At 73.0% G+C, this 55639-nt stretch carries 50 protein-coding genes, 1 tRNA gene and 1 riboswitch (1 of these 52 cut by a window edge); of the genes, 22 read left to right on the top strand and 29 right to left on the bottom strand.

The features are described from left to right. The 4 genes from ACVWWH_RS17915 to ACVWWH_RS17900 form a co-directional block, all read left to right on the top strand. On the top strand, positions 1–599 hold the 3' portion of the coding sequence (locus ACVWWH_RS17915) for a GntR family transcriptional regulator (protein WP_066500505.1). 79 nt of this gene lie to the left of the window's left edge; the window shows 599 of its 678 coding nt (coding positions 80–678); the start codon falls outside the window, past its left edge; the stop codon is at positions 597–599. Between the two features lie 341 nt (positions 600–940). Further along, positions 941–1678, top strand: a complete 738-nt coding sequence (locus tag ACVWWH_RS17910; protein ID WP_066500508.1) for a DUF969 domain-containing protein — start codon at positions 941–943, stop codon at positions 1676–1678. Further along, positions 1675–2643, top strand: coding sequence for a DUF979 domain-containing protein (locus ACVWWH_RS17905; RefSeq protein ID WP_066500510.1), 969 nt, complete (start codon positions 1675–1677; stop codon positions 2641–2643). The genes ACVWWH_RS17910 and ACVWWH_RS17905 overlap by 4 nt, the downstream gene beginning before the upstream one ends. Positions 2644–2671: 28 nt before the next feature. Next, positions 2672–3754: a DUF2891 family protein gene (locus ACVWWH_RS17900; RefSeq protein WP_457317473.1), complete on the top strand. Its 1083-nt coding sequence runs from the start codon at positions 2672–2674 to the stop codon at positions 3752–3754. 44 nt (positions 3755–3798) lie between these two features. Here ACVWWH_RS17900 and ACVWWH_RS17895 read toward each other — a convergent pair whose 3' ends face one another. Beyond that, entirely contained in the window at positions 3799–4236 is a 438-nt protein-coding gene (locus ACVWWH_RS17895; protein WP_157089146.1) for a DUF6326 family protein, read from the bottom strand. 124 nt (positions 4237–4360) lie between these two features. Here ACVWWH_RS17895 and ACVWWH_RS17890 point away from each other — a divergent pair, with 124 nt between their 5' ends. Both ACVWWH_RS17890 and ACVWWH_RS17885 read left to right on the top strand, forming a co-directional pair. Next, positions 4361–5605, top strand: a complete 1245-nt coding sequence (locus ACVWWH_RS17890; RefSeq protein ID WP_457317472.1) for an MFS transporter — start codon at positions 4361–4363, stop codon at positions 5603–5605. A gap of 52 nt (positions 5606–5657) precedes the next feature. After that, the gene (locus ACVWWH_RS17885; protein WP_457317471.1) at positions 5658–6149 is read left to right on the top strand and encodes a glutathione peroxidase; all 492 of its coding nucleotides are present in this window, start codon (positions 5658–5660) and stop codon (positions 6147–6149) included. Between the two features lie 9 nt (positions 6150–6158). Here the strand turns inward: ACVWWH_RS17885 and ACVWWH_RS17880 are convergent, their stop codons facing one another. The 7 genes from ACVWWH_RS17880 to ACVWWH_RS17850 form a co-directional block, all read right to left on the bottom strand. Further along, complete coding sequence (locus tag ACVWWH_RS17880) at positions 6159–7283, bottom strand: hypothetical protein (protein WP_066500525.1); 1125 nt, start codon at positions 7281–7283, stop codon at positions 6159–6161. Between the two features lie 8 nt (positions 7284–7291). Further along, entirely contained in the window at positions 7292–8335 is a 1044-nt protein-coding gene (locus tag ACVWWH_RS17875) for an NADPH:quinone reductase (RefSeq protein ID WP_457317470.1), read from the bottom strand. Between the two features lie 155 nt (positions 8336–8490). Continuing rightward, a complete protein-coding gene (locus ACVWWH_RS17870; RefSeq protein ID WP_066500527.1) occupies positions 8491–10032 on the bottom strand; it encodes a UDP-N-acetylglucosamine 1-carboxyvinyltransferase in 1542 nt (513 codons plus the stop codon). A 117-nt stretch (positions 10033–10149) separates the two neighbouring features. Next, complete coding sequence (locus tag ACVWWH_RS17865) at positions 10150–10557, bottom strand: VOC family protein (RefSeq protein WP_457317469.1); 408 nt, start codon at positions 10555–10557, stop codon at positions 10150–10152. A gap of 143 nt (positions 10558–10700) precedes the next feature. Next, positions 10701–11516 (bottom strand): energy-coupling factor transporter transmembrane component T family protein, encoded by an 816-nt coding sequence (locus ACVWWH_RS17860; protein WP_447419977.1) that lies wholly within the window; start codon positions 11514–11516, stop codon positions 10701–10703. After that, the gene (locus ACVWWH_RS17855; protein ID WP_457317468.1) at positions 11513–13045 is read right to left on the bottom strand and encodes an ABC transporter ATP-binding protein; all 1533 of its coding nucleotides are present in this window, start codon (positions 13043–13045) and stop codon (positions 11513–11515) included. The genes ACVWWH_RS17860 and ACVWWH_RS17855 overlap by 4 nt, the downstream gene beginning before the upstream one ends. Positions 13046–13047: 2 nt before the next feature. Then, on the bottom strand, positions 13048–13653 hold the full coding sequence (locus ACVWWH_RS17850; protein WP_066500538.1) for an ECF transporter S component: 606 nt from the start codon (positions 13651–13653) through the stop codon (positions 13048–13050). 42 nt (positions 13654–13695) lie between these two features. Continuing rightward, a riboswitch (TPP riboswitch) is annotated at positions 13696–13833 on the bottom strand. 90 nt (positions 13834–13923) lie between these two features. Between ACVWWH_RS17850 and ACVWWH_RS17845 the strand changes: the two genes are divergently transcribed. Beyond that, positions 13924–14184, top strand: a complete 261-nt coding sequence (locus tag ACVWWH_RS17845) for a DUF4235 domain-containing protein (RefSeq protein WP_066500541.1) — start codon at positions 13924–13926, stop codon at positions 14182–14184. Positions 14185–14702: 518 nt separating this feature from the next. Here the strand turns inward: ACVWWH_RS17845 and mnhG are convergent. Genes mnhG through ACVWWH_RS17815 form a run of 6 tightly spaced genes read right to left on the bottom strand, consistent with a single transcriptional unit; the run spans position 14703 to position 21081 of the window. Further along, a complete protein-coding gene (mnhG, locus tag ACVWWH_RS17840) occupies positions 14703–15092 on the bottom strand; it encodes a monovalent cation/H(+) antiporter subunit G (protein WP_457317467.1) in 390 nt (129 codons plus the stop codon). Continuing rightward, complete coding sequence (locus tag ACVWWH_RS17835; protein WP_066502787.1) at positions 15089–15355, bottom strand: monovalent cation/H+ antiporter complex subunit F; 267 nt, start codon at positions 15353–15355, stop codon at positions 15089–15091. The genes mnhG and ACVWWH_RS17835 overlap by 4 nt, the downstream gene beginning before the upstream one ends. A 17-nt stretch (positions 15356–15372) precedes the next feature. Then, a complete protein-coding gene (locus ACVWWH_RS17830) occupies positions 15373–15960 on the bottom strand; it encodes a Na+/H+ antiporter subunit E (protein WP_066500545.1) in 588 nt (195 codons plus the stop codon). Then, positions 15957–17531, bottom strand: a complete 1575-nt coding sequence (locus ACVWWH_RS17825) for a Na+/H+ antiporter subunit D (RefSeq protein WP_457317466.1) — start codon at positions 17529–17531, stop codon at positions 15957–15959. The genes ACVWWH_RS17830 and ACVWWH_RS17825 overlap by 4 nt, the downstream gene beginning before the upstream one ends. After that, the gene (locus ACVWWH_RS17820) at positions 17528–18034 is read right to left on the bottom strand and encodes a Na(+)/H(+) antiporter subunit C (protein WP_084249613.1); all 507 of its coding nucleotides are present in this window, start codon (positions 18032–18034) and stop codon (positions 17528–17530) included. The genes ACVWWH_RS17825 and ACVWWH_RS17820 overlap by 4 nt, the downstream gene beginning before the upstream one ends. Next, positions 18031–21081: a Na+/H+ antiporter subunit A gene (locus ACVWWH_RS17815; protein WP_457317465.1), complete on the bottom strand. Its 3051-nt coding sequence runs from the start codon at positions 21079–21081 to the stop codon at positions 18031–18033. Before ACVWWH_RS17815 ends, ACVWWH_RS17820 begins: the two co-directional genes overlap by 4 nt. A gap of 116 nt (positions 21082–21197) precedes the next feature. On the opposite strand from ACVWWH_RS17815, the gene ACVWWH_RS17810 reads away from it, so the two are divergent. The 4 genes from ACVWWH_RS17810 (at position 21198) to ACVWWH_RS17795 (ending at position 25432) form a co-directional block, all read left to right on the top strand. After that, positions 21198–22577: an MFS transporter gene (locus ACVWWH_RS17810; RefSeq protein WP_457317464.1), complete on the top strand. Its 1380-nt coding sequence runs from the start codon at positions 21198–21200 to the stop codon at positions 22575–22577. 209 nt (positions 22578–22786) lie between these two features. Further along, positions 22787–23269 carry a cation:proton antiporter regulatory subunit gene (locus tag ACVWWH_RS17805; protein ID WP_457317463.1) on the top strand — a complete coding sequence of 161 codons (483 nt, stop codon included), beginning with the start codon at positions 22787–22789 and terminating at the stop codon, positions 23267–23269. A 6-nt stretch (positions 23270–23275) separates the two neighbouring features. Further along, positions 23276–24466 (top strand): cation:proton antiporter, encoded by a 1191-nt coding sequence (locus ACVWWH_RS17800; protein ID WP_066500563.1) that lies wholly within the window; start codon positions 23276–23278, stop codon positions 24464–24466. A 132-nt stretch (positions 24467–24598) separates the two neighbouring features. Continuing rightward, entirely contained in the window at positions 24599–25432 is an 834-nt protein-coding gene (locus tag ACVWWH_RS17795) for an ACT domain-containing protein (RefSeq protein ID WP_066500566.1), read from the top strand. A gap of 56 nt (positions 25433–25488) precedes the next feature. Here the strand turns inward: ACVWWH_RS17795 and ACVWWH_RS17790 are convergent, their stop codons facing one another. From ACVWWH_RS17790 to ACVWWH_RS17775, 4 genes are all read right to left on the bottom strand, one after another. Then, the gene (locus tag ACVWWH_RS17790; protein WP_066500569.1) at positions 25489–26130 is read right to left on the bottom strand and encodes a LutC/YkgG family protein; all 642 of its coding nucleotides are present in this window, start codon (positions 26128–26130) and stop codon (positions 25489–25491) included. Next, positions 26127–27653 carry a lactate utilization protein B gene (locus ACVWWH_RS17785; protein ID WP_457317462.1) on the bottom strand — a complete coding sequence of 509 codons (1527 nt, stop codon included), beginning with the start codon at positions 27651–27653 and terminating at the stop codon, positions 26127–26129. The genes ACVWWH_RS17790 and ACVWWH_RS17785 overlap by 4 nt, the downstream gene beginning before the upstream one ends. Further along, positions 27650–28507, bottom strand: a complete 858-nt coding sequence (locus ACVWWH_RS17780) for a (Fe-S)-binding protein (protein ID WP_457317461.1) — start codon at positions 28505–28507, stop codon at positions 27650–27652. The genes ACVWWH_RS17785 and ACVWWH_RS17780 overlap by 4 nt, the downstream gene beginning before the upstream one ends. A gap of 128 nt (positions 28508–28635) precedes the next feature. Then, complete coding sequence (locus tag ACVWWH_RS17775; protein ID WP_457317460.1) at positions 28636–31551, bottom strand: FAD-binding and (Fe-S)-binding domain-containing protein; 2916 nt, start codon at positions 31549–31551, stop codon at positions 28636–28638. A 155-nt stretch (positions 31552–31706) separates the two neighbouring features. Here ACVWWH_RS17775 and ACVWWH_RS17770 point away from each other — a divergent pair, with 155 nt between their 5' ends. From ACVWWH_RS17770 to ACVWWH_RS17760, 3 genes are all read left to right on the top strand, one after another. Further along, complete coding sequence (locus ACVWWH_RS17770) at positions 31707–33389, top strand: L-lactate permease (RefSeq protein WP_457317459.1); 1683 nt, start codon at positions 31707–31709, stop codon at positions 33387–33389. A 102-nt stretch (positions 33390–33491) separates the two neighbouring features. Next, on the top strand, positions 33492–34196 hold the full coding sequence (locus ACVWWH_RS17765) for a FadR/GntR family transcriptional regulator (protein WP_066500578.1): 705 nt from the start codon (positions 33492–33494) through the stop codon (positions 34194–34196). A 178-nt stretch (positions 34197–34374) separates the two neighbouring features. Continuing rightward, on the top strand, positions 34375–35343 hold the full coding sequence (locus tag ACVWWH_RS17760; RefSeq protein WP_457317458.1) for a hypothetical protein: 969 nt from the start codon (positions 34375–34377) through the stop codon (positions 35341–35343). Positions 35344–35415: 72 nt separating this feature from the next. Here the strand turns inward: ACVWWH_RS17760 and dcd are convergent, their stop codons facing one another. Then, positions 35416–35991: a dCTP deaminase gene (gene dcd / locus ACVWWH_RS17755; protein ID WP_066500585.1), complete on the bottom strand. Its 576-nt coding sequence runs from the start codon at positions 35989–35991 to the stop codon at positions 35416–35418. A gap of 128 nt (positions 35992–36119) precedes the next feature. On the opposite strand from dcd, the gene ACVWWH_RS17750 reads away from it, so the two are divergent. After that, on the top strand, positions 36120–37775 hold the full coding sequence (locus tag ACVWWH_RS17750) for a CAP domain-containing protein (protein WP_457317457.1): 1656 nt from the start codon (positions 36120–36122) through the stop codon (positions 37773–37775). A gap of 67 nt (positions 37776–37842) precedes the next feature. Here ACVWWH_RS17750 and ACVWWH_RS17745 read toward each other — a convergent pair whose 3' ends face one another. From ACVWWH_RS17745 to ACVWWH_RS17735, 3 genes are all read right to left on the bottom strand, one after another. Next, positions 37843–38274 carry an SRPBCC family protein gene (locus ACVWWH_RS17745; RefSeq protein ID WP_457317456.1) on the bottom strand — a complete coding sequence of 144 codons (432 nt, stop codon included), beginning with the start codon at positions 38272–38274 and terminating at the stop codon, positions 37843–37845. An 18-nt stretch (positions 38275–38292) separates the two neighbouring features. Beyond that, positions 38293–38862 carry a hypothetical protein gene (locus ACVWWH_RS17740; RefSeq protein WP_457317455.1) on the bottom strand — a complete coding sequence of 190 codons (570 nt, stop codon included), beginning with the start codon at positions 38860–38862 and terminating at the stop codon, positions 38293–38295. 72 nt (positions 38863–38934) lie between these two features. Then, complete coding sequence (locus ACVWWH_RS17735) at positions 38935–40191, bottom strand: APC family permease (RefSeq protein WP_457317454.1); 1257 nt, start codon at positions 40189–40191, stop codon at positions 38935–38937. A 71-nt stretch (positions 40192–40262) separates the two neighbouring features. On the opposite strand from ACVWWH_RS17735, the gene ACVWWH_RS17730 reads away from it, so the two are divergent. Continuing rightward, positions 40263–41252, top strand: a complete 990-nt coding sequence (locus ACVWWH_RS17730) for a GlxA family transcriptional regulator (RefSeq protein ID WP_457317453.1) — start codon at positions 40263–40265, stop codon at positions 41250–41252. Positions 41253–41382: 130 nt separating this feature from the next. Continuing rightward, positions 41383–41453: transfer RNA gene (locus tag ACVWWH_RS17725), tRNA-Gly, on the top strand. 151 nt (positions 41454–41604) lie between these two features. On the opposite strand, the gene ACVWWH_RS17720 is transcribed toward ACVWWH_RS17725, so the two are convergent. After that, positions 41605–42936: an MFS transporter gene (locus tag ACVWWH_RS17720; protein ID WP_457317452.1), complete on the bottom strand. Its 1332-nt coding sequence runs from the start codon at positions 42934–42936 to the stop codon at positions 41605–41607. 138 nt (positions 42937–43074) lie between these two features. Between ACVWWH_RS17720 and ACVWWH_RS17715 the strand changes: the two genes are divergently transcribed. The 4 genes from ACVWWH_RS17715 to ACVWWH_RS17700 all read left to right on the top strand — a co-directional run bounded on the left by ACVWWH_RS17715 (position 43075) and on the right by ACVWWH_RS17700 (position 46524). Further along, positions 43075–43938, top strand: coding sequence for a LysR family transcriptional regulator (locus tag ACVWWH_RS17715; RefSeq protein WP_307114897.1), 864 nt, complete (start codon positions 43075–43077; stop codon positions 43936–43938). Positions 43939–44015: 77 nt separating this feature from the next. Then, positions 44016–44441 (top strand): aspartate 1-decarboxylase, encoded by a 426-nt coding sequence (gene panD, locus ACVWWH_RS17710; RefSeq protein WP_457317451.1) that lies wholly within the window; start codon positions 44016–44018, stop codon positions 44439–44441. 98 nt (positions 44442–44539) lie between these two features. Next, positions 44540–45475, top strand: coding sequence for an AEC family transporter (locus ACVWWH_RS17705; protein ID WP_066500602.1), 936 nt, complete (start codon positions 44540–44542; stop codon positions 45473–45475). A gap of 59 nt (positions 45476–45534) precedes the next feature. Then, positions 45535–46524 (top strand): hypothetical protein, encoded by a 990-nt coding sequence (locus tag ACVWWH_RS17700; protein WP_457317450.1) that lies wholly within the window; start codon positions 45535–45537, stop codon positions 46522–46524. Between the two features lie 25 nt (positions 46525–46549). Here ACVWWH_RS17700 and ACVWWH_RS17695 read toward each other — a convergent pair whose 3' ends face one another. The 4 genes from ACVWWH_RS17695 to ACVWWH_RS17680 all read right to left on the bottom strand — a co-directional run bounded on the left by ACVWWH_RS17695 (position 46550) and on the right by ACVWWH_RS17680 (position 52571). Continuing rightward, positions 46550–47494, bottom strand: a complete 945-nt coding sequence (locus tag ACVWWH_RS17695) for a type IV toxin-antitoxin system AbiEi family antitoxin domain-containing protein (RefSeq protein WP_457317449.1) — start codon at positions 47492–47494, stop codon at positions 46550–46552. Positions 47495–47778: 284 nt separating this feature from the next. Then, on the bottom strand, positions 47779–49854 hold the full coding sequence (locus ACVWWH_RS17690) for an NHL domain-containing thioredoxin family protein (RefSeq protein WP_457317448.1): 2076 nt from the start codon (positions 49852–49854) through the stop codon (positions 47779–47781). A gap of 122 nt (positions 49855–49976) precedes the next feature. Then, complete coding sequence (locus tag ACVWWH_RS17685; RefSeq protein ID WP_457317447.1) at positions 49977–52175, bottom strand: cytochrome c oxidase assembly protein; 2199 nt, start codon at positions 52173–52175, stop codon at positions 49977–49979. Between the two features lie 111 nt (positions 52176–52286). Beyond that, positions 52287–52571 carry an HU family DNA-binding protein gene (locus tag ACVWWH_RS17680; protein WP_066500613.1) on the bottom strand — a complete coding sequence of 95 codons (285 nt, stop codon included), beginning with the start codon at positions 52569–52571 and terminating at the stop codon, positions 52287–52289. A 291-nt stretch (positions 52572–52862) separates the two neighbouring features. Between ACVWWH_RS17680 and ACVWWH_RS17675 the strand changes: the two genes are divergently transcribed. Then, the gene (locus tag ACVWWH_RS17675; RefSeq protein ID WP_066500617.1) at positions 52863–53795 is read left to right on the top strand and encodes an aminoglycoside phosphotransferase family protein; all 933 of its coding nucleotides are present in this window, start codon (positions 52863–52865) and stop codon (positions 53793–53795) included. Here ACVWWH_RS17675 and ACVWWH_RS17670 read toward each other — a convergent pair. Then, positions 53792–54592, bottom strand: a complete 801-nt coding sequence (locus tag ACVWWH_RS17670) for an ABC transporter permease subunit (protein ID WP_066500621.1) — start codon at positions 54590–54592, stop codon at positions 53792–53794. The genes ACVWWH_RS17675 and ACVWWH_RS17670 overlap by 4 nt on opposite strands. Beyond that, a complete protein-coding gene (locus ACVWWH_RS17665; RefSeq protein ID WP_066500623.1) occupies positions 54558–55490 on the bottom strand; it encodes an ABC transporter ATP-binding protein in 933 nt (310 codons plus the stop codon). Before ACVWWH_RS17665 ends, ACVWWH_RS17670 begins: the two co-directional genes overlap by 35 nt. Positions 55491–55639: the final 149 nt, after the last annotated feature.

The following is a 55639-nucleotide window of genomic DNA, read 5'->3' as shown; positions in this document are numbered from 1 at the left end:
CCGCGCAGCTGCGACAGGCGATCGCCGACGGCCGCCTCGCGCCGGGCGCCAAGCTCGCCGAGGAGGAGCTGCGGGAGGCACTGGGCGTCTCCCGCAACACGCTGCGCGAGGCGTTCGCGACCCTGACCACCGAGCGGGTCGTGACGCGCATCCCCAACCGGGGCGTCTTCGTCTCGCACCCGACCGCGGAGGACATCCGGGAGATCTACCGGGTGCGGCGGCTCGTCGAGCCGGGGGCGCTGCTGTGGTCTCCGGCGCAGCCCACCCAGGCGCTGGCCGGCGTCGTCCGGACCGCCCGGGCTGCGGCGGCGGCCGGCGACGTGCCCGCGATGGCGGACGCGAACCAGGAGTTCCACCGCGGAATCGTGGCCCGGGCCGGGAGCGAGCGGCTGAGCGCGCTCATGGAGCAGGTCCTGGCCGAGATGCGCCTCGTGTTCGCCACGATGGGCGCCGACCCGCGCTTCCACGAGCCCTACGTCGAGGAGAACGCGAAGATCCTCGGCCTCCTCGAAGCGGGCCGGAACGCCCAGGCGGCCGAGGCCATGGCCCAGTACCTCAACCGCGCCGAGCACCAGCTCCTCGAGGCGATCGGCGGCTGAGCCCCGCGCCTCCCCCTCCCCCTCCCCCTCCGTCTGGGAGTCACCTCCTGAGTGCCACCTCCTGCGGGTGCGTCCCGTCTGAAGTCACCTCCCGCGGGTGCGTCTCCGTCTGAGGGTCATCTCCTGTGGGCTGCCGACAGGAGGTGCCCTCAGGAGCTGACCTTCAGAAGGTGACCTTCAGAAGGTGACTTTCAGGAGGTGACTTTCAGACGGATTGTTCAACAACCCCCTTGCTTGATTGTTGAACAACCCGATATGCTCTAGCTCACAGCGCCGCGGCGCGCCGTCACCCACCGGGGCCTTGACGCAGGGCTCGTGCACTCCCACCGGAACGGACCATCATGCTTGTACTCATCGGGGTACTCCTGGTCATCGTTGGCTTTGCCATCCGACTGAACCCCCTCGTCGTCGTCACCGTGTCGGGCATCGTCACGGCACTCCTCGGCGGACTCAACCCCCTCCAGATCCTCGAGGCGTTCGGCTCCGGCTTCGCCAGCAGCCGCTCGGTGACGATCTTCGCGGCAGTGCTGCCCGTGATCGGCATCATCGAGTACTCCGGCCTCCAGGAGCAGGCCAAGAACCTCATCGCCAAGCTCGCCAAGCTCACCGCCGGCCGCGTGCTCCTCGCCTACCTCGCCATCCGCCAGCTCACCGCCGCCGTGGGGCTGACCACCGTGGGCGGCCACGCGCAGACCGTGCGACCCCTCGTGTTCCCCATGGCCGAGGGCGCGGCGATGCGCCGCTACGGCCACGTGCCGGAGAAGGTCAAGGAGAAGATCAAGGGCCACTCGGCGGCCGCGGACAACGTGGGCGTCTTCTTCGGCGAGGACGTCTTCGTGGCGGTCGGCTCGATCCTGCTCATCACCACCTTCGTGGACACCACCTACCACCTGCACCTCGAGCCGCTCCAGCTCGCCCTCTGGGCCATCCCGACGGCGATCGCGGCCTTCCTCATCCACGGCTTCCGGCTGCTGCGCCTCGACCGGGCGCTCGACCGCGAGTACGCAGGCACCACCCGCGACGACGCGGACAGCACCGCCGCCGTCGACGCCACCACCGAGCTGGGAGACGCCAAGTGATCAACGTCGAAGCCGTCTACTGGCTCATCGGGGCCCTCTTCATCGCCTGGGCATCGCTGATCGCCCGCGACGAGAACCACCCGCACCGCGTGGGCGCCTCATCCTTCTGGGGCCTGCTCGGCCTGTGCTTCTTCTACGGCACGTGGGTCACCGCCGGAACTGCCCCGGCGTGGATCCTCGGCGTCGCGGTCCTGGTCCTCGTGGCCCTCGCCGCCACCGGCCGCCTCAAGCACGGCCGGGCCAAGACCTCCACCCCGGCCGAGCGGGTGCAGTACGCCGCGAAGTTCGGCAACCGGCTCTTCGTCCCGGCCCTCGCCATCCCCGTCGTGACCGTGGTCCTCGTGCTTGCGGCGCCCGCCCTGACCATCGGCAAAACCCCGATCCTCGACCCCAAGAACACGACCCTGGTGGCCCTGGCCATCGGCGCGATCGTGGCGGCCGTCCTCGCCGTCGTGCTTCTGAAGCCGAAGAACAAGCTGAACCCGATCATCGAGAGCCGCCGCATCCTCGAGTCGATCGGCTGGGCCGCGCTGCTGCCGCAGATGCTCTCCACCCTCGGCATCCTCTTCACGAAGGCCGGAGTCGGCACCGCCGTCGGCACCCTCGCGACCGCCGTGATGCCCAAGGGCTCGCTCATCGCCGGCGTGATCGTCTACTGCCTGGGCATGTTCATCTTCACGATCCTCATGGGCAACGGCTTCGCGGCGTTCCCGATCATGACCGCAGCGATCGGCTGGCCGGTCCTCGTCCAGCAGTTCCACGGCAACCCGGCGATCGTGTTCGCGATCGGCATGCTGGCCGGCTTCTGCGGGACCCTGTGCACCCCGATGGCCGCGAACTTCAACCTCGTCCCGTCCGCGCTCCTCGAGATGAAGAACAAGTACGGTGTGATCACCGCGCAGGTCGGGACCGCGATCCCGCTGCTCGTGGTCAACACCGCCCTCATGTACTTCCTCGCGTTCTAGGCGCATGGACGCACCACGAAAGGACCCCATGGACCACGAACTCTTCCCCGCGGCGCCCTTCCCCGCGGCGGCGCAGCGGTGCGCCGAGGTCGTCCTGGACAATCTGGGCCGCCAGTACCCGTATGCGGCGCACCACGTGCGGCGATCGGCCGAGGACACGGCCATGCCGCACGAGCTGCACCCCGCGTTCGGCACGTCCTTCGACTGGCACTCGTGCGTGCACATGCACTGGCTGGGGGTGAGCGTGCTGGACTCCGGCGCGCTGCCGGAGGAGACCGCCGCGGAGCTCCGGGCGGCCCTCGGCGCGAACCTCACGGCGGACAGGCTCGCGGTCGAGGCCGCCTACCTGGCCGCCAACCCCTCGTGGGAGCGGCCGTACGGGTGGGCGTGGCTCGTGCGCCTCGCCGCGGCCTGCTCCGGCTCGGACGACGCCGGCCTGCGCGCCTGGGGCGAAAACCTCGCCGGCTGCGTCGACACGGTCGCGGGCCTGGCCACCGCGTGGCTCGGCACGGCGGAGTTCCCCGTCCGGCACGGCCTCCACACCAATTCCGCGTTCGGGCTCGCATGGATGCTGGACGCGTTCCGGGCGCTCGGCCGCAACGACGCGGCCCAGGCCTGCGAAGCGGCCGCCCGCCGCTGGTTCGGCGACGACGCCGGCTGGGCCACCGAGTGGGAGCTGTCCGGCCAGGACTTCCTCTCCGCGGGGCTGTCCGAGGCGGACCTCATGGCCCGCGTCCTGGCCCCGGACGAGTTCGCCGCGTGGCTGGGCTGGTTCCTCCCGGACCTCGGCGCCGGCTCGCGCATGCTCGCCCCGGTCGGTGTGGCGGACGAGACCGACGGCTACATGGTCCACCTGCACGGCCTGAACCTGAGCCGCGCGGGGCAGCTGGCCCGCATCGTCGCCGTCCTCCGGGACGCGCACGACGCCGGCGGCCCGCCCGCCGCGGCGGCCTCACCGGAGCCGGTGCTCGCCGCCGCGGTGCAGCCCCTGTTCGCCGCGGGGCTCAAGGGCCTGGACAGCGGCGACTTCATGTCGACCCACTGGCTCGCGAGCTTCGCGTGGGACGCGGCCGAGTCGATCGAGGCCCTCGGGGAGCACGAGCCGGCCTGACCGGGCTTCGGCCTGGCGCCTGGGACCTTGTGCCCGGCGCCGGGTCAGGCCGCGAGGGGCCGCCCGGCGCGCCGCGCGTGGGCGTGGTCGAGGGCAGGTTCGGCGACGGCGAGCGCGAGGACCAGCAGGCCCGCGAGCGCCACCAGGCCGGCCACGAACGGCGCGGCCACGAGCCCTCCCAGGTGCTCGAAGACGTCCCACACCATCATGGCGCCGAAGAACGCGCCGCCCACCGCGTTGACCCACCGCCCCACACGGTCCGAGAGCACGAAAGTCAGGACCGCGAGGGCCAGCGGGACGAGCACGAAGCCGGACATCATGACGGTCAGGAAGCCGTCCACGGGCATGCCCTCGACCCGTCCGGCCCTGAGCTCGTCGATGAAGCCCGGTTCCATGAGGGACAGGATGAACAGCAGGACCATGCCCACCGCGTAGAAGACCCACAGCGTGGCAATCCTGAACTTCCACATCAGCGACTGCATCGTCGCCACCTCCTTGCGACGGAGGGCCGCCGGCCGGGCGGCCTCCATGTTCAGGATGGCCCGCGGGGTTCCGTCGCCGCAGTGCCGAACGTCCCCTCCCGACGCCCCGCCGTAGGATGCGAGCGTGAGCGGGCCCGAGACGAACGGCTGGCAGGCCCCGCCCCCGGGGCACCGGCGGCCGAGGGAGATGGTGCGCGTGCTGGGCGTGCCGAACTTCGCCCTGTTCTGGACCGGGCAGCTCGTCTCGGGGACCGGGACGTGGATGCAGACCGTGGCCATGGCCTGGCTCGTGCTCCAGATCAGCCACTCCCCCGGCGTGCTCGGCACCGTGACGATGCTGCAGTTCCTGCCGATGATGCTGTTCACGCTGCCGGCCGGGGTACTGGCCGACCGGGTGGCGAAGCGCCGCCTGCTGCTGGCCACGCAGACCCTCGCGGCCGTCCAGGCGGTGGTCCTCGGCATCCTCACGCTCGTGGGGACGCCGCAGATCTGGGTCCTGGCGGCGCTGGCGTTCGTCCTCGGGCTCTCCAACGCCTTCAACAACCCGACGCAGCAGGCGTTCCTGCCCGAGCTCGTGGGACGGGACCTGCTGCCCGACGCGGTCACGATGAACAGCATCCAGTTCAACGGGACCCGCATGGTCGGCTCCGCCCTGGGCGGCCTCGTGCTCGCGCAGTCCTCCGCCGCGGCCGTGTTCCTCCTCAACGCGGCGAGCTTCCTGGCCTCCCTCGCCGCCCTGCTGCTCCTGCGCGGCGCCGACCTGCACCAGCCGTCCGGCGAGCGGCCCGGGCGCCGGGCGCTGCGGGAGGGCCTCGCCTACACGTTCCACACCCCGGCGGTCCTCTTCGTCCTCACCTCCCTGGCCGTGGTGGGCACCTTCGGATTCAACTGGCCCGTGGCGGGGCCGCTCATCGCCCAGGACCTCCTCCGCGTGGGGGCGGACGGCTTCGGCGCGCTCATGGGGGCGTTCGGGGCCGGCTCGCTCGTGGCCGGAGCCGGGCTGATCGTCCTGGGGGCGGGCGGCCGACGCCGGCTGGTCGCCGCGGCGGCCGTCCTCGCCGTCGTGCTCGTGGCCCTCGGCGTCTCCCGCTCCTACCCGGTGAGCCTGGCGCTCATGGTCGTCGCCGGGACCAGCGGCACGGTGTACACGACCACCGCGAACAGCATGCTGCAGCGCGCGGTGCCGGACCGGCTGCGCGGGCGCGTCATGAGCCTGTTCGTGCTCCTCATCGCCGGCAGCACCCCGATCGGCGCCACGCTGCTGGGCTGGGGCGCGGACGCGTTCGGCATCGCGGCGACGATCATCGGCTTCGGCGCCGTCACCGCAGCCGGGCTCCTCGCCCTCGTCGGCCGGGGCCGGTCCGCGTGAACCCCGGGGCGCCGATGTTCGTTGTCCCCCGTGGGAGAGAGGGAGGACGAGGATGGAACTCGACGCCATCGAGGTCGCCCTGCTGGACGGACGCACCACGACGTTCGGCGAGTGGGCGGGCAAGGTCCGGCTCGTGGTCAACGTGGCGAGCCGCTGCGGGCTCGCCCCGCAGTACGAGCAGCTCGAGGAGCTCCAGCGGCGGTACGGCGCACGCGGCTTCACGGTGCTCGGCGTGCCCAGCAACCAGTTCCTGCAGGAGTACCGGGACGAGGGGCGCATCGCGGAATACTGCTCCGCCACGTGGGGCGTGACGTTTCCCTTGCTGGCCAAGGCCTGGGTGAACGGCCGCGGGCAGCACCCGCTCTACCGCGAGCTGACCAAGGCCCCGGACGCCGCGGGCCGGTCCGGGCGCGTGCAGTGGAACTTCGAGAAGTTCCTCGTGCTGCCCGACGGCGCGGTGCACCGCTTCCGCCCCCAGACCCGGCCCGACGATCCGACGATCGTGGCCCTCATCGAGGGCGCGCTCCCCGAGGCCGCAGGCTGACCGGCCCCGTCACTTCTGCTGGCGCGGCTGCCCCAGCTTGGGCCGGCGGGGCGGGGTGGGCTGCGACGGCCACCTCCGGGGGCCGGTCCACAGGGCCGGCGGAGCGTCGAGCTCGCGGCACAGCGCGAGCGCCGTGCGGTCGTAGTTCTGGCGCCATCCCACGAAGTGGGGCCACGCGTCCTCATCGGTCTCGGTCACGGGATACCCGACCGAGCGGAGGGATTCCGCGGCACGCGCGAAGTCCTCGAACGTGATCGAGATCGGCATGGGGTCGACCGAGATCTCGGCGAGGTCGGGAACCGGCAGCTTCATGGCCCTCGCCATGTCGGCGAGGGTCTCGAAGCCCATGCGGAGCATGAGCCGTGCGGTGATCTTCGGGTCTGCGCCGGGGGCGAGCGCGAGGTGGAGGGCGGCGGCATCCATCACGGCGATCAGGGACGTGAGCCAGTGGGAGTCGGTCCTCGGCGACCGCAGGCGGAGCAGCCCCGTGTACGTGGTGTGCGATTCGGCGACCTCGGCGGTCCACCGCTCCCACCGCACGAAGAGGTCGCCCAGGACGGGGCCGGAGTCGCCGCCGCCCGTGCCCCAGTGGGTGCGCACGAGGATCTCCGGACCCCAGGCTGGGGTCCCTGCCCGGGCGACGAGGAGGGTGACCTCGGTCTCGCGCCGGTTGAAGGCCGCGTACACGGTCGGCAGGTATCCGACTTGGAGGCCGATGACCGCGATGCCTGCGAAGCCGGCGAGGTAGGCGGCGAACTGGCCGCCGCCGCCGTGCGGGACAGCGAAGCCCAGCGTGAAGAGGGACGACCCGGCGTCTTCGAGGGCCGCGGCGAGGTCGTCCGTGTCCGGCAGCATGACGAGCGCGAAGCCGAGCACGAGCATCGCCATCCAGACGGTCAGGCGCGCCACGAGGGTCAGCGGCGACTGCCAGCCGAGGATCCGGTCGCGCCGCCGGTAGGACCGGACGCCGCGGAGCGCCAGCAGGAAGGCCCGGTCGAACAGGGCGTCGAGGGCGCGGGTGACCCACGAGTCGACGCGCCGCGGAACCACGAGTGCCCCGACGATGCTCATCGAGGTCCCGGCAATCAGGCAGACGCCCGCCACGAACCCTGCCCAGATCAGCGCGTCACGCACGGGTGCTCCTAGCCGATGTCGAGGAGGACCTTGCCCACCGTGCCGGCCTCCACAGCGTCGTGGGCCGCCGCGGTCTCGGCGAGCCGGAAGCGGGTCAGCGGCAGCCCGTGCTCCTCCCCCACCCGCAGCGCGCCGTCGGCGAGGGCCGCGCCGACGGCGGCGACGGCGTCGTGCTTCTGAGCGTCCGAGACCGTGTAGGTGAGGATGAACTGCAGGCGGGCGTTCTTGCCCATCGCACCGCGGACCGGGACCGCGACGGACTCGTTCCCGGTCCCGGCGTAGATCGCCACGGTGCCGCCGAGGGCGAGCGCGTCGAGGTCAGCGGCGATATTCGCGGCAGCGTTGACGTCCACGATCACGTCCGCGCCGTCCGGGGCCACGCGCCGCACCTCGGCGGCGACGTCCTGCTCGCGGTAGTTGAGGACGACGCCGGCCCCCGCCGCCCTGGCGAGCGCCGCCTTCTCCTCGCTGCTCACGGTGGCGACGACCTGGGCCCCGGCCCAGCGCGCGAGCTGGATGGCGGCGTGGCCCACGGCGCCGGCGCCGCCCGTGACGAGGACCGTCTTCCCGGCGAGGGCGCCGGGAGCAAGCCGGGACGGGCCCTGCTCGCTCGCCGTGAGGGCGCGGTGGGCGGTGAGCGCCGGGATGCCGAGGGACGCGCCGGTGTCGAAGGACTCCGCCTCGGGCAGCGGCTGCGCCTGGGCGGCGGGGAGGTTGACGTACTCCTGGGCGGTGCCCTCGGCGCCGCCGTAGGCAACGTCCCAGAGCCAGACCCGCTGCCCGGCTTCGAGGCCCGCGGTACCCGGCCCGACGGCGTCGACCGTCCCTGCCGCGTCCTGGCCGGGCACATGCCAGCCGTCGAGGGCGCCGGGGTACGTGCCGCCGGCGCGGGCCTTCCAGTCCGTGGGGTTCACGCCCGCGACCGCGATGCGGACGCGCACCTGGCCGACGGCGGGCTCCGTGAGGTCGCGCTCGCGCACGGTCAGGACGGACGAGGGGCCGGTCGCGTTGTACTGGACCGCGGTGTAGGTCTTGCTGTCGTTCTCAGCCATGGGGCCATCCTGCCGCATGCGCCCGCAGCGCCCCACCGTCTGGGAGTCACCTCCTGAAGGTCAGCTCCTGAGAGTCACGTCCTGCGGGTCGGAACCCACAGGACGTGACTCCCAGGAGGTGCCTCCCAGGAGCTGACTCCCAGACGGGGCCGGGGTCAGTCCTGGAAGTACTCGATCTTGGCGCCGATCGAGTTGAGCCGCTCGGCGAGGTCCTGGTAGCCGCGCTCGATCACGTAGATGTTGCGCAGCTCGCTCGTGCCGCGCGCAGCGAGCATGGCCAGGAGGATGCAGGCCGCGGGACGCAGCGCCGGCGGGCAGCCCACCTCGGCGGCGCGCCACTTGGTGGGGCCGTTGACGTAGATGCGGTGCGGGTCGAGGAGCTGGACGTGGGCGCCGAGCCGGTTGAGCTCGGTCAGGTAGATGGCCCGGTTCTCGTAGACCCAGTCGTGGATCATCGTCTGCCCGGTCGCGTTCGCGGCGATGACCGCGAAGAACGGCAGGTTGTCGATGTTCAGGCCCGGGAAGGGCATGGGGTGGATCTTGTCCGTCGGGGCGTGCAGCTCGGAGGGCAGGGTGGTCACGTCGACAAGGCGGGTGTGGCCGTTGCGCGCCATGTACTCGCCGGAGATCGCGAGCTTCTGGCCCATCGTGGCGAGGGTCGCGAGCTCGATCTCCATGAACTCGATCGGCACGCGGCGCACGGTGACCTCGGAGTTGGTCACGATCGCGGCGGTGATGAGGCTCATCGCCTCGATCGGGTCCTCGCTGGGCCAGTAGTCGATGTCCGCGTCGATGCGCGCCTTGCCGCGGATCCGCAGCGTGGTGGTGCCGACGCCGTCGATCGTGACGCCGAGCGCCTCGAGGTAGAAGCACAGGTCCTGGACCATGTAGTTCGGGCTCGCGTTGCGGATCACAGTCACGCCCTCGCGGTGCGCGGCCGCCATGATCGCGTTCTCGGTGACGGTGTCGCCGCGCTCGGTGAGCACGAACGTGCGGTCGGCGCGGTCCGCCTCGGGGGCGCGGACGGTGTAGAAGCCGGCGGTGGCCTCGACGGCGAGCCCGAACTCGCGCAGGGCCTGCATGTGGGGCTCGACGGTGCGGGTGCCGAGGTCGCAGCCGCCCGCGTACGGCAGTCGGTACTCGCTGCGCTCGTCGAGGAGGGGGCCGAGGAGCATGATGACGCTGCGGGTGCGCCGGGCGGCCTCCACGTCCATGCCGTCCAGGTTGAGGGTGGCGGGGCGGCGGATGAGCAGGTCACGGGCCTGCTCGCCGTCCTCGCTGGGGAGCCAGGTGCACTCGACGCCGATCGAGGTCAGGACCTCCACGATCCGGTTGACCTCCTCGATCCGGGCGAGGTTGCGCAGGGTGGTGGTGCCGCGGTTGATCAGGGAGGCGCACAGCAGGGCCACGCCCGCGTTCTTGGACGTGTTGACGTCCACGGCGCCGGAGAGCCGGTGGCCGCCCTCGACCCGCAGGTGGGTCATCTTGGGGGCGCCGATGTTGACGATCCGCTGGCCGAGGATGTCCTCGATCCGCTGGATCATCTTCAGGCTGAGGTTCTGCTTGCCCTGTTCCATGCGCGCCACGGCGCTCTGGCTGGTTCCCAGTTCCGAGGCGAGCTGTCCCTGGGTCCAGCCCCGGTGGGAGCGGACGTCGCGCAGGAGGACGCCGACGGTTTCAGCAGTCTGTTGTGCCATGGACTCGAAAATATCACAGCTGCTATACGCAGGGGCAAATCGACGCTCAAAACCGAGATTTCAAAGGTCTAGACCGGCGGCAGACATCATTCGGTGATATACCGGCGTGTCGCACGTTCAGGGGCGCCCGGCTCCCGCGCCCGCTCGCGCGAGGACCGAGAGCACGTTACCCGCCGGATCGGTGAACCAAGCAATTCCCATGCCGCTTCCCGGATCGCGCAGCACGCCGCGCTCGTCCACGGGCATCTCGGGGGTGCTCGGGTACTGCTCGAGGTGGACCCCGAGCCGCTCGATCTCGGCGATCGCGGCGTCCAGGTCGGCGACTTCGAAGTTCAGCACGGTGAATGTCGCGGGGACGTGGTCCGGCTTGGGGTAGGCGAACACGCTCTGGCCTCCGGGGACGGTGATGAGGAGGCCGTCCATCTGGTCGGCCACGTCGAAGCCGAGCGTGTCGCGGTAGAAGGCGCGGGCCTTCTCGACGTCGTCGACGCTGAAGCTCGAGAACGAGGCGGTGGGCTGGAACATCGTGGGCTCCTAGGGTGCTGCCGGCTCCTCCCCCCGCCACCATCGCACGCCCGTCCGGCGACGCGCCAGAGCGCACGACGGCGCCTCCCGCACGAGGTGCCCCGGGCCGCCCGAGGTGAGGGCCGCCGTCGTGCGCCAGGGCGCTAGCCCCAGACCACGTTCCAGGTGCCCAGGGCCACCGCGGCCGCCACGGCGAGCGCCGCGATGCCCACACCGGCGGCCAGCACCCACACGTCCAGGCGGGAGAAGCTGGACTCGCGGGCCCACGTGCGCGGGGCGGGGCGGCCGTCCACGGTGCCGCCGAAGCCGCGGGCCTCCATCGCGACCGCGAGCCGCGTGGCCCGTCGGATCGCCTGCACGAGGAGGGCGAAGGCCTGGCCGAGGAACGCCCGGGCCCGGGCCACGGGGCTGTGCCCGCTGCCGACCCCGCGGGCGCGCCGCGCGAGGCCGAGGGTGCGCCACTCGTCCACGAGGAGCCCCACGAGCCGCATGCCCGCGAGCGCCCCGAGGACGAACCGGCTCGGCAGGTGCAGCTTCTGTGCCAGGCCGTCGGCAAGGTCGGTGGGGTCGGTGGAGAAGAGGAGGAACACCCCCGGCAGGGCGATCGCGAGGCCGCGCAGCCCGATGGCCACCCCGGCGAGGACCGAGTGCTCGGTCATCACCACGGGCCCGAGCTGGACCCAGACCGGTCCGGTCTTGGCGCCGAGGAGCGCCGTCGAGTACGCCGCGAGGGCCGCCGCGGCGGCCAGCGGCCACGTGCGCTTCGCGAGGGTCCCCGGGCGCACGCCGAGCAGGGGCACGAGGGCGAGCTCGCACGCGAGCGCCACGGACGCCGAGACGGGGTCCACGCTGAACAGCAGCGCCACCGTGATGCACAGCCCCGCGGCGAGCTTCGCCACCGGGTTGGCGCGGGCGAGCACGGAGTTGGCGACCTCCGGGGTGAGGATGTCCGCGCTCATGCCACCGCCCCCACGGGTGCCGCGCGGCCGCCGTCCACCCGGTACACGGAGTCGGAGAGGGCCGTCGTGAAGTCCTCGTCGTGCGTGACGGCGAGCAGCGAGGTGCCCTGGGCGAGGAGCTCGGCGAGCAGCCGCACGAGCTCGGCCCACGTGAGGGCGTCCTGGCCGAAGGTGGGCTCGTCGAGCATGAGGATGCGCGGTGAGGTGGCGAGCATGGTCGCGACCGAGAGGCGCCGCTTCTCCCCGCCGGAGAGCGTGAAGGGGTTGGCGCCCGCGAGCCTGCCGAGGCGGAGCCGCTCGAGGAGGGGGTCGACGGCGGCGCGCACCTCGGCCTCGCTGCGCCGGGCCACGCGGCGGGGCCCGAACTCGAGCTCGTCGATCACCCGCGGGGTGAGGAACTGGTGCTCGGGCTCCTGGAAGACGCTGCCGATCCGGGTGACGAGCTCGCTCGAGCGCCACCGGTGGGGGCTCGGGCCCGCCGTGCCCGCGAGCACCGGGAGCGCCTCGAGCCGGCCGCCCGCGGCGGGGAGCAGGCCGGCGAGGGTCAGCGCGAGCGTGGACTTCCCGGCGCCGTTGGGCCCGGTCACGCTCACCGACTCGCCCGCGCGCAGGGCCAGGTCGATGCCTGTCACCACGGGCGGGGCCTTCCGCACGCGGCCGACGGCGAGGCCCTCCCCCGCGAGCAGCGGCTCGCCGTGCGCGCCGCCCGGCTCGGGCTGGGCACGCAGCGGCCTCGCGGGCTCGTCCCCGGTGAGCGGGTGCCAGCCGGGGACCCACACGCCCGAGGCGGCCAGCCGGCGTCGTGCGTCGGCGTCGGCGAGCACGGCGTCCGGCGAGCCGTCGGCGAGGAGTCCCCCGGCGGCGTCGAGCACCACGACCCGGTCGACCAGGCCGGCCCAGACCGCGACCCGGTGCTCGACCACCACGAGCGTGGCACCGGTGCGGTCCAGGCTGCGGCGCACGGCCTCCCGGACCTCCTCGACGCCGGCGGGGTCGAGGTTGGCGGTGGGCTCGTCGAGGAGTACGAGGCCGGGCTCCATGGCGAGGATGCCCGCGAGGGCGAGGCGCTGCTTCTGGCCGCCGGAGAGGGACGAGGTAGGGTGGTCGAGGGGCACGGCCAGGCCCACGTCGTCGAGGGCGCGGTGCACCCGGGGCCAGATCTCCTCCCGGGGCACGGCGAGGTTCTCGCACCCGAAGGCGACCTCGTCGCCCACGCGGGCCATGGCGATCTGCCCGTCGGGGTCCTGGAGGACGAGGCCGGCGCGGCCGCGCGCGCGGGGGGCGGGGACGCCGTCGACCGTCAGGACGCCGAGTTCCTCGCCCTCCTCCGCCGCGCCGAGCACGCCCGCGAGCGCGTGCAGGAGGGTGGACTTGCCGGCCCCGGACGCGCCGAGGAGCAGGACCCGCTCCCCCGGCGCGATCGTCAGGTCGAGGTCCTTGACGGCGAAGGCCTTCCGGCCCGCGTGCCGCCAGCCCCACCCGCGGGCGCTGACGCCCGCGGGCCCACGTCCCCCGCCTGCCTGCGGCATGCTCAGACGTCCGCCGCGCGGCCCGCCGCGAACGCCGAGAGCGCCCCCGTCCGGGCCAGGCCCCGCACGGCGAGCCAGCTAAGCAGGCCCGCGATGACGGCGCCGGAGATGACGGCGAGGACCGTGTACACGGCCTGCCAGCCGAACTCCCACTCGGGGAAGTAGATGATCACCTCGGACACGCCGAGCGCGAGCCCGGAGAGGGCGCCGGCCAGCAGCGAGACGCCGAGGTTCCAGCGGCGGTAGCGGAAGGCCGCGAACGCGACCTCGGCGCCGGCGCCCTGGACCAGGCCGGAGAGCAGCACGGCGAGGCCGAACTGCGAGCCCAGCAGCGCCTCGACCACGGCCGCGAGGATCTCGCAGAACAGTGCCGCGCCGGGCTTGCGGATGATCAGGCCGCCGAGCACGCCGGCGATCACCCAGCCGCCGGCGTAGATCCCGCCGAGCGGGGCGAATGCCGCCGTGGCGGCCTGCACGCCCACGTAGCCCTGGTCCCAGAGCCAGAAGATGACGCCGCAGGCCACGGAGACGACCGCGGCCACGACGATGTCGACGACCCGCCAGCTGTAGGTGGCCTTGGTGGGTGCGTTGCGGGTGGTTCCAGACATTGAGTGTCCTCCTGTGCCTCAGGAGGGGAGGGCAGCCTCTGCTGCCTTGAGAACTCGACTCCCTTCGCCGGTACTAGCCGGAGCAGGTTCGAGGGTCTGCGGTGTCCCGCACTCTCAGCGCCCTGTGCTCCCGCCCGGCTGCAGTGCCAGCGCGGGGGCGACGCTCCCCTGTCGTTTGTGCGCCCAGTCTACGCGTTCCGGCGCGCCCTGCGCCCGCCGTGACGGCCGAAACCCGGGGCGGCCGGCCCCGCGCACGTTAGGCTGGCCACCATGAGCATCCTCATCAAGCTCCTCGGGACCGCCATCAGCATCGGCGCCGGGATCGTGGCCACCAAGCTCGTCGACTTCGTCTGGGAGAAGAGCACCGGGAGCGCCCCGCCCAAGGACGCGACCAACCTCGAGGAGAGCCTGCGGGACACGCTCGTGTTCGCCCTCGTCTCCGCCGGGGTCGGCGCCGTGATCCAGACCCTCACCCAGCGCTACACGCAGCGCGCCATCGCCAACTTCAAGAAGACTCCCGAGCTCACCTGAGCCCCGCCCCCTCCCTGGGGCACGCGCTCTTCTGAGGGGCAGCTCCTGTGGGGCAGCTCCTGGGAGTCAGCTCCTGTGGGGCAGCTTCTGGGAGTCAGCTCCTGCGAGCGATTCCGACCGGCTTTGGCCCCTCCCTGCGGCGTGTCGTCCGGCGCAGCGGCGTGTCGGGATGGTCTCCCACCGAAAGCCGGTCGGTTCCACCGGCCGCTGGCGAGCCCGCGGCCAGGCGACGGACGCGCACGACGCCGGCCGCCCGCCGTCGTGCGCCCGGGCCGCCTCACGCTGCGCGCGCCATCAGCACCGGGAAGCGCCCCCGCAACCCGCAGAAGCTGCCCCACAGAAACTGACCTTCAGAAGGTGACTCCCAGAAGCTGACCTTCACAAGGTGAGCCACAGGAGCTGACTCCCAGAACCTGACCTTCAGAAGGTGACCCGCAGAAGGTGACTCCCAGAAGCTGACCTTCAGAAGGTGACTCCCAGAAGCTGCCCTTCAGAAGGTGACTCCCAGACGGGAGGGGCTAGGGGGCGCCGCCGTCGGAGTCGTGCTCCCGTTCGACCCGGGCCACGACGTCCTCGAGCTCGTCGACGGAGAGGTTCCTCCGGTCGTAGTGCTTGGTCCGGTAGCCGGCCCGGCCGACCATGTGGGCCGAGACCGGCGCCGTCAGCAGCTGGAAGATCCACGCGACGGCGAGCAGCGGCACGAGGGCCCACGCCCGCCACTGCAGCCCCACGGCCGTGAGCAGCAGGAGGGAGCCGAGCACCTGCGGCTTGGTCGCGGCGTGCATGCGCGTGAGCAGGTCGGGGAAGCGCAGGAGCCCGATCGCGGCGGCGAGGGACAGCGCCGATCCGAGGACCATGAGCACGGCCGCCGCCCAGGTGAGCACGGCGTCGAGGGCGTCGGGGCTCACGGACGCCTCCTCTCCTGCACGAAGCGGGCCACGGTGACGGAGCCGATGAAGCCGATCAGCGTGATGCCCGCGACGAGGGCGAGGTGGTTCGTGTGCCGGTTGGCGGCCATGTCGAGCAGGAGCGCGCTGGCCACGACCACAAGGAGCACGTCGGCCGCGAGGACGCGGTCCAGCAGCGCCGGGCCCTTGATCATCCGCAGGATCGCGCCGAAGCCGGCGAGGGACAGCAGCACGCTGCAGACCGCGAGCACCCCGGGCATGATCTGCGCGGCGGCCCCGGTCATCCCAGGCCCCCCTCGCCCTTCTCGGCAGCGAGCATGCGGTCCAGGTGCGCCTCCTCCGTCACGAGTGCGAGTTCCTCCTTGGTGCCCATGATGCGGATCAGCTCGGCCTCGGCGGCCAGCACCTCGCGGCGCACCCGCTCCGCACCGGCCGCGTCCTCGACGTCGACGTAGTGCACGTAGAGCGTCGCGTTCGCGCGGTCGACGTCGACCACGAGCGAGCCCGGCACGAGCGAGATCACGTGGCCGGTGGCCGTGACCATGAGGTCCGCGTGGCTGCGCAGCGGCACGGCGACCACGGCGCTGCGCACCCGCGGCCCCTTGGCCACGGCGAGCCAGAGCAGCTGCACGCTCGCCGCGATGACCTGCCCCACGAACACGACCGCGTACCGGGCGGCGTGGAGCACGTTGAACCGGCCGCTCAGCTCCACCGGCGGCAGGTAGAACAGGCGCGTCACGACGAGCGCCACGATCACGCCGAAGACCAGGTTCCCGGGCGAGAAGTCCTGCCAGAGGGCACCCCACACGAGCACGAGCCATGCGAGCAGCGGCAGTTCGGTGCGCAGCGAGGTCCTGGGCCGGCTCATCGACGGCCCCCCACCGTGGCCTGGGTGTGGGCGGCGGCCGCCGCATCGGTGCCGAGGACCGCGGAGATGTACCCGGTGCGGTCCAGCATCTCCTGCGCGGACTGCGCGCTGAGCCGGAACAGCGGGCCGGCGAAGACGGTCAGGGCGAGCCCCACGGCGACGAGCCCCGCCGTCGCGCCCACCATCGACTTCGGCAGGGCGTTCGCCGCGGCGGGGGCCAGCAGCGCCCGGTCCGGCGCCTCCGCGTCCTCGGGCCGGCGCCAGAAGGCGCGGCTCCACACCCGGGCCATGGCCAGCAGGGTCAGCAGGCTCACCACGACGCCGGCCGCCACGAGCACGAGCGCGAGGGGCGTCCCCTGCTGCACACCGGCCTGCAGGAGGCCCAGCTTGCCGAGGAACCCGGACAGGGGCGGGATGCCGGAGAGGTTCATGGCCGGCAGGAAGTACAGCAGGGCCAGCAGGGGCGAGAGCTTCGCCAGGCCGCCGAGCCGGTCGATCGAGGACGAGCCGGCGCGCCGCTCCACGAGCCCGGCCACGAGGAAGAGGGATGTCTGGACCGTGATGTGGTGCACCACGTAGTACACCGCGGCGGCAAGCCCGAGGACCGAGCTCAGGGCCGTGCCGAAGACCATGTAGCCGATGTGGCTGACGAGGGTGAAGGACAGCAGCCTCTTGATGTCCGTCTGGGCGATCGCGCCGAGGATGCCCACCACCATCGTGGCCAGGGCCACGACCATGAGCGGGGCGTTGAGCGTGTCCCCGGGGAACAGCAGCGTCTCGGTGCGGATGATCGCGTACACGCCGACCTTGGTCAGCAGGCCCGCGAACACCGCCGTCACGGGCGCGGGCGCCGTCGGGTAGGAGTCCGGCAGCCAGAAGGACAGCGGGAACACGGCCGCCTTGATCCCGAAGGCCACGAGCAGCATCGAGTGCAGGAGCGTCCGCGTGCCGGGGTCGAGCTGGCCGAGCTTGACCGCGAGGTCGGCCATGTTCACCGTGCCCGTCGCGCCGTAGACCATGGCGATCGCGATGAGGAACAGCAGCGAGGACACGACGCTGACCACCACGTAGGTGACGCCAGCGCGGATGCGGGGCCCGGTGCCGCCGAGGGTCATGAGCACGTAGCTGGCGGTCAGGAGGATCTCGAAGCCGACGTAGAGGTTGAACAGGTCGCCCGCGAGGAACGCGTTGGAGACGCCCGCGACGAGGATCATGTAGCTGGGGTGGAAGACGGAGATGGGCCCGTCCTTGTCCCCGTCCGCCATGCCCTGCCCGGTGGCGTACACGAGCACGGCGAGGCTCACCGTCGTCGAGATGACGAGCATGAGCGAGGAGAACTGGTCCACGACCATGGTGATGCCGAACGGCGGCAGCCACCCGCCGATCGTCACGGCCGAGGTGCCCCCGTCCCACACGGACGCGAGGAGCACGCACTCGAGGACCAGGGTGAGGGCGAGGACGGAGATCGTGACCGTCCGCTGGGCGCGCTCCTGGCGCAGGAGCACGAAGGCGAGGGCGGCCCCGAAGATGGGGAGGACGACGGCGAGCGGCGCCAGGCTGGCGATGTTCACTCCCGCTCCGCCTCCTTCCGCTGGAGGGCATGGGACCGGGGATCGGGCGCGGAGAGGACCGCCTGGTCGGCGGCCGCCGCGGCCTCTGGGCTCGGGAACTCGGACGGGTCGTCGGGGACGTCGGCGTCGTCCTCGGCGTCCCAGCTGGGCTGGGCGGCGACCCGGCGGTCCTCGAGGTCGTCCGCGACGACGTCGGCGCGGCCCAGCTGCCACGTCCGGTAGACGAGGGCGAGCAGGAACGCGGTCACGGCGAACGAGATGACGATCGAGGTGAGGATCAGGGCCTGCGGGAGCGGGTCGCTGTAGGCGGCCGCGGAGGTGCCCCTGGTGACGAGCGGGGCGAGTCCGGCGCCGCCGCCGGTGGCCAGCAGCAGGACGTTGGCGCCGTTGGTCAGCAGCATGAGCCCGAGGAGCACGCGGGTAAGGGAGCGCTCGAGCAGCAGGTAGATGCCCGTGGCGAAGAGGAGCCCGGCGAGGATGGCCAGGGTGAGGTTGACGGTCATCGCGCGGCCCCCTCGCACTCGGCCTTGCTCCTGCGGGCCTCGGCCTTCGCGGCGGCCTCGATCTGCTCGTCGATGCCCGAGCCGAGGCTGCGCAGCACATCGATCACGAGCCCCACGACCACGAGGTACACGCCGACGTCGAAGATCGTCGAGGTCACGAACTTCACGTCACCGAAGACCGGGAGCCAGATCGTCAGGATGGCGCTCTGGAAGACCTCTGCGCCGGCCGCGAGCGGAACGGCCGCGGAGAGCGCCGCCGTGGCCAGGCCGATTCCGAGGACTGCGCCCGGGCTGACCGGTGCGGCCTCGTGCAGCTCGAAGCGGCCCCCCGCGAGGTATCGGACGGTGAGCGCGAGCCCGGCGACGAGGCCGCCGGCGAACCCGCCGCCCGGGAAGTTGTGCCCGGCCAGGAGCAGGTACACCGAGAAGACGATCATGGAGTGGAAGAGGAGCCGGGTGACGACCTCGAAGATGATCGAGCGGCGCTCGGGGGCGAGCGTGCGCCCGGCCACGAGCCAGGGGTCGCGCTCCACCGTGGCGAACGTGCGGGCCACGGCGAGCTCGGCCGCTCCGCGGGAACGCGCCTCGACGCCGCGCACGCGGCCGATGCTGCCCGTGGGCACGTCCGCGGTCGCCGTGAGGGCGCGTCCGCGGTGCCGGATGAAGATCAGGCTCGCGATCCCGGTCGCGGCGAGCGCGAGGACCGAGATCTCGCCGAACGTGTCCCACGCCCGCAGGTCCACGAGGGTGACGTTGACGATGTTCAGGCCGCCCCCGCCGCTGTAGGCGAGGTCGGGGAACTGCAGCGAGATGGGCTCGACGACCCGCGCGCCCATGGCCGCGAGCCCCGCGAGCACCATGGCGGTGCCGAACGCGGCGGCGATGACGATGCGCGCCGCGCGGTACCGGCCGCCCGTGCGGTCCCGCAGCTGCGGGGGCAGGCTGCGCAGGCCCAGGACGAACGCCACGAGCACGATCGTCTCGACCAGCATCTGCGTCACGGCGAGGTCCGGGGCGCCCTGCAGCGCGAAGATGAGCGCGATGCCGTACCCGGTGATGGAGACCATGAGGACCGCGAGGAAGCGCTTGTTGGCCCGCACCGCCGCGAGCGCGCCGACGGCGATCGCGGCCCCGATCACCGGAATGAGCGGCGAGCCAGGGTCCACGAGCGTGACGCGCTCGGGCGGGGGCAGGGGCACCCCGCCGGTCAGGAGCACCGAGAGCGGCACGATCGCGGCCACGGCGAGGATCACGGCCAGGTAGAAGAAGAGGGAACCGCGCTGGGTCCGGCCCGTGACCCAGATGGCCGCCTGGTCCACCGCGCCGATGAGGGCCCGGTAGCCGCGCTCGGCGTCCGCCGGCACGTTCGCGCGGGCCTGGGCGCGGCCCACGGCGTCCCGCCGTGCGAACAGGGCAGCGCCGAGGATCCACCCGGCCGCCGAGAGGGCCAGGGGCAGGCCGATGCCGTGCCACGCCGCGAGGTGCGGCAGCGGCGCGGGCGAGGGGCCGGCGTCGTGCGCCGCGGCGGCACCTGCCGCCACGGACGCCGCATACGGGGCCGCCCACGCGCCCACCGGGGCGGGCCACAGGCCGTACACGAGGCCGGCGAGCGCAAGGAGCGCCGGGGCGAGGGCGAACAGCGGGGTGATGGGGGTGAAGGGAGTGTCCGCCACCCCCGGCTTGCGCGCGAACGCCCCCCACACGAACCGGGCGCTGTAGGCCACGGTCAGCGCCGAACCGAGGGCGAAGCCGACGAGGAGGACGGCCTCCCACCCGGCCGGCAGGGGCGTGTGCGCGAAGGCGTCGAAGATGGCCTCCTTGGCCACGAACCCGCCGAACAGCGGCAGCCCGGCCATCGACGCCGCGGCGAGGGTCCCCGCCGCGGCGAGGGCGCGGGAGCGGCCGAACACGCCCGAGAGGCGGCGCAGGTCGCGGGTGCCGGTCTGGTGGTCGATGATCCCGACCACGAGGAACAGGGCGGCCTTGAACAGCGCGTGGGCCACGACCATGGCGAGCCCGGCCAGCGCCGCCGAGGGCGTGCCGAGGCCCACGACGGCGATCATGAATCCGAGCTGGCTCACGGTGCCGAACGCGAGGATGAGCTTGATGTCGTGCTGGCGCAGCGACCGGTACCCGCCCAACAGCATGGTCGCGAGCCCGAAGGCGAGGACCACCGGCTGCCAGTATGCGGTCGCGGCCAGGGCGGGGGCGAGCCGGGCCACGAGGTACACGCCGGCCTTGACCATCGCGGCCGCGTGCAGGTACGCCGAGACGGGGGTGGGGGCGGCCATGGCCGCCGGGAGCCAGAAGTGGAATGGCACGAGGGCCGACTTGCTCAGCGCGCCCACGAGCGTGAGCACCGCGCCGGCCGCGACGGGCACGGCCGTGGTCGGGTCGGCCACGAGGGCGGGCGCCTTCTCCAGCAGCGCCGAGATGCGGTACGTCCCGGCAGCCTCGCCCAGGAGGATCAGGCCCACGAGCATGGCCAGGCCCCCGGCGGTCGTGACCACGAGCGCCTGCAGGGCCGAGCGGCGGGCGGAGAGGCGCACGTTCGCGTAGCCGATGAGGAGGTAGGAGAGGACCGTGGTCAGCTCCCAGAAGATGAACAGGGCAATGAGGTCGTCCGCCGTGACGAGCCCGAACATCGCGCCCGCGAACGCGAGCATCTGCCCGCCGAAGCCGCCCAGGCCCGCGTCGCCGCGCTTGAAGTAGCGGGCGCAGTAGAGCAGGACGAGCGCACCCACCCCGAGCACGAGCAGGCACAGGACCCAGGCGAGCGGGTCCAGCCGGAAGGCCAACTGGACCCCGAGGGTGGGGACGAAGTCCCAGGATTCGACGATCCCGCGGGCCGGGGACGCCGCCGCGGCGCCGTGCGCGGCGGCGGCGACCGGGCCGGCGTCGTACGCCGACGGGCCCTGGAGGGCGAGCCACACGAGCGAGCCGGCCGGGACCGCCGCGAGGAGGAAGAACGCCGCCCGCCCCATCCGCTGGAAGATCCACGGCGCGCCAGCCGCCACTGTGAAGTGCAGGGCGAGGACTGGCAGCACAGGGACTCCGCTCGGTTGAAGGTTCAATTGTCAAACGTTGGGTGTGGCGGCACATCAGTTGGGTTCGGAGGCGCCAGTCTATCAATCGGGCCGAGCCCGGCCGCTAGAGTTCAGGTATGCAGGCGTCCGGCGTCTCCGAACTCGAACGGCACACCACGCCCGTGCGGCGGGGGCAGGTTCTGGCCTGGGCCGCGTGGGACTGGGGGTCCGCGGCCTTCAACGCCGTCATGACCACCTTCGTCTTCACCGTCTACCTCACGTCCAAGGCCTTCGGCGGCGAGGACCACGGCTCCGCCGTGCTGGGCGCGTGCCCGGGCGTCGCGGGACTCGGGATCGCGCTGCTCGCCCCGGTCTCGGGCCAGCGCTCCGACGCGGGCGGCCGGCGCAAGCTCTGGCTCGGCGTGCACACCGGCGTGGTCGCGCTGCTGACCGGACTGTGCTTCTTCGCGTTCCCGCGGCCCGAGTTCCTCCTGTACGGCGCGGCGCTCATCGCCGCGGGCCACGTGTTCAGCGAGCTCGCCGGCGTGAACTACAACGCGATGCTCGAGCAGATCGCCAGCCCCGCGACGATCGGCCGGGTCTCGGGGATCGGCTGGTCCGCCGGGTACTTCGGCGGGATCGTGGCGCTCCTGGCGGTGCTGGCGCTGTTCGTCCAGCCCGCCTTCCACTGGTTCGGCGCCTCCACCCAGGACTCGCTCAACCTCCGGCTCGTGGCGGTCTTCTCGATGCTGTGGATCATCGCGTTCTCGCTGCCGGTGATGTTCGCCGTCCCCGAGGTCCCGCGGCGCCCGGCCGCGCGGCTCGGGCTCTTCGCCTCCTACGGGCTGCTGTGGCGGCGGATCCGGGCGATCTGGGCCACGAGCCCGCACACCATCTACTTCCTCGCCGCCTCGGCCGTGTTCCGCGACGGGCTCGCCGCGGTGTTCACGTTCGGCGGGGTCATCGCCGCCGGGACGTTCGGGTTCTCCCTCTCCCAGGTGATCTTCTTCGCGATCTTCGGCAACGTGGTCGCCGCGGCCGGGGCCCTGCTCGGCGGCGTGCTCGACGACGTCGTGGGGCCCAAGCGCGTCATCATGGGCTCGCTCGTGGGCCTGATCGTCGCGGCCGCCGCAATCCTCGTGCTCGGCAACGGCACGTACGCGCTCGGCGGGTTCACCTGGACCGGGGCGCTGACGTTCTGGATCTTCGGACTGTTCCTGTGCCTGTTCGTGGGACCGGCCCAGGCGTCCGCCCGGGCGTACCTCGCCCGGCTCGCGCCCGACGGGGAGGCCGGGGAGCTGTTCGGCCTCTACGCCACGACCGGCCGGGCCGTGAGCTTCCTCGCGCCCACCCTGTTCAGCGTGTGCATCACAATCGCGACCCCCCTCGTCCCCGCCGGGCAGGCCCAGCGCTGGGGCATCGCGGGCATCATGGTGGTCCTCCTCGCGGGGCTGCTCGTGCTCCTGCCCGTGCGGCCGCCGGCGCGCGTGGCCACCGCGGTGGTGCCGGAAGCCTGACGCCACGCACGACGCCGGCCGCTCGCCGCCGTCGGCGTTCTCGCCCGCGGACTGCCCACGCAGAAGTGCACTTCTCGCCGCCTAGTCCGCCGGAGGCGCACTGCACCGCGAGAAGTGCACTTCCGCAGCTCGCGCCCGCTGGCCAGAACTCCGCTGACGGCCCCTGCCCGCCCCGGGCCCCCGCACGGACCGGCCACTAGAGTTGACCCATGAACGTTGACGAGACCGACCTCCCGGGGTTCGGGGTCCGCAAGGACTTCATGACCCAGTCGGGCCGCCGGCTCGGAGTCGTCACGCACCGCGACGGCGGGACCGAGCTCATCGTCTCCGCGTGGGACGACCCGGACACGTGCCAGGCGAGCATCCCCCTGACCGCCGACGAGGCGACCACCCTCGGCAACCTGCTCGGCGGCCAGAGGATCGTCATGCAGCTCACCGAGGAGCACCGCGAGGTCCCGGGCATCTCCACCCGCCAGTTCCACGTCGCGGCAGAGTCCCCGTACCGCGACCTGCCCATGGGCAAGGCCGCCGTCCGCACCCGCACGAACGTCTCGATCGTGGCGATCATGCGCGAGGGCGAGGTGCTCGCGGCGCCGGGGCCCGACGCCGTGCTCCGCACGGGCGACCTCATCGTCGCCGTCGGCACCGAGGAGGGCCTCGACCGGGCGGCTCAGATCCTCCGCAACGGCTGAGCCGCGATGGACCCCATCGCACTGACGCTGATCGAACTGGGGGCGGTCGTCTTCGCCTTGGGCCTGCTGGCGCGCCTCGCCGGACGGATCGGCATGTCCCCGATCCCCTTCTACCTCGTGGGCGGCCTGACGTTCGGCGCCGGAGGCCTCATCGACCTGGGCGGCGTGCGGGAGTTCGCCCACCTGTCCGGGGAGATCGGCGTCATCCTGCTCCTGCTCATGCTCGGGCTGGAATACACGGCGCAGGAGCTCGTCACGGGGCTGAAGACCTCGTGGCAGGCCGGTGTCATGGACCTGGTGCTGAACGCGCTGCCCGGGGCCGGGGTCGCGCTGCTGCTCGGCTGGGGCGGCGTCGGCGCCCTGGTCCTGGGCGGCGTCACGTACATCTCGTCCTCGGGGATCGTGGCCAAGGTCATCACCGACCTCGGGCGGCTCGGCAACCGCGAGACGCCCACCATCCTCGCGGTCCTCGTGTTCGAGGACCTCGCCATGGCCATCTATCTGCCGATCCTCACCGCGACCCTCGCCGGGGTGAGCTTCCTGGGCGGCCTGCAGACGGTGGGGATCTCCCTCGTCGTCGTAACCGTGGTCCTCCTGGTCGCGCTGCGGCACGGGCACCACGTCTCCAAGGCCGTCCACAGCGAGAACTCGGAGGTCTTCCTCCTCAACGTCCTCGGCCTCGCGCTCCTCGTGGCGGGGCTGGCCTCGGCGATGCAGGTCTCCGCGGCCGTGGGCGCCTTCATGCTCGGCATCGCGATCTCGGGCACGACGGCGCACCTCGCCTCCCGCCTGCTCGAGCCTCTGCGGGACCTCTTCGCCGCGATCTTCTTCGTCGCGTTCGGCCTCAACACGGACCCGACCACCATCCCGCCCGTGCTCGGGTGGGCCCTGCTGCTCGCCGTGGTCACCGCCGCGACGAAGTTCGTGACGGGCTGGTGGGCCGCCGCCCGCGCCGGGGTGGCCGTGCCGGGGCGGGCGCGCGCAGGCGCCGCGCTCATTGCGCGCGGCGAATTCTCGATCGTGATCGCTGGCCTCGCGGTCACCGCCGGCGCGGTCAACGACGAGCTCGCGGCCCTCGCGACCGCCTACGTGCTCCTCATGGCAGTCCTCGGGCCCCTCGCGGCGCGCTTCGTCGAGCCGGTCGTCAGGGCGGTCCGCCGCTCGGGCGCCCGCAAGGCCGCGGAGGCGCCTTCCTGAGCATTCCCGCCCGCGCGGCGCACGACGCCGGCCCCTCGCCCGGGCGGGCCGGACCGCCTGAGGGGAGCGCGCGGCGTCGGACTTAAACGCCCCCGCAACCGGTGCGAAACACCGCCGGGCTTGGATGGGGGCATGAGCATCTTCACGCACACGCCCCCTCCGTCCGAGCTGGCCTGCGACGTGTGCGGCCGGTACCCGGAGCCGACCAAGCTGAGGCTCATGCTCGCGAGCGTCGCGGCCACGCTGCCGATCGAGCTCGGGGCCAATGCGCTCCTGGTCGGCACGCACTGGCCGCTCGCTGTGCAGGTGGTGCTGCTGGCGGTGGTCTCGACCGCGCTCGTCATCTGGGTCGCGGAGCCCGGCGTGCGGCGGCTGTTCCGGTCGTGGCTGCACGCCCCGGCGCTGCGGCGGCGGCGCGAGCTGGGGCTCGCGCCCGCGCTGTGGCGCGCCCGGGCCACGCTGGCGGACACGCCCGGGGCGCTCGAGCACCTCACGCATGCGCTGGCCGGGCTCGGGGTGAACATCCTCTCGATCCAGGCCCAGCCCGTGCGCGGCGGGGTGGTGGACGAGCTCGTGCTCTCGGCGCCCGGCGGCCTGACCGAGGCAGACCTGCTGGACGCGCTCGCGGACGGCGGCGGGGCGGGGACCCGGGTCTGGCCCACCACCCCGCTGGCCCTGGCCGACGCGCCCACGCGGGCGCTCTCGCTCGCCGCCCAGGTCGCGGCCGCGCCCGCCGAGCTGCCGTACGCCGCCGCCGAGCTCCTTTCGGCCCAGCGCGTCCCGGCCGAGAAGGCGCTGCCCGATGCCTGGCACGCCGCCCGGACCGTGCTCAAGGTGCCCACGCCGTGGGACGCGCCGCTCGTGCTCATCCGCCCGGGCGTGCCGTTCACGCCGGCCGAGGAGGCGCGGGCGGCGCGGCTCGCCGAGCTGGCCGAGGTCGTTGAGCGGCAGCGCACGGCCCCCTGACCGCGTGGTCACCGCGCAAGAACACGTGGTTACCGCGCGAGCGCGCGAGATCGGGCCTAGCGGACGATCAGCACGTCCAGCGTCCGGGGCCCGTGGACTCCCTCGACGCGCTCGAGCTCGATGTCGCTCGTGGCGCTCGGACCGGAGATGAGCGTGAGCGGGCGCGTGACGTCGAGCCGTGCGAAGCCCTCCGGCACGATCCCCACGATCGTCTCGACCGGCACCACGCACACGTGGTGGTCCGGCACGAGCGAGATCGCGCGCCGCCCCTGGTCCGGGGACCCGTCCAGCACGATCGTGCCGGTCTCCGCAATGCTCACCGCAGACCCCGTCACCACGGCGCCGATCGCATCGAGACGGTCGACACCGAGCGGCTCCTCACGCGAGTCGGTGGCCCTCCGGTCGGCGAGGCTCGGGTGGAGCCAATCGGCCGGGAGCCCGGCGGGAGCCACGAAGGTCTTGCCCTCGAGCCGGGTCCTGATGGCCTCGGCCAGCTCCGCCGCCGCCACGACCTCGACCCGGGCCTTGTAGTCCTCGAGCCGGTCGACGAGGAGGTCGACGAGCTCGTCCTCGGTACGGCCCGACGTCGCGCGGTAGCCCGCTCCGGGCGCCGAAGCCCCGACCTCGCGCTCCCCCGGGGTGATGTCGGTGCCGAGGGCGGCGTGGATCCTGGCCAGGATGTCGTCGCGGGCGCTCACTTGCCCTCCCCTTCCTTGATGCCGTGTGGGTCAGCCGAGTTCTTCGCGCGCTTGGCCCACTGGGCCCGGAAGGACTCCGCGGGCGGGGCCGGGATGTCGCGGCTCTGCGTCCAGCCGGCGCCGAGGCCGGGCAGCTTCGAGATCACCCCGTCACGGCCCGCCGCGGCCTTCCCGAGCGGGAGCCCGCGCTCGAGCAGGCCCATGCGCGCGCCGTCGGACATCGCCCAGGACGCCCCCGCCATGGCGAGGTCGAACTGCGAGGGCAGGCGCCGCGCGCCCGGCCTCGAGCGCCGGGCCTCGACGTCCTCGCCGCGCAGGTGCACGAGGATCTCGGGGATGTTGATCTTCACCGGGCACGCGTCGAAGCACGCCCCGCACAGCGAGGAGGCGTACGGCAGGGACTTGTTCTCCTCGGCCTCGACGCCGGTGAGCAGCGGCGAGAGGATCGCGCCGATCGGCCCCGGGTAGGTGGACCCGTAGGCGTGGCCGCCGGCCCGCTCGTACACCGGGCACACATTCATGCAGGCCGAGCAGCGGATGCAGTGCAGGGCAGAGCGTCCGTGGCGGTCGGCGAGCGCCCGGGTGCGGCCGTTGTCCAGCAGCACCACGTGCACGTCCTTCGGTCCGTCGCCGGGCGTCGAACCGGTCCAGAGGGAGGTGTACGGGTTCATGCGCTCCCCGGTCGAGGAGCGCGGGAGCAGCTGCATGAAGACCCCCAGGTCCTCGGCCCGCGGGAGGACCTTCTCGATCCCCATGACGGTGATGAGCGTCTCGGGCAGGGTCAGGCACATGCGCCCGTTGCCCTCGGACTCGACCACGCCGAGGGTGCCGGTCTCGGCGATGCCGAAGTTGGCCCCGGAGATGGCCACCTTCGCCGAGAGGAACTTGCGGCGCAGGTGCGCGCGGGCGGCCATGGCGAGCCTGCGCGGCTCGTCCGTCAGCTCCGGGTCCACGCCGGGCATCTCGCGCAGGAAGATGTCGCGGATCTCGGTGCGGTTGCGGTGGATCGCGGGGACCAGGATGTGCGAGGGCTTGTCGTGGCCGAGCTGGACGATGAGCTCGGCGAGGTCCGTCTCGAAGGCCGCGATGCCGCGCTCCTCGAGGTACTCGTTGAGCCCGATCTCCTGGGTGGCCATGGACTTGACCTTGACCACCTCGCTCGAGCCGGTGGCGCGCACGAGGCCCTCGACGATCCGATTGGCCTCGGCCGCGTCGCGGGCCCAGTGGACGGTGCCGCCGCGCGCCGTGAACTGCTCCTCGAACTGGGCCAGCAGCTCGGGCAGGCGCTCCATCGCCTCGGCCTTGATCGCGGACCCGGCCTCCCGCAGCTCCTCCCAGTCTGGCAGCTCGGAGACCACGCGCAGGCGCTTGTCCCGGATGGTGTGGGTCGCGTGGCGCAGGTTCGCGCGCAGCTGGTCGTTCTGCAGCTCGCGGCGCGCGTAGCTCGGGAACGGCTCGGTCTCGGAGATGTTGCCGAAGCCGCGGGGCGGCAGGGCCGGCATGCCAAGGGACACCGTGCTCATCGGGCACCTCCGGGGGTCCCGGCGAGCGCGAGCTCGCCGTCGATGGTGAGGGGCTTCTCGCGCGTGGAGGCGAGCACCTCGGCGAGGTGGACGGTCCGCACGGGGCGGCCGGACGGCGTCGTGCGCTTCTCGCGGTGGAGGCCGCCGCCGATGTGCATGAGGCAGGAGGCGTCGCCGCCCGCGCAGGCGCCCGCGCCGGTGCCGCAGATGTTCGCGACCTTGTCCGCGAGCATCGCGGAGGAGACGTCCGCGTTCTTGATCGAGAAGGTGCCGCCGAAGCCGCAGCACTGCTCGGCCTCGGGGAGGTCCACGACCTCAAGGCCCTCGACCGAGGCGAGCAGCGAGCGCTGCCGGTCGCCGAGGTGGAGCAGGCGCATGCCGTGGCACGAGGGGTGGTACGTGATCGTGCCCGGGAGGTAGGAGCCGAGCTGCGCGGCCGCGTCGGCCACGCCGAGGACGTCCGTGAGGAGCTGGGCGAGCTCGTAGGTGCGGGCCCCGACCGCGTCTGCCCGGGCGGCGAGGGTGCCGTCCGCGCCCTTGACCCCGTGCTCGACGGCCCAGTCCGCCACCAGGGCGTGCTGGTGCTTGACCGAGGCCACGCACGAGCCCGACGGCGCGACGGCCACCTCGTACTCCCCGGTGTCGAAGCCGGACTCGAAGGTGCGGACGTGGTTGGCGACGACGGGCAGTGCCTCGGGGAAGTAGCCCGAGTTCACGTGCATCTGGCCGCAGCACGCCTGGCCGGCGGGGAACACGACCTCGTGCCCCAGCCGCTCCAGGATCTCCACGGTGGCCTGGGCGACCCGCGGGTACATCGCGTCGACGATGCAGGTCGCGAAGAGCGCGATTCTCATGCGTGTCCTCTCTGGGCCGCGGCGGCGAGCGCCCGGCCGTGTGGTCTGACCATACTATAGCGACGTGTGGCGGGTCACACCACACTATGACGAGGCGGCGGCCGCCCGCAGGACCGGGAACCGGAGGATCAGGGCCGCGTCGCCTCGGCGAGGAGCTCGAGGATGTGCCGGTAGGGGCGCTCGGTGGCGCGGGCCAGCCCGATCTCGCACGTGCGGTTGCTCGACGCGTACTCGGCGAACCGGCCGCCCCGTGCCCGCTCGGCCTCGGCGATCCCGCCGGCCTCGGGCGCGGTGGCCGAGGCGGTGAGCTCGGGGTGCAGGAGCCCGCGGTCCCCGGCGAACGCGCAGCACCCGGCCTCGGCCGGCGTGAAGACCTCGTCGGCGACGTGGGCGGCGATCGCCGCGAGCTGCGGCGTGGTCCGGGCGATCGTGCCCGAGCAGGTCGGGTGGAGCGCCACGGACGGGATCCGCCGGCCCACCGGCAGGCGCGGCAGCAGCCCCGCGGCGAACTCGACCGCATCCATGACCCTCAGCGCCGCGGGCGCCGACCCGGCCTCGGCCGCCGAGCGCAGCATGACCGCGAGCCCCTCGGCGCACGAGGAGGCGTCCACGACGATCGGCAGGCGCCCACCCTCGCTCGCCTCCACGAGCGCGGGGACCACGGTCGCGCGCATGTGCTCCCACCCGGCCGTCATGCCCTTGGACTTCCAGGGCGTGCCGCAGCACATCGAGCCCAGCCCCTCCGGGGTGCGCAGGCGGACGCCCGCGCGGTCGCACACGTCGAGGAACGCCCCGGACGCGCCGCCGGGGTGGCCGCCGGCCTCGGGGCCGAACATCGTGCCGATGCACGCGGCGAACAGCACGGCCTCCGCGGCGTCGTCCCGCCGCCGGGGACGCGCGGAGCCGCCGCCGGGGAGCCCGCCGTCGTACGCCGGGATGCCCTCGCCGAGGAGCTTCCGCACCAGCGCGGCAGCGCCCTCGATCGGGGCGGACGGCAACGCCTTCGCGACGCTCAGGGCGGCCCCGCCGGCACGGGAGGCCGCACCCCAGCCGCGCGCCGCGGCGTGCCAGGCCGCGGACTCGACGGGCCCCGCCGCGTCGGCGCGCAGCCGGCGGACGAGGTCGCCGGTGTTGATGCCCACCGGGCAGGCCGTGCCGCACATGCCGTCCACGGCGCACGTGGAGACGCCGGAGTAGTCGTAGCCGTCCATGATCTGCCGGGCGAGCTCCTCGTTGCCCTCGGCGCGGGCCTGCTCGGCGTCCCGGCGGAGGGTGATCCGCTGGCGCGGCGTGAGGGTGAGCGAGCGGGACGGGCACACGGGCTCGCAGTAGCCGCACTCGACGCAGCGGTCCACCTCCTCCTCGACCGTCGGGGTGACCTTGAGGTGGTCCAGGTAGGAGCGGGGGTCGTCGGAGAGGACGGCGCCGGGGTTGAGGACGCCGCGCGGGTCCGCCAGGCGCTTGATCTCCTGCATGACCTCGTACAGCTCGTCGCCGTACTGCCGGCGCACGTACGGGGCCATGATCCGGCCGGTCCCGTGCTCGGCCTTGAGCGTCCCGCAGGCGCCGAGCACGAGCTCCACGAGGTCCTCGGTGAAGTCCTCGTAGCGGCGGGTGTCCCCGCTGCCGAAGTCCTCGTTGAGCATGAAGTGCAGGTTGCCGTCCTTCGCATGGCCGAAGATCACCGGATCCGCATAGCCGTGCTGGGCGAGGAGGCCGGCGAGGTCGCGGGAGGCCTCGGCGAGGGCCGGGACGGGGACCGCGATGTCCTCGAGCAGCTGGCTCGTGCCGGACGGGCGCGCGCTCGCCACGGTCGAGTACAGCCCCTTGCGGACCTTCCACAGCGCGGCGCGCTCGCGCGGGTCCCGGGTCATCTCCACCGGCAGGGCCAGGCCCAGGCCCGCGAACAGCGCCGCCGAGGACGCCGCGCGGTCCGCGAGCTCCTCGGCGGTGCCCGCGGTGAACTCGACGAGCAGGGCGGCCGGATCGGGGACGTCGAGGGCGCGGATCTCCTCGGGGCAGTCGGGCAGGCGTGCCGAGACCCGCAGCGAGACCGCGTCCATGAGCTCGGCCGTGTCCGCGCCGGCGGCGACGAGCTCGGGCACCGCGGCCGCGGCGGCGCTCACGCCGGGGAACACGAGCAGGCCCGCGGCGACGTGCGGCTTCACCTCGACCGTGGCGAACACCGCCTCGGCCACGAACGCGAGGGTCCCCTCCGAGCCGATGACGAGGTGCACGAAGATGTCGAGAGGGTCCTCGAAGTCGAGGAACGCGTTGAGGCCGTAGCCCATCGTGTTCTTCATCGAGAACTGGTGCCGGATCCGCGCCACCGAGTCGGGCGAGGCGAGGATGCGCCTCCGCAGCCGGAGGAGCCCCTCGTGCAGCTCGGGCTCACGGGCGGCGAAGACGGCCGACGCCGCGGGGTCGGCGGAGTCGAGGACCGTCCCCGAGGGCAGCACGAACGTCATCGACGTCAGGGTCCGGTAGGTGTTGGCCTCGGTGCCGCAGTGCATGCCGGAGGAGTTGTTGGCCACCACGCCGCCCACCGTGCACGCGATCTCGCTCGCCGGGTCGGGGCCGAGCGCGCGGCGGTGGCGGGCGAGACGGGCATTGACCGCGCGGACGGTCGCGCCGGGCTGGACACGCACGCGGCCACCGCCGTCGAGGACCTCGATGCCGGCGAAGTTCCGCCGCGTGTCGGCGAGGACCCCGGCGGTGAGGGCCTGCCCGGACAGGCTCGTCCCGCCCGAGCGGAACGTCACCGGCGTGGCGTGCCGGGCGGCGGCCGCGAGGAGGCCGGCCACGTCCGCGGCGCTGCGCGGAGCGGCGACGACGCTCGGGACGAGCAGGTAGTGCGAGGCGTCGTGGGCCTTCGCGTGCAGGTCGAGCGGGCGCGTCGTGACGGCCTCGGGGCCGAGGAGGTCCGCGAGCTCGGCGGCGAGGGCGTGCCCGGTCCCGGGGGCGGCGTCGGCCGCTGCAGCACCCCGGCGCGCGGTGCCGCCTGCGGGGCGGGGGCGGGAGCCCGGCGTCGTTCGCGTGGTCATAGAAGTCCTCCCGAGATGTGGTCTGACCATAGCACCACACCTGTGCCCCTTGTCACAAGCCCAAAAGTGTGTGCTAGGTTACGTGGTCGGACCACGACGGTCTGACCACACCGGCACCGGGGCCTCCCGGGCCGCCACGCCCGCAGGGAGCCCGTATGACCTTCACCCCCGTGACCGATCCGGTGGCCGGCAGCGTCGCCGTCTCAGCCCTGATCGGCCTCATCCCCCTCGTCGTCTTCTTCGTGCTGCTCGCGGTGGTGCGGACCAAGGCCCATGTGGCGGGCGCGTTCGCGCTGCTCGCGGCCCTCGTCGTCGCCGTCGCCGCCTACCGCATGCCCCTGGGCCTGGCCGGGCTTGCCGCGAGCCAGGGCGCCGTGTTCGGCGCGTTCCCCGTCTTCTGGATCGTCCTCATGGCGGTGTGGCTGTACCAGGTCACCGTCGTCTCGGGCCGGTTCGAGGACCTGCGGCGCATCTTCGACCGGATCGGCGGCGGGGACGTGCGCATCCAGGCCGTCCTCATCGCCTTCTGCTTCGGCGGCCTCATGGAGGCCCTCGCAGGCTTCGGCGCCCCGGTGGCGATCACGGCGACCATGCTCATGGCCATCGGGATCAAGCCGCTCCGGGCCGCCGCCACCGTCCTCGTGGCCAACACCGCGCCCGTCGCGTTCGGCGCGATCGCCATCCCGATCACCACCGCGGGGAGCCTCACCGGCATCCCGGCCGCGCACATCGGCGCCATCGTGGGCCGGCAGACCCCGCTCCTGGCGTTCGCCGTCCCCCTGCTCCTGCTGCTGATCGTGGACGGCTGGCGCGGCCTGCGCGACGCCTGGGCCCCGGCCCTCGTCACCGGCGTCACGTTCGGGCTCGCCCAGTTCCTCTGCTCCAACTACTTCTCCTACGAGCTCACCGACGTCGTCGCCTCCCTCGTCGGCCTCGGCGTGGCCATCCTGTTCCTGCGGGTCTGGACGCCGCGCGGCGCCGAGGCCGCCCGCGCCCGCCTCGGCGGCGTCCGCCCGGCGATGGCCGGCCCGGGTGCCACGGAGAAGGCCCTCTCCGCTCCCCGCGTGTGGCTCGCGCTCTTCCCGTACCTGCTGGTCGTGGTGGTCTTCGGCGCCGCCAACCTCTGGCGGCTCGGCGTGGACCTGCCCAAGGCCCTCGCCTCCACCAACATCGCGCTCCCGTGGCCGGTCCTGCACTCGGCCGTGGTGGCGGCCGACGGCAAGCCGCTGTCCTCGACCGTCTACAGCTTCCAGTGGCTCTCGAGCCCCGGGACCCTCCTGTTCCTGTGCGGGCTGGCCGTCGCGGCCGTCTACTCGTTCAACGACGGCGGCGGCCGCTACCGGGTGACCGTCGCCGGCGCGCTCGGCGAGCTGTGGCGGACGGCCGTGAAGATGCGGTTCGCGGCCCTGACGATCATGCTCGTCCTCGCCCTCGCCTACGTCATGAACCTCTCCGGCCAGACGGTCGCGATCGGCACGTGGCTCGCGGGCACCGGCGCGGCGTTCGCCTTCCTCTCCCCCATCCTCGGCTGGATCGGCACGGCCGTGACGGGCTCGGACACGTCCTCCAACGCCCTCTTCGCCAAGCTGCAGCAGACCGCAGGGCACGCCGCCGGCATCAACCCGGACCTGCTCGTCGCGGCCAACACGGCCGGCGGCGTGGTCGGCAAGCTCATCAGCCCGCAGAACCTCGCGATCGCCGCGACCTCGGTGGGGATGGACGGGCAGGAGTCCACGATCCTGCGCAAGGTGCTGTGGTGGAGCCTCGGGCTGCTGCTCGTGCTGTGCACGCTCGTGTTCCTGCAGTCGACCCCGGTGCTCGGGTGGATGCTCCCGTAGCCTGCGCTCCACGACGGCGAGCCCCCGCCCCGGCGCCCGACGCGCCGCGGGCGGGGGCCGGCGTCGTCCGTCCACGCGTGCCGCGTGCGGCAAGATGGGTCCATGTCTGAATCCGCCACCGGCCGCGCCCATGACGCCGTGCTGCGCCACATCGAGGACAGCCTCCGCTCCGGCGAGCTCAAGCTCGGCGACCGGCTGCCCGGCGAGCGTGCCCTCGCGGAGCAGTTCGGCATCTCGCGCGCGTCAGTCCGCGACGCGATCCGCTCCCTCGAGGTCATGGGCGTGGTCCGCTCCGCCACCGGGTCCGGGCCCAATTCCGGCACGATCGTGGTCTCGGACCCGTCCTCCGCCCTCGGGGTGGCCCTGCGCATGCATGTGGCCAGCCACCACCTGCCGGTCAAGGACGTGGTCGAGGCGCGCATCATGATGGAGACGTGGTCGCTCGAGCACGCGGCCTCCGCCGCGTGGAGCCCCGAGCAGCTCGACGACGCCCGCCGCCTCCTCGAGGCGATGGACGACGACGCGCTGCCGTCCCAGGTCTTCACCCTCCTCGACTCCCAGTTCCACGTGGCCCTCAGCACCCTGGCCGGGAACGTCGTGGTGAGCACCATGATGGAGTCGATGCGCGAGGCCATCCGCGGCTACATCGACGATGCCGTGGAGCGCCGCGGGGGCTGGGCCGAGGCCGTGGACACGCTGCGCGCACAGCACCGGGGCATCTTCGAGGCCGTCGAGGCGCGCGACGGCGAGCGCTCCGCCCGGCTCGTGCGCGAGCACATCGAGTGGTTCTACGGCCAGGCCATCTGAGCCCCCTCCCCTTCCCCCTCCCCTTCCCCCCTTCCCCCCCTTCCCCCCCCGGGAAATGTTGACGTGAGCACGGTGCGCGGCCGCCGGACCGTGCACCACTCAACATTTCGCAGGCCCTCCGGCCCTTAGCCTGTGGATAACCGACGTGAGGCGCCGGGCACCGACGACGATGGCAAGCATGAACGTCCGCCGGCCGCTCCCGCCCGAACTCTCGGCACGCTCCTTCACTGTCGCTGAGGCGGCGATGCTCGGCATCGGCCGGGGGCGGCTTCGGGCCTCGGACCTCGTGGCCCCGACCCGGGGCGTGCGGGTCCCGTGGGGTGCCGCGATGGGTGCGGCGGCCGTGGTCCGCCCGCTGCAGGCCCTCCTGCCGGATGCCGTGGCCAGCTTCATCACGGCAGCGAAGATCTGGGGATTCCCGCTTCCACTCGACGCCGAGCGGGACCAGACACTGCATGTGACCCGACCCCTAGAAACGCCCGGCAGCACCCGCCCCGGGGTCGCGTGCCACAGGATGCGCCTCGCGGCCCGGGACGTCGTGACGATCGACGGCGTACTGGTCACCTCACGCGAGCGCACCTGGTTGGACCTCGCTGGCGTGCTGCCGTTCGAGCAGGTGGTCGCGATCGGCGACTACCTCGTCTGCGCGCACCCGCCCGGTTTCCCCGCCCCGCGGGAGCCCTGGGTCCCGCTCGAGCGGCTGCGCGGGTACGTGTCCGCGCAGCGGCGCGTCCGGGGGCTGCCGGCGGCCCGCCGGGCATCAGGACTGGTGCGCGTCGGAGCGGACTCCGTCCCGGAGACGCTGCTCCGGCTCGCCCTCGTCGAGGCAGGCCTGCCGGAGCCGACCTTGAACTATGTGATCAGGGACCCGATGGGCCGGGCAGTCGCATGGCCCGATCAGGCGTTCGTGGCACTGAGGTTCGCCATCCAGTACGACGGCGAGCACCACCGGACCGCGGAACAGCAGGCCTTGGACAATTGGCGCAACCGGGTGGTCGGGGATCTGGCGTGGGACCAGCTCATCGTCTCCGGTGCCGACGTCCGCCGGCGTGGATGGGGCGGAGTCGCGGCACTCGTGGGCTCGCGCCTCCACCGCCTGGAAGCCCTCCGCGCGGGAGCCCGCTCACGCGCTCAAATGCTGGCTTGAGCACGGTGCCGCCGCGCCCAACCGTGCTCGACCCAACATTTCGCGAGCAGGGACGCCACGCGAGGTAAGGCGCTATATCCGCGTCCGGTGGAAGTTCAGGTAGCTCCGCGAGGCGGTCGGGCCGCGCTGGCCCTGGTACCGGTTGCCGTAGTCTCCGGAGCCGTAGGGGTGCTCGGCGGCCGAGGAGAGCCGGAAGAAGCACAGCTGGCCGATCTTCATCCCGGGCCAGAGCTTGATCGGCAGGGTCGCGACATTGGAGAGCTCGAGCGTCACGTGCCCGGAGAACCCGGGGTCGATGAACCCGGCGGTCGAGTGCGTCAGGAGCCCGAGCCGCCCGAGGGACGACTTCCCTTCGAGCCGCGCCGCGATGTCCTCGGGCAGCGTCACGGTCTCGTAGGTGGACCCGAGCACGAACTCGCCCGGGTGGAGGATGAACGCCTCGTCCGGGTCCACCTCGACGAGGCGGGTGAGCTCGGGCTGCTCCTGCGAGGGGTCGATGTGCGCGTACTTGTGGTTGTCGAAGAGCCGGAAGAACCGGTCGATGCGCACGTCGACGCTGGAGGGCTGCACCATCACGGGCTCGTAGGGGTCGAGCCGGATGCGCTCGGCGTCGATTTCGGCACGGATGTCGCGGTCTGAAAGCAGCACGCCTCCAAAAGTACCGCAGGCTGCCGGTCCCGCAGGCTGCGCGAGGCATTGCTGCCCTGAGACGCACGGGGCTAGGGTGACGCTCGGGGTTGGTGGGACTGGGCGCCCGCCACGGGGAGGAACAACTCATGCGACGTCTCGTCCTGACCGTCGCCGTGCTGGCCGCAGCAGTCGGTGCCGCGCTCGCCCCCGCTGCCGCCCCGCCGTCGTCCGTCACAGCGGCGCACGACGCCGGCCCCGCGCCGACCGCTTCTCCCTCGCCGGGAGCGTCCGCGCCCGACAGCCTCGACGTGCGCCTGGCCAAGGCGGCCCCGGCCCAGGCCGCCCCGCCGCCGGTCGCCTCGATCGGCCCGGCCACAGGCCCGGCCGTCCTCGACCCGTCGGTGACCGCGGTGAACCCGCTCGCTGCGCCCATGGGAGACACATCCAACCTGGTCCGCGACGACAACTCGTCCGAGGTCCTCGCCGTCTTCAACGCCATCAACGCCTGGCGCGCGCAGAACGGCCTCAAGCCGGTCCGCTACCACCTGAGCGTGCAGGGGCTCGCGCAGGAGTGGAGCGACAGCATCGCGAGCCGCGAGGTGATCGAGCACCGGGCGAGCTTCTGGACTGATCCGCGGGCGCTGAACCCGGACAACGGCGCGGGCGAGGTCATCGCGGTGCGGTGGGACCGGGACGCCGCGCAGCTGGTCCAGTGGTGGAAGAACTCGCCGGCGCACAACGCGATCCTCCTCGACCCGCGGATGAGCGTGGTGGGCATTGGCATCACCTTCACGAACGGCACCTACCCGGCCACCCCGAACAGGTACGCGATGTGGGGGGTGGTGGACTTCTTCGGCTACACGACGGTGCCGGCCGGGACCACGGCGGCGCCGGGCGGCTCGACGGGAGGCACCCCCACCCCGACACCGACCCCGACGCCCACGCCGGGACCCACAACGCCGGCGCCCGTTCCCGTCAACCCGCCTCCCGGCGGCTCTGTGACCCCGGGCGGTGCGGAGCTGTGCGCCGCGCCCGGCCGCTTCCAGCCCACCACGCAGGACACCTCCCGCGCCTCACTCCACAGCGCGGCGGACGTCGTGGCACTGAACTCGGCGGGATCGATCGTCGCCTACCCGGCCACGGCGGGGAAGCTCGGCACCACGGCGACCACCCTCGGCACCGGGTTCGGCGGCGCCACGTCCGTCCAGAGCGTGGACTGGGACCGCGACGGCATCCTGGACCTCCTCGTGCAGTGGGGCGACGGGCGCCTGGTCCTCTACCCGGGCCTCGCGGGCGGATCGTACGGCGCCCCCACGACGCTCGGGCTGTCCGGCTGGAACACCATGACCGTCGCGACGGGCCAGTGGTGCGCCGCCAACCGGCTCCCCCAGCTGCTGGCCCTGGACCCCTCGGGCAACCTGTACCTCTACCCGAACCGCGGTGCCGGGGACATCCACGAGCGCGCCCTGATCGCCACAGGGGTCCCCGCGGGGCGCCTCGCGATCCTCGACGCGAGCGGCGACGGGCTCGAGGACCTCGTGGTGCAGCGCTCGGACGGCGCGCTGGTGCTCTACCGCTCGCTCGGGCAGGAGCAGCTCGTCAACGAGGGCCGACCCGTCGTCGCGACCGCCGCCGGCACCACCGGTCCGATCCGGGTGCTGCGCGGCCTCGACGGCGCCGGCAGCGTGGGCATCGCGGCCCTGCGCACGGACGGCTCGCTCGCCTACTGGCCCGTGGCGAACGGCGCGTTCGGCGCCCCGCGCGTGCTCGCCACCGGCTGGTCCGGCCTGCGGCTGGGCTGACATGCAGCCGGACTGGCACACGGCCGGACTGATGCACGGCTGCGCGCGGGCTGCTGCCGCGCAGGGGCTACCGCTCGAGCGCAGCCTTGAGGTTCTCCAGCTGGGCGACCTCGTGGTCCATCGTCTTCTGCACCATGGCGCCCATGAGCTTGAGGAATCCGGTCGGCTCGAGGGAGAGGGCGAAGGAGACCTTGGTCCCGCCCGGCTCCGGCCTCAGGAGGAACACGCCGCGCGGCCGGGCGGGACCGGCGATGACGTGGAAGCGGAGCACTTCCCCGGGGCGGGCCTCGGTGATCTCGTAGTCGCCGTCGATCTCATGGCCGCCCGGGCCGGCGATCCGCTGCGAGTACACCGCGCCCTCGCGGCCCGCGGGCCCCGAGGCGTGGGCGACGGAGCGGACGCCCGGGCGCCACACGGTGTTGTTGAGGCCGTCCGCCAGGAACGCGTAGACGTCCTCGGGGGTGCGCCGGACCAGGACGGAGTATTCGGCCGCTGCCATGGGCGAACGCTAGGCCGATCAGCTGGGATTCGGCTGGGAGCGGGCTGAGGCATCCGAGGCGCCGGGGGCCCCACGGCGGAGCTCCTCGCGCAGCTCGGCCCGCCGCTTCGGGGACATGAACGCGGCGCGCATGTGGTCGTTGGTGAGCACGTCCGCCACGCCGATCATGAGGACGGCGAAGACGATCTGCTCCACAACCATCCAGTAGGGGTAGAGGCCCGGGATCGTGGCGACGACGAGGGAGACGACGGGGAAGATCTGGCTGAACAGGCGCAGGCGCTGGTAGCCCCAGTAGTAGCCGTGGCGGGCGCGCCAGGCGAAGAAGAACAGCGTCAGGGTCATCAGGAGCACCACGACGCCGCGGAACCACGCCGCGAATCCGACGTCCGTGCCGCCGACCTGGAGCACGACGGCGATGGCCACCGCTGCGATCCCCACGGCGACCTCGGCGAGGAGGATCCAGTAGACCCGCTGGAACGCCCGCTGGGTCTTGGGGTTCTCGAGCTCGTGCCGGTCCACGATGAAGTGGCCGTGGCGGCCGCCGAAGGTCCTGTCGATGTCGACGCCGAGGATGCGCAGTTCAGGCATGGCGTCAACGCTAGCGCCGTGGACTGTGGGGAGGCTGGGCCGCGCGCCGCCCTCGGCCCGATCCCTGCGACGTCACACTGTACGCGCGGCGCCCCGACGTCCCCGCGCACTCCACAGCGCCGCGCCGGCACCGAGCGCCGCGGGCCACGCGAGGTACCACCCGCAGGTCGCGGCGATCGCCGCGACGGCGGCGAGTCCCGCGGCCGCGACGGCCCGCTGCCCGAGTCCGGGCAGGAGGCGGAGCGCGGCGGCGAGCCCGGCGACGTACACCGAGACGATCGCCGCGGTCACCAACCGGACGAGCACCTCGGTCGTGTCCGTTCCGGCGCCGAGGACCACGAGCCCCGCGGTGCTCAGCGCCGTCACGGCCACCAGCGCGTTCCGCCCCCGTCCGAACCACCGCGGCAGCGACCCCGCCTGCCCGAGGGAGCGGCCCAGCTCGGCGGCGCCGGTCGCGTAGCTCGTGAGGGTGCCGAGCGTGAGCACGACGGCGAGCGCGGCCGTGAGCGCCTCGCCCACTGGGCCGAGGGCATAGCCGAGCAGGGCTGCGAGCGGCGCATCGCCGCCGGCGGCGTCCCCGAGCGCGAGCACGGACACGGTGGCGAGAGCGAGGTAGAGGGTGCCGACCAGGGCCAGGGCGAGCGCCGTCACCACCCCGAGGTCACGCTCGGGGTTCCGGAACTGGCCGCCGAGGTAGCTCATCGCCTCCCAGCCGGCGAAGGCCCAGACGATCAGCGCCGCGGACGGCGCCACGGCGCTCCAGCCGTGCGTCGCGAACGGCTCGAGCCGGCTCGCGTCGGCCCGCGTCAGGCCGGCCGCGACGGCGAGGATCACCACCGCGAGGATCGTGCCAGCCAGGGCCAGCTGGAGCGTCGAGGACGTCCGCACTCCCGCCCAGACCGCCCCGAGCACCGCGGCAGTGATGCCGCCGGCCGCGGCCAGGGCCGCCCAGCGCGGGGCCCCCAGGGCGTGCGCCGCGTACTGTCCCGCGAACAGGGCGGACGCGGGGATCCCGAACGGGATCGTGAGATAGAACCACCAGCCCGACGCGGTGGCCCAGTAGTCGCCGAAGGCGCGCCGGACGTAGGTCGACACTCCCCCGGCATCCGGCAGCCTCCGGCCGAGGGAGGCGAAGGTCCACGCGATCGGCACCGAGGCCAGCACGAGCCCCGCCCACGCGAGCAGGCTCGCCGGCCCCGCGGCCCGGTAGGACAGCGCGGGGAGGGCGATCACCCCGGTCCCCAGGACCGCTCCGAGGTAGTACGCGAGGCCCCGGACCCGGCCGAGGGTTCCGGCTGCGGCGGTGGGGGCTGCGGTGTCGGCGCTCATGCACCCCACGTTAGGAATCCGGGCTGCGGCCGACGAGTGCGAACCGTGCCGCACAGCGCTAGATTTGTGCCATGGCACCGAGCCCAGCGTCGCCGGCCGCCCACCGCGTGGGCCTCGTCCTGACGGACAACCTGCCGATCTTCGAGCTCGCGGTGCCCTGCGAGGTGTTCGGCATCGCCCGTCCGGACCTCCATGACCCGTGGTACGAGCTCACCATGGTGCGCGGCGAGCCCGGCGAGATCGCGACGGCGGCCGGCCTCGCGCCGTCGTCCGCCGCACCGCTCGCGGCGCTGCGGGAGATGGACACGATCGTGGTCCCCGCCTGCGAGCGCAGCCTCCAGGTGGACCGCGCCGCGCAGGCGCCGCTGCTGGCCGAACTCCGTGCGGCGGCCGGGCGCGGGGCGAGGATCGCGTCGCTGTGCTCGGGGGCGTACCTGCTGGCCCAGGCCGGGCTCCTCGACGGGCGGGACGCGACGACCCACTGGATGAACTGGGAGGACTTCGAGGCGTCCTTCCCGCGGGTCAGGCTCCGGCGGGACGTCCTCCTCACCTCGGACGCCGGCGTCTACACGAGCGCGGGCACGGCCGCCGGCATCGAGCTGTGCCTGCAGCTCGTGCGCGAGGACTTCGGGGACGCCGTCGCGGCGAGCGTGGCGCGGCGCATGGTGGTGGTTGAGCGGCGCGGCGCGGCGCAGTCCGAGTACCTCGAGTCGGTCGCGCGGCCGCTGGCCCCGGATCCCCTCCGCCATGCGATGGACTGGGCCGAAAAGAACCTGCACGCGCCGATCCGTCCCGATGCGATGGCCCGCCGCGCGCGGATGAGCCGCCGCACCTTCTACCGGCGGTTCGAGGCGGCCGCCGGCACGTCGCCGTCGCAGTGGCTGCTCGAGCGGCGCATCGACTCGGCGCGGCGGCTCCTGGAGGAGACCGACCTGCCCGTCGAGCGGGTCGCGGAGCGCGCCGGGGTCGGCTCCGCGGCGAACCTGCGCGCGCACTTCGCGCGGATCGTGGGGATGCCGCCCTCCGCCTACCGCGAGGCGCGGCGCCGTGGTGCCGCCTGAGGCGTCCGGCCTGCCCTCCCCGGGACCGGCCCGGCCCGCGCCGCCCGCCGGGGGCGCAGCGCGTCGCCGGCAAGGGTGCGCGGAGCACCCGCGCGCGTGTTGTAAGCTGGGTGAAGCCCTTCGGGGCCACGCGGCCGTAGCTCAATGGCAGAGCGCTCGCTTCCCAAGCCAGATACGCGGGTTCGATTCCCGTCGGCCGCTCTCTTCCGCCCCTGGTCCACTGGACCGGGGGCTTTTCGGTGCCTGCCGCACGCCCCTCCCGGCGGCGGGCGGGGTGCACGCGGAAGGCGGCAGGCCGGCGTCGTCCGCGAGCGGATGCACGACGCCGGCCTGCCGCCTCGGGCGGTCCGGCTCACTCCGCCGGGCGCCTCCGGAGCCAGAGCGCGAGCCCGAACGCGGCGACGGCCGGCACCGCGCCGGAGACGAGCATGGCCAGGTGGGCGCCGAGGTGCTCGGCGAGAGCGCCGAGCAGGGGGCCGCCGAGGGCCTGTCCGCCGATGAGGACCATCGTGTACAGGCTCATGACCCGCCCGCGGATGCCCACGTTGGCGCTCGTCTGCACCATCTGGTTGGCCGAGGTCAGGAAGGTGAGCGCGCAGAACCCGGAGACCGCGACGAGCGCGCAGAACAGCGGCAGCGAGGGCGCGAACGCCGCGGCCGCGAGCATCGCGCCGTACAGCCCCGCGCCGCCCACCACGGTGCGCAGCCGTAGCTGCAGGCGGCGGGCCGAGGCGATCGCGCCAGTGAGCGCCCCGACGGCGACCATGGTGTTGAGCAGCCCGTACCCGCTCGCGCCCACGGCGAAGACGTGGTCGGCGTAGGCCGCGAGCAGCACCGGCAGGCTCATCGCGAAGAGGGAGACCACGCCGGCCATGACCCAGGGCCAGCGGATGGTGGGCTTGCGCCACGCGTAGGCCACGGCCTCGCGGAGCATGCCGCGTGCGGCCGGGGTGGGCGGGGCGACCACGAGCTGGTCCTTGCGCAGGAGCGAGAGCATCACGGCGGTGCCGCAGCATGCGAACGCGTTGACCACGAACGCCCAGCCGCCGCCCACGGCCGTGAGGAGCCAGCCGGCAACGGCCGGGCCGATGAGGGCCCCGAGCTGGAAGTTGGTCGAATTGACGCTGATGGCGTTGCGGAGGTACCTGGGGCCCACGAGCTCGTTGACGAACACCTGGCGCGCGGGCTGGTCGAGCACGGTCACGAGGCCCAGCACGAGGGCGATGCCGTAGACGTGCCACACGGCGAGGGCCCCGGTGAGCGCGAGCGTGCCGAGCCCCGCCGCGCACGTGGCAGCTCCCAGGGCGCAGATCTGCAGGAGACGCCGCTTGGAGAACCGGTCGGCGACGAGGCCGCCCCAGGGCCCGAGCAGGAGCACGGGCGCGAACTGCAGCGCGACGGTGACGCCCACGGCCGTGACCGAGCCCGAGAGCTGGAGGACGAGCCAGTCCTGGGCGATGCGCTGCATCCACAGCGCGACGACGGCCACGAAGTGCGCGGCGGCGAACATCCGGAAGTTCGGGACGCTGAGGGAGATGAACGTGTGCCGCCACGGCAGGCGCTCCGCGGCCACGGCGAGGGGCCCGGTGGGCGGGAACGCAGGGCGGGAGGGCTGGGAGAAGCCGGCGAGGGAGGGCTGGGGTTCCGAGCTGGCTGAGGGCAGGGCTGGGCTGGGCGAGGTCACGGAAGAGTCCTGGTTTCGTTCGGGAGGGCCGGTGTCGATCGACTCCTTCCACCGTAGGCTCGGCGCGAGGGATTGTGGAAGGCTATTTCCTCTCTTACTGCTATTGCGTTCCGCAATGTGCGGGCGGAGGATGGCCCCATGGCCGCCCCCACCTTCGACCCCGCCCACCTGCGCAGCTTCCTCGCGGTCGCCGAGCACCTGAGCTTCACGCTCGCGGCCGAGCGGCTCGGCCTGGCCCAGCCGACCGTCAGCCAGCACGTGGCCAAGCTCGAGAAGGCCGCGGGCCGGATGCTCCTCGTGCGGGACACGCACGGCGTCCGGCTCACGGACAACGGCGACGCGATGGCCGGCTTCGCCCGCGCCATCCTCGCGGCGCACGACGACGCCGCGCGCTACTTCCGGGGCGAGGCCATGCGCGGGCGCCTGCGCTTCGGCACGGCGGACGACCTCGCCATCACGGGCCTGCCGAAGATCCTGCGGGAGTTCCGCCGCGCGTACCCCCAGCTCAACCTCGAGCTCACGGTGAGCCAGAGCGACGACCTCTACCGCCGCCTCAAGGCCGGCCAGCTGGACCTCGTGTTCATCAAGTGGGTGGCCGGGGCCCAGGACGGCACGGTGGTGCGGCACGACTCGTTCTCCTGGGTCGGCGTCGAGCAGACCGCCCTCGATCCCGCAGACCCCGTGCCCCTCGTCGTCTACCCAGCCCCGAGCTTGTCCCGGAGCCTGGCGATCCAGGCGCTCGAGGCCAGCGGGCGGACCTGGAAGGTCACGTGCAGCACGAAGCAGATCGCCGGCGTGCTGGCGGCCATCCGTGCCGGCCTGGGCGTGGGCGTCATGCCCACCACCCTCGTCCCCGACGACCTCGCGGTCATCACCCACCGCTTCGACCTGCCGCCGGTCGGGGACGTCGACTTCACCCTCATCCGCAATCCGCTGGCGAACTCGGCGGCCGCCGACGCGCTCACCGATGCGATCCTCGGCCGCGTCCTGAGCCGCAGCTGAGGCGGCCCCGGGGGCCAGCGGGATGCGGTGACGCATCCCACAGTGCGCCCGGGACGCACGGAGTAGAATCGAGGGCGATGAACCGCACACTGTTCAAGTCCAAGATCCACCGCGCCACGGTCACGCACGCTGACCTCCACTATGTGGGCTCGGTGACGATCGACCTTGACCTGCTCGAGGCAGCGGACATCCTGCCCGGCGAGCTCGTGTCCATCGTCGACATCACCAACGGCGCCCGCCTCGAGACGTACACCATCGCGGGCGAGCGCGGCTCCGGCGTCATCGGGATCAACGGCGCAGCGGCGCACCTCATCCACGAGGGCGATCTGGTCATCCTCATCACGTACGCCTCGATGAGCGACGACGAGGCGCGCGAGTTCGTGCCCACCGTGGTCCACGTGGACGCGGACAACCGCGTCGTCGAGCTCGGCACGGACCCCGCCGAGGGCCACGGCCCCGGCATGCTGCGCCCGCCGTTCGCGATCCAGGCGCACCTGAACTAGTTCGCAGGCGCCGCCGGGGGCGGGCGCTAGGCTGAGGCCGTGCCCCTCTGCAACCGTTTGCCGACCCGTTTGCCGACCTGCCGCCTGGGCAGCCGCCCATGCTAGGCGTGCTCGAGGGGTTCGCCGTCGTCTGGGCGATCATCGGCGTCGGATGGTTCTGTGCCCGGCGACGGATCCTCGGCGAGGGCGCACAGGCCGTCCTGAGCCGGCTGTCCTTCTTCGTCGCGAGCCCCGCGCTCCTCCTCGAGACGCTCGCGCACTCGGACCTGCGGGCCGTGTTCTCCACGCACCTGCTCGTCATCGCCGTCAGCTCGACCGCGATCGGGATCGTCTCCCTCGTCGTCTTCAGGTGGCTGAGGGGCCGCAGCACGCCCGAGGCCCTCATCGCCTCCATGAGCGCCTCCGTCGCGAACTCGGGCAACCTGGGCATCCCGATCTCGGTGTTCGTCCTCGGAGACGCGAGCTTCGTGGCGCCGCTGCTGATCTTCCAGCTGGCCCTCTTCACGCCCTCGTACCTGCTCGTCCTCGACGGGACGACGGCGACCGCGAAGCCGGGGCTGGCCCGCGCGGCCCAGTTCGTGCTCCCCATCGTGACGAACCCCAACATCATCGGATCCATGATCGGGCTCGTGCTGGCCGCGACCCACTGGACGCCGCCCGAGCTCATCATGCAGCCGATCCACCTGATCGGCGGTGCCGCGATCCCCGCCATGCTCATGGCCTTCGGCATCTCGCTGCACGGCTCCCGGCCGCTGAGGGCGGACGAGGGCCGTCGCATCGACACCGCGCTCGCCTCGGTGCTCAAGGTCGTGGTCCACCCGTTCATCGCCTTCGCGTTCGCGCGCTTCGCCCTCGGCCTGGGCGGCCACGAGCTGTTCGCCGCCGTCGTGACGGCCGCGCTGCCGACCGCGCAGAACGTCTACATCGCGGCGCAGCGGTACCGGCACGGGATCGTGGTCGCGAAGGACACGGTGCTCATCACCACCGTGGTCGCCGTCCCCGCGATGGCCGTCATGGCGGCGCTGCTCTCCTGACCGCCGGCCACTGGGGGCTGTCCGCTTGGGGCCGCCCCCGGCGTTGGTAGGGTATAGCGGTGCAGACCAGCCCCGCCCTCCTACGGACCGCTGCCGCCTGGCTGCTGGCGCTCGTGCTGGCCATCGTCGCCTCGGTGGTGGCGGTCACCGTCGTCAAGAACACCGCCGCCGGGCCCGCCGAGCCGGTGCGGGCCTACATCGATGCGCTCAGGGACGGTGACGGCGGCCTCGCCCTCGGGCTCCTGCACGCGAAGGTTCCCCCTGGGAGCGCGGCCGTGCTCAACGGCGCCCCGCTCAAGGACTCCATGAGCCGGGTGAAGGACCTCGCCTACGAGACCACGTCGTCCGACGGCGACCGCGCGGCCGTCACGGTCCGCTACAGCGTGGACGGGCAGGCCCACGAGACCAAGTTCTCGATCCAGCGCACCGGCACCGACTGGATCTTCTTCCCCCGCTGGTCCATCGCCCCGGGCACCCTGCCCACCATCGACGCGACGGTCGTGAACTCGACCCGCGCCACCCTCAATGGCGCCACGGTCAACATGCCGGGAGGCCACAACACCTTCCCCGTGTTCTTCCCGGGCTCCTATGTCGGGGCCCTCTCGGGGCAGCAGTTCGAGGCCGACCCGCGCTCCGTCGTCGTGTCCTCCCCCGGTACCGCCGTCCCCCTGAACCTTGCCACCAAGGCGACGCCGCAGCTCGTCTCGGCGATCGACACGAAGATCCATGGCTACCTGGACGACTGCGCCAAGACCGCCACCCAGCAGCAGCGGCTCGAGCCCGACTGCCCCTTCTCCCTGGCGACCAACACCCGGATCCAGGACGGCACGATCGCGTGGTCGGTGTCCTCCTACCCCAAGGTCTCGGTGGAGCCCTACCAGGGACACTGGGCCCTCGCCCCGCTCAAGGGCAGGGCGCACCTGAAGGCCACGGCGATCGACCTGTTCACCGGAGCGGCCTCGCCGCTGTCCGCAGACGTGGACTTCGATTTCGGGGCACGCCTCGACGTCTCGGACAGCGCCATCACGGTGACCCCGCAGCTCAAGTAGCGCCCCTGGCGGGGTGCGCAGCGCCTTAGCCACCGAATCCGACCGGCTTTCGCGTCCCCTGCCGGCGTGTCGGCCCCGGCGCGCCGGTGGATCGGGCGTCCAGCGGCTCAAAGCCGGTCGGTTCCGCACCGGGCACGAGCGGGCGGCCGCCGAGGATCCGGGAGACCTCCTCGACGAGCACCCAGGACCGGTGCACCACGTCGGCGTACCCGTAGCGCAGCGTCGCGAGCCCCCGCAGCTGCGCCTCCCGGTCGCGCACACGGTCCTCGCCCCGCTGGACCCGCTCCTCATGGGTCTTCCCGTCGAGCTCCACGATGATCCAGCCTTCGACGAGCAGGTCGACCCAGCCGATCCCGTCAATCCAGACCTGGGCCTCGACGTGGAAGCCCGCCTTCCTCAGCAGTGTCCTGGCGACCGTCTCCAGCAGGGAGTCCGCGCCCCTGTCCACGAGCTCGAGCACGGCGCGGGCCCGCCCGTTGCGGGCGCCCGGGAGGTGACCCCGCAGGACGCTGAGCGGGAGTCCCTTCTGGGTGACCGCGCACTCGGCGATCACGAGGGCCTCGAGCTCCGGCAGGCAGCGCAGCGCGTGGAGGACCACGTCCGCAAGGCCGGCGCCCGGGGCCGTCGGATGCGGAGGGACCTGGCGCTCGCGGTGGACCACGGCATCGGGGCTGTCCGCCCCGGTCGAGCGCACGAGGTGCAGCCGTGCATCCGGCCCCGGCGGCACCAGGACCCACAGCCCGTAGAGCCCGGCGGCACTCACGCAGGTCAGCAGGGACCGGGAGCTGCGGGCCTGCACAAACCGCGGGTCGGCGCCGGGCAGGGCGTAGAGCCCGTGCCGGGGGCGCTCGAGCTCCCCGTCTTCCACCGCCCGGCGCACGGCGGCCCGGGGGACCCGGCCCCCGCAGAGCTCCTTGAGGGCCGCCACCCCATGGAAGTGCCGGAGCCGCTGGGCGAGCTGGGGATCCATGCTCCCATGCTGGGGAGGCGGCGGCCCGTGTCGCAGCCCCTGGCCCTCCATGTGGACAACGCACTCCGTCGGCTGGCGGCCGCGCAGGCCAGGGGCCGCCTGCAGACCTGACCGGCTTTCGCGGCCCCTGTCGGCGTGTCGGCCCGGCGCGCCGGTGGATCGGGCGTCCAGCGGCCCAAAGCCGGTCGGTTTCGCAGCGCCAGGCACAGCCAGCCGCCGCCCGGACGCACGACGGCGGGCCGGTCACCCGAGGCGACCGGCCCGCCGTCGTGCGCGGGGAGACCTCAGTCGAGGCCGCGGAGGTCCAGGACCAGGTCCGAGTCGGCGCCTTCCCGCAGCACCACGGGGATCCCCCAGTCCTGCTGGTACAGGTGGCAGGCGGCGTGGTCGGGGATCTCCTCGCCGGGGGCGCCGTCGCAGGCGGCGGCGCGGGCGGTGATGTGCAGGACGCCCTCGGCCACCTCGGGGTTGAGCTCGAGCGTGCGCACGAGCCCCTGGGCGGTGCCGCCGCCCGCGAGGAGCAGCTCGGCCGGGGTGGAGGAGACCTTCAGCTGCGTGGGGTCGCCCCAGCGGTCGTCGAGCTTCTGGCCGGTGGGGGCCTTGAACCGCACGGTGAGCCCGAGGGGCCCGGCGGCCACGGGGGTCTTGGGACGCTGCGTCTGGCGCTCGCCCTCGTCGACCTGCTGGGCGTCCTTCGGGATCGGCAGGAGGACCAGCTCGTGCCGGTTCGTCTCGGTGACCAGGAGCAGCGGCTCCCCGTCGGCGGGCGTGACCACCACGACGTCGGCCGGCTCGGCGAGCCCGCGGGCGAGGGTCGTCACGCTCCCGGCGCCCTCGGCGGCGTCCCCGCTCCTGCCGGAGGGGCCGTAGCGGCGCACGGCGCCGTTGTAGGTGTCGGCCACGGCCACGGAGCCGTCGGGGAGGACGGCGACGCCGAGCGGGTGCTGGAGGCGTGCCGTGTCCGCGGCGCCGTCCCGGAAGCCGAAGTCGAACAGGCCGCGGCCCACGGCGGTCTCGACCGTGACCGCCGGCTGGCCGTCCGCGTCCGCATCGCCGAGGCGCACGCGCCGCAGCGCGGACGTCTCCGAGTCGGCAACCCACAGGTCCCCCGAGGGATCCACGGCGAGGCCGGAGGGCTGGGCGAACCAGGCCTGCGGGGCGGGGCCGTCGAGCAGGCCCTCGAGGCCGGAGCCGGCGAGGATCGCCACGACGCCCGTGAGCGGGTCGAAGGTGAAGATCTGGTGAGTGCCGGCCATCGCGACGACGACCTTCTGCAGCTTCTCGCTCCAGACCACGTCCCAGGGCGAGGAGAGGGACACGTTGGTGCCGTGGCCCAGGTAGCCGATGTCCTCGATGTCGCCGGCGTAGACGTCATGGGGCTCACCGTCCGCGGCAGCCGCACCGGCGCCCGCGTCCGGGCCGGCCTTCGCCCAGGTGCCGGCGCCGTCGCCGTTGACCCGGGCGGGCCCGGCGTCGAGGAGTCGCTGGACCCCGTTGCCGGCGAGGGTCTGCACGTGGCCCGAGCTGAGGGTCACGCCGCGGAGGCGGTGGTTGACGGTGTCCGCGACGACCGCCTCGTAGCCGGTCTGCCAGGCGATGGAGGCCGGCAGGACGGCGACGCCCTGCGGCTCGTTGAACTGGGCGACCTCGGCCTGCCCGTCGAGGAAGCCCTTTGTGCCGGAGCCGATCACGCGCTCGACCGTCTCGAGGTCGGCGCGGAGCTCGACGAGGCGGTGGTGGCCGGTGTCGACCACGAGGTAGTTGCCGTTCTCGAGCGGCACGGTCTGGCCGGGGAACCGCAGGGTGCCGGCCGTGGGCTCGGGGGCCACGTAGGGGCCGTCGCCGCGGTGCAGCGTGCCCTTGGCCTCGTGCTCCGCGACGAGCTCCTCGATGAGCACGCCGAGGCCGCCGGCGTGCCCCTCGCCGGAGAGGTGGGCCACGATGTAGCCCTCGGGGTCGACCACCACGAGCGTGGGCCACGCGCGGGCTGTGTATGCCTGCCACGTGAGCAGGTCCGGGTCGTCCAGGACCGGGTGGTGGATGTCGTAGCGCTCCACGGCGGCGGCGAGGGCCACCGGATCGGCCTCGTGCTCGAACTTGGGCGAGTGGACGCCCACCGTGACGAGGACGTCCTTGTACTTCTCCTCGAGGGGGCGGAGCTCGTCGAGGACGTGGAGGCAGTTGATGCAGCAGAACGTCCAGAAGTCGAGGAGCACGATCTTGCCGCGCAGGGCGGCCAGGTCGAGGTCCTTGCCTCCGGTGTTGAGCCAGGCGCGGCCGCCGAGCTCGCTGGCCCGGACCCGGCGGGAGGTCCGCAGGGCGTCCGCGCTGCGCTGTTCCTCGGTGGATTCTGCGGTCACTGGCACTCCTTCTTGCGGCACATCGTCTGGGGCGCGGCGGCATGATGCGCGCCCTTGGGGTTCAACCCCATTATCCCGGGCATTCTTCCGCGCATGACGCCGTGTGTCTCCGCGGCCCGGCGCTAGCGGCCCTGGGCCTCGTCGCGCTGCTGGAGGCGGGTGAACATGGCGTTGTAGGCGTCGAGGTCGGCGTCGTGGTTGCGGTCTGCGGCGCGGTCGCGGCGGCGGGTCTCGCGGTCGTCGGACTTGGACCACATGACCGCCACGCCGATCGCCACGACCAGGGTCGGGATCTCACCGATCCCCCAGGCGACGCCGCCGCCGGTCTGCTGGTCGACGATCGCCGACGCGCCCCACGTCCTGCCCAGGTTGCCGAAGAAGCTCGGCTCGAGCAGGACGTTGGAGCCCATGAGAGTCACGCCGAAGAACGCGTGGAAGGCCATGGTGGCGAGCAGCAGCACGAGCCGGAGCGGGTACGGGGAGCGCCGCGGGAGCGGGTCGGAGCCGATCATGGTGAGCACGAAGATGTACCCGGTGAGGGTGAAGTGCAGGTTCATGAGCTCGTGGCCCACGTGGTCGCGCATCGCGTACCCGAACAGGTCCGAGTAGTAGAACAGGATGATCGAGCCCGCGAAGTTCGCGGCCGCGAACAGCGGGTGCGTGACGAGCTGGGACCACTTCGAGTGCACGAACACGAGCAGCCACTCGCGCAGCCCCCGGCTGCCGTCGCGCCGCGGTGTGAGGGCCTTGAGGGCCAGGGTCACGGGCGAGCCGAGCACGAGGAAGATCGGCGCGACCATGGTGAGCATCATGTGGTCCACCATGTGCGCGGAGAACAGCACCCGCCCGTACACCGCGGGCGGCCCGCTCGTGATGTACGTGAGCACGATCAGCCCCGCGAACCAGGACATTGCCCGCACCCAGTGCCAGGAGTCCCCGCGCCGGGCCACCTTGACCATGCCGAGCGCGTAGGTGGCCGCCCCGAACACGGCCACGGCGACCCAGAGCCAGTCCGCGCGCCACTCGGTCAGCCAGCGCGAGGGGGTCAGCTCGGGCGGGAGCTCGTAGCCGGTGAGGATGAACGCGGGCGAGGCATCGGGGGCGTAGGTGGTCGGCTCCGGCGGGGCGGAACGGGAGAGTGCGACGGCGAGCCCGGAGACCACGCCCATGACCACGGCTTCGACCCCGATCAGCTGCCACAGCACGCGCCGGGCGGAGGCGCCTCGCCCCAGCTGCGGGATGACCCACTGGCGGTGCATGAATCCGATGCCGCCGAGCACCACGGCGAGGGTGGCCTTCGCGAGGATGAGCTGGCCGTAGGCGGAGGTGAACAGGGCCCCGAGGTCGGGCAGGCGGATGAGCGCGTTGATGACGCCGGAGGCCACCACGAGCAGGAAGGCGAAGAGCGCGAGCGCGGAGAACCGCCGCAGGGTCGCCTCGGTCGCGTCGGCCGCACGCACGACGCCGCGTCCCCGGCCCGCGCCGGCTGCGGCACCTGCGCGGTCCCTGCGGTCGGGCCCTCCGGCGAGGGTGCGGCCCAGCAGGGCCAGGACGGCGATGCCGCCGACCCAGAGGGCGGCGCCCACCAGGTGCAGGAAGAGCGAGTTGACGGCGCCCTCGTGGTCGCTCGAGCTTGCGGAGTGGCCGATCAGCGCCATGGGGACCAGGCCGATCACGGCGAGGATGCCGGTGAGGGCGAGCCCGGTGAGCGAGCGGACGGCGACCAGGAGCGTGGCGACCACGGCGGCGATGATCACGGTGGCCAGCCATGCCCTGCCCACGTCGAGGTTCGTCATGAAGTACACGAGCTGGTTCGTGTAGTCCGAGCCGCCGGAGAGTGGCTGCCCGACGAGGTCGGAGTGCGTGAAGACCAGCACCGCGATGGCGCTGAGGGTCCACGCCACGGCGCCGCCCGTCGCCGCGCGCAGGGCGCGGGAGAACGCGGGATGCTCGTCGGTGGCGCCCGAAGCGTCCGGCGACGCGGCCTCGGGGCCGGCAGGGCCGGCGTCGGCCGTCCCCCCGTGGGAGCGACGGGGCCGCGCGGAGTGCGGGAGGATCCCGACCGCGAACGTGATGCCGCCGATCACGAGGGCGAGCGAGAGGTTGAGCACCGTCGTGGCGATGGGGAGCCCCCAGCGCACTAGCGCCCCGGGGTCGAGGACCTGGCGGGCGGCGGCGGCCCCGGAGAAGAGGAGGCCGGCCACGACCGCGGCGACGGCTACGGCGAGTGCGGCGACGGACCACCCCCGTCCGAGGCCCGCTGGACCCGTGGGGGCGGGGGTGACGGCGGGCGGACGGGCAGGGAGGGCAGAACGTGGCACCCCACCATTGTCCCCCACCGCGCTGGGCGCACGCCGGGAGGGGCAGACGCCGGGAGGGGGCAGCGGCGGGATGCCGCTGCCCCCTCCCGGGGTGGTCTTGGGGCGAAGCGCCTACTTGCCGGAGGCAGCGGCCTTCAGCTTGGAGCCGGCGGTCAGCTTGACGCTGTGGCCAGCCGGGATCTCGATCGCGGCGCCGGTCTGCGGGTTGCGGCCGGTGCGGGCGGCACGCTCGGTGCGCTCGACGGCGAGCCAGCCGGGGATGCTGACCTTCTCACCCTTGGAAACGGAGGTCTCGAAGACCTCGAACAGTGCGTCGAGCACACCGTTGACTGCAGCCTGGCTGAGGCTGGTCTTGCCGGCGACCTCTGCAACCAGCTCGCTACGGTTCTTAGCCATGTGTCCTCCTGGACGTTTGGGTTATCCACGTCAGCCCTCAGCCTGTTCGCCGGGGGCTGCTGTTACGGCAACTTACCAGCTAAGACGGGCAGGGCCAGCAGATTCCCCCGTGTTTCCGGGCATTTTGGCCCGTTTTGGGCCCCGAGCGGGCCCCACCGGGCACAATGTGGGAGCGATCATCCCACTTGCTGCCCCGGCGGCCCGCCTCCCCCGGAAATGCTGGGGAGAGCACAGTGCGGAGCGCCTGCACCGTCCTGTACTCATCGTTTCGCCGGCCGGTAGCGTGGAGGCGTGCCCGATGCGACGCCCCTGACTCCGCCCCAGCGGGCGGTCGTCGACGCGTGGTTCCCCGGCTGGGTCCTCGAGGAGGACCTCTCGTGGGGGCTCCAGGGCATCGCGGTGCTGCGCCTGAGGACGGCGGGCGGCCCGGTGGTCGTCAAGGCCTCCGAGACGAAGCACCACCTCATCCGGGAGGCCCGCGCGCACCGGCAGATGACCGGCCCGCTCCTGGCCCTGACGCCGCCCCGCGCCGCACGCCTGCTCCACGCGGACACACGGGCGGGGGTCGTCGCGGCCTCGTGGCTCCCGGGGAACCTCGTCGCGGGAAGCCCGCACGAGCGCTCGCCCGAGGTGTTCCGGCAGGCCGGCGAGCTCCTGGCCCGCGTGCACGTGCCCCGGGAGCAGACCACGGGCTACGACGCCGCCGTCCTGAACAAGGTCGATGACTTCCTCGCCCGCGCGGCCGGCCTCGCGCCGCCCGGACACCTGCGCGCCGCCGAGCGCCTCGCGGCCGCACACCGCAGCGCGCCCCGCTGGCTGTCCGCGACCCACGGGGACTACACGCCGCGGAACTGGGTCGTGGACGGCGACCCGGCCGCCGGCGGCCTCGTGCACGTGATCGACTGGGGCCGCTCGGGCTACCGGCCCTGGGTCACCGACCTCGTCCGCCTCGAGCACCAGTGGTTCCAGCCCTCCCAGGATGCAGGCTCCGGCTCGACCGGAGACGGCGGCGAGCAGGACGGTGCCGGGCACGACGGCGGCGGGCTGCGGGCGGCGTTCTACGCCGGCTACGGCCGCGAGCCGGCCGAGGAGTCGGACTCGTGGCGGCTGGACAATATCCTGCAGGCCCTTGGGACCATCGTGTGGTCCCGCGAGGTGGGTGACGCCGCGTTCGAGGAGGAGGGGCGGCGCATGCTGGCCCGCGTCGTCGACTGGTTCGCCTAGACCGCGGTGTCCCGGCGCCGGAACCCGACCACGGCGGCCGCGACGAGCACCGCCGCGGTCGCGGCCGCGATGCCCACGCTCGGCCAGTCGAGGCCGTTCACGAGCGGGTCATGTCCCGAGTACTGGTAGAACGGCGAGTACTTCTGGAGGGGCTTCAGCCAGTCGACCACCCCACCGAGGCCGCTGACCGCGTAGGCGAGGACGGCCACGGCGACGGGGAGGCCCCTGCTGAGGCCGGGCCGCCCCGTGGCGGCGGACAGCGCGAGCCCGAAGGAGCCGAACACGAGGCCGAGCAGCCCCAAGTGGGCCATCGCGGCGAAGACGCGGTCTGCGGGCAGGTCCATGCCCGTCCAGGTGCCCTCCCACAGCAGGGCGGCGCCCATCACCACCACGAGGAACGCGGTCCCGACGGCCATGGCCGCCGCCTTCTCGAGCACGATCCGCGGCCGGCCGACCGGCGCGGCGAGCAGGAACTCGAGCGTGTGGCGCTCCTCCTCCCCCGCGATCGCGCCGACTCCCGTGCCGATGGCATAGAGGAGGACGGCGATCGGCCCCATGAAGGACAGGAGCTCGATCTTGATGTAGCCGACCGGGGTGGACATGTCGGCGCCCGACATGGCGAAGAGGTTGCGGAGGGCGTCCGGCATCTGGTCCAGGAAGGCGTTCATGGACGGCTGGTCCCGGATGCTGGGCCAGATGGCCACGTACATCGCGACGATGACGATGAGGGCTGCCGCCCACCCGAGGAGGGCCCTCGACTGGTCACGCAGCGTCTTGAGCAGCACGCTGGTCAGCATGGCCGTCTCCTGAGTAGTAGGCCAGGAACATCTCGTCGAGCTCCGCCTCGGCGCATTCGAAGTCGAGCACAGCATGGCCGCTGACGCGCTTGAGCAGGACGTCGAGGGCCGACTGCGGGGCGCTGCACGTCAAAATCGAGCCCCGCAGCTCCAGGTCCCGCACGCCCGGGATGCCCCCGAAGTCCTCGGCCCGCACCCCGTCCGCGAACGAGGCCCGCACGTGGTGGAGCGACTTCCCGCTGAGGTCGGCGAGGCGCTCGACCGCGACCAGCCGGCCTTCCCGCACGACGCCGATCCGGTCGGCGACGCGCTGGACGTCGCCCAGGATGTGGGAGGAGAGGAGGACGGCGCCGCCTCCTTGGGTGTGCTCGCGCAGCAGGGCGTGGAACTCGCGCTGGACCAGCGGGTCGAGCCCGCTCGTCGGCTCGTCGAGGATGAGGAGGCGGGGAGCGGACATGAGGGCGAGCACGATGGCCAGCTTCTGGCGGTTGCCGCGCGAGAGCGTGCGGCTGCGCCGCGTCAGGTCCAGCCCGAGCCGCTCGGCGACGGCACGGGCCATGGGACGGTCGGCGCGGCCCCGGAGGTGGCTGAGGTAGTCGATGTGCTCGAGCCCCGTGAGCCGCGGATAGAGCGCCGGCTCCCCGGGCACGTATCCGACCGCGCGGTGGACGGCGACCGCCTGCCGCCAGGTGTCGAGTCCGTACACCCGCGCAGAGCCGGCGGAGGGGCGCAGCATCCCCACGAGCATCCTCATCGTGGTGGTCTTCCCGGCGCCGTTCGGCCCCAGGTACCCGAAGACCTCCCCGGGCTCGATCTCGAGGCTCACGGCATCGAGGGCCGTGGTCCGATGGAACCGCTTGGTCAGGCCGTCGAGGACGACCGGCACGTCCGTGCGCATGCCGCCAGTATCCGGCCCGCTGGAAGACGCGCGTAGGGCCGAAGGGCGCTCATGTCCGTAGGTGCTTGTTAAGTGCGGGAGCCCCCCAACCGGGTGGTTGGGGGGCTCGACCGTGTGGTGTTGTCCGGCGGTGTCCTACTCTCCCACAC

Source organism: Sinomonas sp. RB5 (genome assembly GCF_054063535.1).
The sequence above is the reverse complement of the archived record's forward strand: the minus strand, read 5'-3'. Positions and strand labels throughout refer to the sequence as shown.

What these genes read in the sequence shown, in the direction of transcription:
- ACVWWH_RS17730 (WP_457317453.1), top strand. Translation starts at nt 40,263, where the DNA reads ATGGCACCGAGCCCAGCGTCGCCGGCCGCCCACCGCGTGGGCCTCGTC.
- ACVWWH_RS17855 (WP_457317468.1), bottom strand. Translation starts at nt 13,045, where the DNA reads ATGCCGCAGGCAGGCGGGGGACGTGGGCCCGCGGGCGTCAGCGCCCGC.
- ACVWWH_RS17670 (WP_066500621.1), bottom strand. Translation starts at nt 54,592, where the DNA reads ATGCTGACCAGCGTGCTGCTCAAGACGCTGCGTGACCAGTCGAGGGCC.
- ACVWWH_RS17770 (WP_457317459.1), top strand. Translation starts at nt 31,707, where the DNA reads ATGACCTTCACCCCCGTGACCGATCCGGTGGCCGGCAGCGTCGCCGTC.
- ACVWWH_RS17750 (WP_457317457.1), top strand. Translation starts at nt 36,120, where the DNA reads ATGCGACGTCTCGTCCTGACCGTCGCCGTGCTGGCCGCAGCAGTCGGT.
- ACVWWH_RS17865 (WP_457317469.1), bottom strand. Translation starts at nt 10,557, where the DNA reads ATGTTCCAGCCCACCGCCTCGTTCTCGAGCTTCAGCGTCGACGACGTC.
- ACVWWH_RS17745 (WP_457317456.1), bottom strand. Translation starts at nt 38,274, where the DNA reads ATGGCAGCGGCCGAATACTCCGTCCTGGTCCGGCGCACCCCCGAGGAC.
- ACVWWH_RS17870 (WP_066500527.1), bottom strand. Translation starts at nt 10,032, where the DNA reads ATGGCACAACAGACTGCTGAAACCGTCGGCGTCCTCCTGCGCGACGTC.
- ACVWWH_RS17820 (WP_084249613.1), bottom strand. Translation starts at nt 18,034, where the DNA reads ATGACCGTCAACCTCACCCTGGCCATCCTCGCCGGGCTCCTCTTCGCC.
- ACVWWH_RS17705 (WP_066500602.1), top strand. Translation starts at nt 44,540, where the DNA reads ATGCTAGGCGTGCTCGAGGGGTTCGCCGTCGTCTGGGCGATCATCGGC.
- ACVWWH_RS17765 (WP_066500578.1), top strand. Translation starts at nt 33,492, where the DNA reads ATGTCTGAATCCGCCACCGGCCGCGCCCATGACGCCGTGCTGCGCCAC.
- ACVWWH_RS17850 (WP_066500538.1), bottom strand. Translation starts at nt 13,653, where the DNA reads ATGTCTGGAACCACCCGCAACGCACCCACCAAGGCCACCTACAGCTGG.
- ACVWWH_RS17900 (WP_457317473.1), top strand. Translation starts at nt 2,672, where the DNA reads ATGGACCACGAACTCTTCCCCGCGGCGCCCTTCCCCGCGGCGGCGCAG.
- panD (WP_457317451.1), top strand. Translation starts at nt 44,016, where the DNA reads ATGAACCGCACACTGTTCAAGTCCAAGATCCACCGCGCCACGGTCACG.
- ACVWWH_RS17665 (WP_066500623.1), bottom strand. Translation starts at nt 55,490, where the DNA reads ATGCGCACGGACGTGCCGGTCGTCCTCGACGGCCTGACCAAGCGGTTC.
- ACVWWH_RS17680 (WP_066500613.1), bottom strand. Translation starts at nt 52,571, where the DNA reads ATGGCTAAGAACCGTAGCGAGCTGGTTGCAGAGGTCGCCGGCAAGACC.
- ACVWWH_RS17805 (WP_457317463.1), top strand. Translation starts at nt 22,787, where the DNA reads ATGAACGTTGACGAGACCGACCTCCCGGGGTTCGGGGTCCGCAAGGAC.
- ACVWWH_RS17895 (WP_157089146.1), bottom strand. Translation starts at nt 4,236, where the DNA reads ATGCAGTCGCTGATGTGGAAGTTCAGGATTGCCACGCTGTGGGTCTTC.
- ACVWWH_RS17760 (WP_457317458.1), top strand. Translation starts at nt 34,375, where the DNA reads ATGAACGTCCGCCGGCCGCTCCCGCCCGAACTCTCGGCACGCTCCTTC.
- ACVWWH_RS17830 (WP_066500545.1), bottom strand. Translation starts at nt 15,960, where the DNA reads ATGAGCCGGCCCAGGACCTCGCTGCGCACCGAACTGCCGCTGCTCGCA.
- ACVWWH_RS17800 (WP_066500563.1), top strand. Translation starts at nt 23,276, where the DNA reads ATGGACCCCATCGCACTGACGCTGATCGAACTGGGGGCGGTCGTCTTC.
- ACVWWH_RS17845 (WP_066500541.1), top strand. Translation starts at nt 13,924, where the DNA reads ATGAGCATCCTCATCAAGCTCCTCGGGACCGCCATCAGCATCGGCGCC.
- ACVWWH_RS17735 (WP_457317454.1), bottom strand. Translation starts at nt 40,191, where the DNA reads ATGAGCGCCGACACCGCAGCCCCCACCGCCGCAGCCGGAACCCTCGGC.
- ACVWWH_RS17885 (WP_457317471.1), top strand. Translation starts at nt 5,658, where the DNA reads ATGGAACTCGACGCCATCGAGGTCGCCCTGCTGGACGGACGCACCACG.
- ACVWWH_RS17780 (WP_457317461.1), bottom strand. Translation starts at nt 28,507, where the DNA reads ATGAGAATCGCGCTCTTCGCGACCTGCATCGTCGACGCGATGTACCCG.
- ACVWWH_RS17875 (WP_457317470.1), bottom strand. Translation starts at nt 8,335, where the DNA reads ATGGCTGAGAACGACAGCAAGACCTACACCGCGGTCCAGTACAACGCG.
- ACVWWH_RS17715 (WP_307114897.1), top strand. Translation starts at nt 43,075, where the DNA reads ATGGCCGCCCCCACCTTCGACCCCGCCCACCTGCGCAGCTTCCTCGCG.
- ACVWWH_RS17740 (WP_457317455.1), bottom strand. Translation starts at nt 38,862, where the DNA reads ATGCCTGAACTGCGCATCCTCGGCGTCGACATCGACAGGACCTTCGGC.
- ACVWWH_RS17775 (WP_457317460.1), bottom strand. Translation starts at nt 31,551, where the DNA reads ATGACCACGCGAACGACGCCGGGCTCCCGCCCCCGCCCCGCAGGCGGC.
- ACVWWH_RS17810 (WP_457317464.1), top strand. Translation starts at nt 21,198, where the DNA reads ATGCAGGCGTCCGGCGTCTCCGAACTCGAACGGCACACCACGCCCGTG.
- ACVWWH_RS17695 (WP_457317449.1), bottom strand. Translation starts at nt 47,494, where the DNA reads ATGGATCCCCAGCTCGCCCAGCGGCTCCGGCACTTCCATGGGGTGGCG.
- ACVWWH_RS17910 (WP_066500508.1), top strand. Translation starts at nt 941, where the DNA reads ATGCTTGTACTCATCGGGGTACTCCTGGTCATCGTTGGCTTTGCCATC.
- ACVWWH_RS17785 (WP_457317462.1), bottom strand. Translation starts at nt 27,653, where the DNA reads ATGAGCACGGTGTCCCTTGGCATGCCGGCCCTGCCGCCCCGCGGCTTC.
- ACVWWH_RS17795 (WP_066500566.1), top strand. Translation starts at nt 24,599, where the DNA reads ATGAGCATCTTCACGCACACGCCCCCTCCGTCCGAGCTGGCCTGCGAC.
- ACVWWH_RS17860 (WP_447419977.1), bottom strand. Translation starts at nt 11,516, where the DNA reads ATGAGCGCGGACATCCTCACCCCGGAGGTCGCCAACTCCGTGCTCGCC.